The sequence below is a fragment of the Bowmanella pacifica genome (assembly GCF_014645355.1).
Classification (GTDB): Bacteria; Pseudomonadota; Gammaproteobacteria; order Enterobacterales; family Alteromonadaceae; genus Bowmanella; species Bowmanella pacifica.
The window spans coordinates 55,067-112,737 of sequence record NZ_BMLS01000003.1 but is presented as its reverse complement, the minus strand read 5'-3'; the positions used below and the strand labels follow the sequence as shown (position 1 = coordinate 112,737).

The window sequence follows — 57,671 nt, the reverse complement described above, 5'->3', positions numbered from 1 at the left end:
CCAAAAACGCGCAGATTTCACGTAGCGACGCCAGAACAAATCCCACCAATTGGTAGCCAAGCTAGCAGGCCATCTGCATTAATCCTTTTCCATAAACCTGGATAAGCAAACAAACAAAAACACCCAAATATCCAAAGAGGGCAAAAACGAAGTAAACACCTGCATAAAGGAGAGACCATATTTAGCAACAAATGCTATTTAACATAATATACATTATAGGAACTTAAGCATTGTGGGAATGGGAGGTGTTTAGGCATCCATTGATGGTCAGCATCTGGCAAAAATGCCAGCTGCTGACCGTAGACAGATGCGCTATATCAACGTGACATGTCACCCAGAATTAAGGTGAACCTGCAGTACGTTGTACTGCACTTGATGTGAGTGAATGTTGGGATGGCTTGGCCATCACCACAGCCAAGTATGGATTATCTAAACTTATGGCTCTTCGTCTTGTATCTCAGCGCAAACCAACATGTCATCCAAGCTTGGCAAGTCAGGAAATCGCGTGGCCATCTCAGCATAAAGGCTCTCAACTTGCTTCATGTTAGCTTTCGCACATTCTCTAAAAGCCGAATCAAATAGCTCCGATTCACACAGAACTTTGTAGTCATGAGACATACCCAATAAAGCGTGAGCCCACATAAGCATTCTCTCGAGTTGAATCTCCACCTGTTGTAAATCAATGCTCATGCAGCCCCCATTGCCGAATAATGAATCACGTTACTGGTAAACGCCCAGTCAGGAATCTGTGCTGGCTTGGCTTCTAACACTCTAAACATCGGGATGACGTTGCTGGATGCTTTTTCACAAGGCCGGATGTCAATGTTGATAGCGTATTCCATCAGATCCTTGCGCTGACGGTAATACGTCCAATCTTGGCGGTACGACTTGGCTTGCCTCTTTTGATGATGCGATACCAATGGTCACCATATGTGACCTGTCACACTTTTTTGCTTTCCTGCTATGAGTAGGTAGTCTCGCTACACAGCCTATATTTGAAATAGGTAACAGAATCAAAATATCCCTATAGCGAATGTGAGGTATTAGTCCGTACTAAATTAATGCGTTATATCTCCAATATTAAACGGCCTTGTAAATGAGAGATGCGAATCGAGACAAAATAGTAGAGACTGTGGCCTAAAAACCCATAAGCGGTTTTGTCAGCAAACCAGGAGCAGAAATGGTAGTTGGGTTGGTACTGGCTGGGGGCAGATCAAGCCGTATGCAGCAGGATAAGGCGCTTTTAACCTTTGATGGCAAGTCATTATTAGAACAGGCTGAAGAGATACTGCTGCAAAGTGGCTGTACTAAGGTCTTGATTAGCCGTAATCAGCCTGGCTTCCTTAACGATATTTACCCAGATGCCGGCCCACTTGGCGGTATCTACGCAGCTTTGATGCATCAGGCCATAGGCGATAGTTTAATAGTGCTGCCTGTGGATATGCCTTTTGCCAGCCCCGAGTTATTGCAATACCTGGTAAATAAAGGCCAGGCCCAGGCCAGCGCCTGTTATTTTAAAGACTGTTATTTACCCATGTATCTGCCGGTAACCCAAACCGCCAGAGACTTTTTACAACACTTACTCGCCACACAAGGGCAAGGACGGGTAAGTGCATTACTGCATCATCTTCATGCCATCGCTCTACCCTGCCCGCCGTATTTAACCCCGGCTCTGCGTAATATAAACACCCCAGCTCAGTGGGCCGAGGTCACTGGAAAGTCACCACAGTGAATCAAGTCAGTGACGTTATACGCCCCAAGCGAAAAACAGCACCTAGTCAGGTTTTTCAGTTTCTGGCCAAACTGGTCTTTTGAGTGAGATATGTCTGCGCAGGATTTTACCAATACATCAAGGCAAGCCGAATCCTATAGTTTCCAGGAACTACATGGGGAAGAAATTAGCAATAAAGACTGCGGCCAGTCTCCCCTGGCGGCAGAAATTGCCCTGGCCATCAGCTACAACGGCATCAGTCAGGCGGTGATGATGGTGTCGCCACAAGATCTAGAGGACTTTGTGGTGGGCTTTAGCTTTACCAGCGGCATTATTGATGCTGCCGGACAAATCTATGCCATTAACATACAGCCAGGCACTGAGTCGGCGGTTGCTGAGGTAGAACTTGCCAGTCGGGCATTTTGGGCACTGAAAAAACACCGACGCCAAATGTCCGGCACCGGCAGTTGTGGTTTATGTGGTGTTGAGGCCTTAGCCCAGGCCCTACCAACGCTACCTTTATTAACACCCCAGCCACTACCGCCCATGGAATGTTTTGTCGGGCTTAGAGATAAGATTGCCGAGGTTCAACACGCCACAAAAAGCTCGGGGGCTATGCATGCTGCGCTGTATCTGGATAGCGAAGGAAATATTCAACTATGCCGGGAAGATATTGGCCGTCACAATGCCCTGGATAAACTGATTGGCGCCCTGCTACGGCAAAACCTTTCAGCTAAGGATGGTATGGTGGTACTAACCAGTCGCGGCAGCCTGGAGTTAGTGCAAAAGGCCATTCGGGCCGGCATTAGCACCTTGGTGACATTGTCTGCTCCCACCGCACTGACCGTGGATTGGGCGCGCCGTCACCAGTTAAACTTTATCCACCTGCCGCGTCGCAGTGCGCCCAGGCGCTATAGTCCTGCGCCCAAGGATAAGCACAAGTAGAGCAACAGGGCGCTTATTCCCCTACTCTGCCTATACCTTGGCTGACGCAATTCGCTTATCCGGCGCTGATTTTTCTAATTTAATGGCGATAAATTTGGAGGTCGGCGTATAGGTGCCGTCACCATAACTTTCCAGCGGCACTAATGGGTTAGTTTCCGGGTAATAGGCAGCAGCCTGGCCGCTTGGCGTATCGTAGGCCACCAACTCAAAACTGCTAATTCGTCGCTCCCGGCCATCTTCCCAAAGCGATACGATGTCCACTTTATCACCGGCAGCAAAACCCAAACGCTGAATGTCCTCCTCGTTAACAAACAGCACTTCACGCAGGCCGAATACACCACGATAACGGTCATCCAGCCCATACAGAGTGGTGTTGTATTGATCGTGTGAGCGCAGGGTTTGCAGGATCAAATCCGGCTTATCGCCTCTGGCGAGGATTTTGTCATTCACCAATTGGCTGGGTAACGGGCTTTGACCAAATGTGGCCTTGCCACTTTGAGTATTCCAGCGCCGCTCGGCCGCGGCATTACCCAAATGAAAACCGCCGGGGTGTTGTAATCTGACATTAAAATCAGCAAACCCCGGAATAGTATCGGCAATCAGATCCCGGATCCGACTGTAATCAGCAATCAGCTCATGCCAATTCACCGGATGATTGCCCAGGGTGGCTTTTGCTATACCGGCCACAATAGCCGGTTCCGAGCGAAGCTGCTCAGAACAAGGTGGCAATTGGCCATAAGACAAATGCACCATAGAAAAGGTGTCTTCCACGGTAATGCCTTGCTGACCGGATTCCTGCATATCCACTTCAGTGCGCCCTAAACAAGGCAGGATCAGCGCATCGTGGCCGGTTGTCAGATGCGAGCGATTCAGCTTAGTGCTGATTTGTACGGTTAAGTCACAGTTTTGCAGCGCAGCATGAGTACGGGGCGTGTCGGGTGTGGCCTGAGCAAAGTTACCGCCAAGCCCGATAAATACCTTGGCTTGCCTGGCTTCCATCGCCTGAATGGCCTGCACCGTATTGTGGCCATGCTGGCGTGGTACCTGAAACTGAAAACGTTGTTCAATGGCATCCAAAAACCAGTCGGGCGGCACTTCATTGATGCCCATGGTTCTGTCACCCTGCACGTTACTGTGACCGCGCACCGGCGATAATCCCGCGCCGGGTTTACCTACGTTGCCGCGCAGCAACTGCAGATTAACAATCTCCTGTACTGTGGCCACGGAGTGCTTATGCTGGGTAATGCCCATGGCCCAACACATTATCACCTTATCTGCGCGGCAAAACATGTTGGCGGCCAGTTCAATATCGGCCTGAGAAAGCCCTGACTGCTCAACAATATGCTGCCAGGATGTGGCATCCACTTCGGCCAGATAAGCATCCAGCCCCTGGGTATGGGCTTGGATAAACTCATGGTCAAATACTGGTGATTGCCCGTCTGCTTGCGCCTCACGCTCCCACTGCAGTAAAAACTTGGCCATACCGCGCAGGGCCGCCATATCACCACCTAATTTGGGGCAAAAATAGGCGGTGTTCGTCGGTTCAGAGCCATTGCTGAGCATTTCAAGAGGATGTTGCGGGTGCTGAAAACGCTGTAAACCGCGCTCTTTTAACGGGTTAAAGCACACCACCTGGGCGCCGCGCTCAACCGCCTCTCGTAAGGGTTCCAGCATTCGAGGGTGGTTGGTACCAGGATTCTGGCCTATAACAAAAATCGCGTCGGCTTTGGCAAAGTCGCTAAACACCACAGTGCCCTTGCCTACCCCTATGGTACTTGCCATGCCTTGGCCACTTGCCTCGTGGCACATATTGGAGCAGTCTGGAAAATTATTGGTGCCAAGGGCGCGAACAAATAACTGATACAAGTACGCGGCTTCGTTGCTGGCCCGGCCGGAGGTGTAAAACTCTGCCTGATTAGGCGACTCCAGCCCGTTCAAATGGCGAGCAATCAGGGCAAATGCCTCGTCCCAGTTGATTGGTATGTAGTGATCGGTTAACGCGTCGTAGCGCATGGGATGAGTTATACGGCCTTGATATTCCAGCCAGTAATCGCTTTGCTTGCGTAGTTGACTGACCGCGTGTTTGGCAAAAAAGGCCGGTGTCACCAAACGTCCGGTAGACTCCCAGTTCACCGCCTTAGCGCCGTTCTCACAAAACTTCACCATATGCTTTTCGGGCGACTCCCCCCAGGCGCAACCGGGGCAATCGAAGCCCTGGTCCTGATTGGTTTTGAGCATGGCCCTGAGGTTCTTCAGTGGTTTTTCACTGCTTACCCAGGCTTTAGTGACACTTTTCAGCGCGCCCCAGCCTGCGGCCGGGGCCGAATAGGGTTTAATACGTCCACTGTCGCTCATGGTGGTTTCCAGCTTAATAACCTGTGTTGCAAGATTACGCCGCTGCCGCCTTAGACTCAATGACAAAAGAATTAGCCGTTAGTCGTGTTTATGTATTAGGCAATTTGTCCTCTACCCACATTGCGTTCAGGCTGCTGTTGGCATCGCCAAGCCTGGCGGGTAAGCTAGGCGGCCTAAAATTCAAGGAGGCGCTATGTCACAACCAGCCAAAATTGGGATTCTAACCGTCAGCGATCGGGCCAGCCGAGGCCAATATGAGGACTTGTCGGGTCCGGCCATCATTGACACCCTGAACAATTATCTAACCAGCGCTTGGGAGCCGGTGTATCGTCTGGTTGAAGATGAGCAGCCGTTGATCGAAGATGCGCTTAAAGCCCTGGTGGATAAAGAAGGTTGCGCATTGGTGGTGACCACCGGCGGTACCGGCCCGGCCCAGCGTGATGTTACCCCCGAAGCCACCGAAGCGGTATGCGATCGTATGATGCCGGGCTTTGGCGAGCTGATGCGGATGGAAAGCCTGAAATATGTGCCAACGGCAATTCTGTCGCGTCAAACGGCAGGCTTACGCGGCCAGTCTTTAATTATCAATCTGCCCGGCAAACCTAAGGCCATTCGCCAATGCCTAGATGCGGTATTCCCGGCGGTGCCCTATTGCCTGGATCTGATGGATGGCCCTTACTTGCAATGCAATGAGTCGGTGATCAATGCCTTTAGGCCCAAAGCCAAATAGGCTGATTTATCCTGGGTATGGCGACGTTGCTTGTTACATTTTTTTAAACATCTTGCTTGGCAGCGCGCCGGATGCTTTTTAAACTGTCCGGCCGTTAGAACTAAAACAACAATGAATGAAGTATAAGACGTCTCTTATTGGGTTGGCGGCCTTGCTGTCGGCCTGCACAAGCAACCATGTACAACAGATAACCGGCGACATTCCGGTGGCTAAACTTCTCTCAGATGGCCGGTACGGTAATCTTTATCCAGGTAAAAAGACCTATCCGGTTACCTGTGAGGATGACTGCTATCCGGCCCATCAGCAAGTGCTGTGTGAAACGCCGGGGCAAGATTGCCGTTATACTGGCCCGCAAACCATTACCACTAACGCCGGCTTTACCTTGCGTTGGCTGGGCCATGCCAGTTTTGTAGTACACACACCGGATGGCCAACAGATTCTACTCGACCCGGTTAGCCAAGGTTTTGATTGGCCGGTAGACTGGGCCGCCGATTGGTTTGCCGACGCCCGCCGGGAGCCCGGATTTTGGCCTGAAGCCGAGCAGCTAAGTCAGACTCGCGCGGTGCTTTACTCGCATTTACACTACGACCATTTCAATAAAGCCGATATTGAGGCCATTGGTAATCAGGCCGAATACTTTGTTGGCCTGGGCAGCGCCGAGTATTTTGACCAGGGCGGCTATACCATCAATGAAATGGATTGGTACGCCAGTAAAACCCTTGGTGAAACCACCATACATTCAGTGCCAGCCCATCATTTCAATGGCCGTATCTGGGTGCCGTTTTTATATGATGACAATGAAAAAGCGCTTTGGAGTGCCTGGCTGATTGAGCATCAGGGCAAAACGTTGTTTTTTGCCGGTGACACGGGTTATTCCCCCCACTTTAGCGATATTCATCAGCGCTTTGGCGATATAGATATCTGCTTAATTCCCGTGGCCTCTTACCACCACGAAGAACAAGGCACCTGGTATCGGTATGTGCATACCACCCCGGAGGATGCGCTGATTGCCGCCGAGGAACTGGGCTGTAAAAGCATGATCCCCTGGGGCTATGGTAATGCCAGTTGGGGCATGGGCGATATCAGCTCACATTCACCGCTGCTTAGGCTGCTGGCCATGTACGATAAGTTAGACAGCCAGGTGCCCCTGCTTATCTTAAATGAGGGCGACGAGGTGTCCTTATGAGCCCTTCCCCAACCCTGCCTAGTGCATTTATGCAGCTGTATAACGTCGCTAAACAGGCCGCCAGCAGAGCTTATGTACCTTACAGCCGTTTTCCGGTTGGCGCAGCGCTGAAGTTAAAAGACGGCAGTCTGATCAGTGGCTGTAATGTGGAAAATGCCAGCTACGGCTTATGCAACTGCGCCGAACGCACGGCCATTTTCAGCGCGATAGCCCAGGGCAAGCAAGCCACGGAATTCGACAGCTTACTGATTTATATGCCGGGTGAGACCTTATATTCCCCGTGCGGGGCTTGTCGCCAGGTGATTGTGGAGTTTTTTGCCCCTGACGCTGAGATTATTGCCACTTGTGATAGCGAGTCCAGCCAGAGCTGGCGGGTGGATGAGCTGCTGCCAGGGGCATTTTCAATGCCCTGATAACGGCAGCTGCTGTTTATAAAAGCCCGTATATCTCGCGGGCTTTTTTATGCAACCTTACACATCCATGCAAAAGCGATAACCCACCCCGGATTCGGTACGCACATAACGCGGATTTCCCGGATCATCCCCCAGTTTTTGCCGCAAATGGCTGATCACAATACGCAGATAATGGGTATCTTCCTGATGCACCGGCCCCCAGATTTCATTCAATAACTGGGTTTGGGTGATCACGCAGTTAGGCGCATGGGCAAGCTTAGACAGCACCGCGTATTCCTTGGGGGTCAGGTCTACCGGCTGTTGATTTAACCATACCTGGCGCTTTCTCAAATCAACACACAAAGCACCATCATCAAGTACCGGCGTGGTGTCTGGTTTTAGATGATCGCGCAAGTTGGCCCGTACCCTGGCCAGCAATTCCTGCACGCTAAAGGGCTTAGTCACGTAATCCTGCGCCCCGGCATCCAGTGCCGCGACTTTTTCCTTATCCTGATTTCTGACCGAGAGCACAATAACCGGCACCGTAGACCAGCTTCGCAGCTCATCTAATACGCTGTGGCCATCTCTGTCCGGCAAGCCCAAATCCAGGATCACCAAGTCCGGCTGCTGGCGCACCACTGCCGCAATACCCCGGCTGCCGTCTTCGGCTTCGGTTACCTCATAACCTTCACTGGCTAATGCAATACGCAGCATACGGCGAATTTGCACTTCATCATCAATGACAACTATCTTGCTGGCCAACGGAAACACCTTATTGAGACATCTGCAAAGCCGGGTAGTCTAACGGCAGTTCCACTTCAAAACGAGTACCAGTGCCCCTGGTTCGCTCCCCGACCCGCACTGTGCCGCCATGCGCGCCTATCATGCCCTTGCAGATTGCCAGACCCATGCCGGTATTTTGCTTTTTCTGATCGCCATCAGCCACCACATAGAACATATCGAAGATTTGCTCGCGCTGGTTTTGCGGGATCCCCGGCCCGCTGTCCTCAATAGCAATAATACTGCGCTGCTCGTTGACCGTCAGACTAATACCTATGGGTTCACCCTCGGGGCTGAAACGCGCGGCATTTTCAAGAATATTAAAAAGTGCCTGTTCAACCAGCGCCGCATGCACATAGAGTAGTGGTGGCTCCTCGGATTGGCGCTGATATTCAGTGACCACGGCTGGAAAATAGCGTTTCAGGCGGTTTACGGCACTGCCGATAATATCGTCCACAGACACCCAGTCCCGCTCAATTTTCAATGTGCCATGCCCCAGGCGGGTCATATCCAGCAGGTTTTGAATATAACTATCCAGTCTGCGGCTTTCTTGCATAATGGCGTCGAGCAGCTCGTCTCTGTCCGCATCGGTTAGCTGTTTATTCAACACTTTAAGGCTCTCGGCGGCGCCCATCATGGCCGAAAGCGGTGACTTGAGGTCGTGCGACACCGAAGATAACAAGGCTGAGCGTAACTGCTCCATTTCGGTTTTAACCCTGGCCGATTCAAGATCTGACACCAGTTGCACCCGCCGCCAGGTATTGGCGCTTTGCTGTAAAATGGCCTGGATAAGCTCACGGTCAAAAGGGCTTAACTGGCTTTCTGCGCTGCGCCACTGCAACATAATTACCGCCGCGGCTTGGTTATCCTGCTCCACAACAAAGGTGCTAAGCGCCGCGCCGCTTAAGGTGTCGGTGTGCCGACCTGCTGATTTGCCCTGTTTTAGCGACCAGTCCACCGCGCCTTCATCCAACGCCGATAAAGGCGCGTCCAGCGCCGGGATATAGTGTTTTTCGCCGTTTTGCCCCGGTAGCACCACATAACAAGGCACCCCGACTATGGCAGAGATTTTTCCGGTCACCGTGCGCCACAAAGCATTGGCATCATCGGCCACCGACAGCGCCTGAGCCACCTCGCGCAAGGTTTCGGCAAAACGGTTAGACTCGCGTAGCAATAAGAACTGATGGCGGATCCGCGACGCGGCCGGTCCGCTTAAGATACCGATGCTAACCAGAAATATCAGGGTAGCGATATCATCCTGGCTATATACATTCAGGCTGTAAGTGGGTGCGGTCAAAAAGAAGTTAAAGCTGAGAAATGACCAGATTGCCGTCGCCATGGCCGGGCGGGCGCCAAACTTTAGCCCTATGGTCAGTACCGCCATCACATACAGCAGCACTAAATTGCCGCTACTTAGCCAGCTTTGCAGCAAAATGGCCAGGGGGCTGGCCAGCGCCACCGCCAGTAAGCCAAACAGATGGCCACGAAAATCTCCCAAGCCAGAACGGGCTAATTGCTCAGGCTTATGTGAGGGCGAGATATTTGTACCAGGGGCGTGATAAACCGTGACTTCCAGCGGCAAGCCGCACTCCACCAGACGCTGATAAAGGCGTTTTTGCCACCATAATAACCGTCGTCGCTGCCCTGCCCCGACTAGCACCGTATTTATCCGGCGCGCCTCAATATAGGGCAAAATGCTCTGGTAGGTATTACTGCCACGCAGTACTTCGGTTTTTGCCCCCAGCTCAACAGCCAGCGCCAGGGTATCGTTCAATCGTTTGCGTTTTGCCTGGGTCTGAGGTTTGCCGGTATCCACCCATACCACCGCCCAGGGCACCTGACGACGCTCGGCAATTTGCCGGCCAATGCGTACCAGATACTGATGATCCGCATTGTTGCTGATAAGCACCAGTAGCTTGTCTTTGAGTACATAATCTGTGCCTTTGGCACTGGCATCCAGCTCACAAAGCAAGCTGGCATCAACATGCTCTATGGCCTTTTTCATGGCCAGTTCACGCAAAGCCGTGAGATTCGAGGCACTGAAAAAGGCATCCAGGGCGCTTCTGGCATACTCGGGCAGATACACTTTGCCTTGTTGCAAGCGCTCTATAAGGGTTGCCGGGGGCAGATCCACAAAGCGAATCTCATAGGCGTTATCAAAAAAATCATCGGGCACGGTTTCGCGCACCCGCACCCCGGTGATCTGTAAAACCAGATCATTAACGCTGACCAAGTGCTGAATATTGACCGTGGTATAAACGTCAATGCCGGCGTTTAACAGCTCTTCAATATCCTGATAGCGGCGCTTATGGCGACTGCCTGGCACATTGGTATGCGCCAGTTCGTCCACCAGTATCAAGGCGGGTTTACGCGCCAGTGCGCCGTCTAAATCAAATTCCGACAAGCTGGTGTGGTGATATTCAAACGCTTTACGCGGCAGTTGCGGTAAGGCGTCTAACATCGCCTGGGTATCGGCCCTGTCGTGGGTTTCCACCAACCCGACCAGCACATCCACGCCGCGCTGCATAGATTCCTGGGCGGCGCTGAGCATAGCGTAGGTCTTACCTACGCCGGGCGCAGCACCAAGAAATACGGTCAGTTTACCTGTGCCGTTTTGCTGAATACGATGAAGAATGGCGTCGGCCTGCTGGGTCGGATTGGGGGAATTCATACTTAGAAGCTCCTGGACAGGCTCAGTATCCAGCGTTTGTCACAAATGTCCAGACATTGGTTGGCGTTTAAGTCAGTATCCACGTAGCTTAGGGCTACACTGCCATATTGTTCAAACTCCGTGCTTAGCGCCACCTGCCAGTCCAGATAGCTGTCATCCCTGCCAGCGACGCTTGCGCCTAAAAACTGCGCCATCTCAGCAGCACTTTCAAACTGATTGTGGCCAACATGCATAGCCAGCCCCAGCCAGTCGGTCAGGGCCGCTTCATACCCCAAATGCAGGTATTGGTAATCTTCAACCCCAGCGCCAAAGTAATCAGGCGATATTGCCAGCCCCGCTGTGAAACCTGCATAGGACAGCGTGCCTTGCAGCTCGCTGTAGTCCTGCTCAGCCCCCTCGTCGTTGCCTTGCGGGTAACTGTAGTGAATCAGCCCAAGGCGCGTTTGCAAACCATTTTCCCAGGTGCCGGACCAGCCTGCATACCAGTCGAGCTCCATACTGCCCTGACCAAATTCGATATTGGAGCCCCATACCCCCAGATACCAGCCTTGGGTGTGGCTAATATCAATGCCGCCCTGAATGGCGGGGCCTTGGTCGGTTTGGGAAATGCCGCGAAATTGGTAGTCGCTGGCCAAGGTCAGATTGGCCTGGCTTTGCCATTGCTGGGCCTGGGCAGTAAAAGCCAAGGTCAGGCTTAACGGCAGTGAAAAACGTGTAAATGTAATCCAAGACATAATGCTTCCTTTATTTAAAACACCTGGTGCTTATCCAGCACCAGATTGAGCTTAAGTACATTGACGCGATGCTGGCCAAACAGGCCCCATTGCGGTCCTTCAATAGCTTGCCCTACCAGGTTTTGCACTTGCTCCAGCGGCAACTGTCTGGCCCTGGCTACGCGGGGGGCCTGCAACATGGCCGCCTCGGGGCTGATATGCGGATCCAGGCCCGCGCCCGAGGTGGATAACATATCCACCGGGATCTGCTCGGCGCTTACGCCCTCTTTGCGCTGAATGTCGGCGCTTTGTGCTATCACCCGGGCTCTGAGCTCGGGATTACTGGGAGCCAGGTTACTGCCGCCGGTGGCGGTAGGGTCATAATCCACCGCACTGGGGCGACTGTGAAAATAGCTATCGCTAACAAAGGGCTGCGCGACCCATTCAGAGCCAATCACCCGCTCGCCTTGATTAAGCAAACTGCCGGTGGCTTGATGGCTAAATAAAGTGCTACCAGCACTGGTAACCACGCCGGTATATACCCCGCCGCATAGCACCAGTAAGGTCAGCCCGGCCCGAAGACCGGTCAGCATATGCTGGGCAAAGGTTGGATGTTGAATAGTGGCATTCATGGCTTTCTCCTAAACTAAGGTGCTAATCAGCAGATCCAGGACCTTGATGGCGGCAAAAGGGAGCAACAAGCCACCCAGGCCGTACACCAACATATTGTTACGCAGCAGTTTTTCTGCACTGATGGGGCGCAGTTTGATGCCCTTAAGCGCAAGCGGAATCAAGGCGGGAATAATCAGGGCATTAAAAATAAGGGCTGACATCACCGCCGATACCGGGCTATGCAACTGCATAAAATCCAGGGCGGCGATGGCCGGTAACGCACCGGCAAATACTGCCGGGAGAATGGCAAAATACTTGGCTACGTCATTGGCCAGCGAGAAGGTGGTTAGCGCGCCGCGGGTAATTAACAGCTGCTTACCCACTTCCACCACCGACAGCAATTTAGCCGGATCCGAGTCCAGATCCACCATATTGCCGGCCTCTTTGGCGGCCTGAGTGCCCGAGTTCATGGCCAGGCCCACATCAGCCTGTGCCAGTGCCGGGGCATCGTTAGTGCCGTCACCCACCATGGCAACCAAGCGCCCTTTGCCTTGCTCCTCGCGAATCAGTGCCAGTTTGTCTTCGGGTTTAGCCTCGGCAATAAAGTCATCCACACCGGCTTCTGCGGCTATCACACTGGCGGTAACCGGGTTATCGCCGGTAACCATCACAGTGCGTACCCCCAGTGCCCGCAGTTTGGCAAAACGTGCCGCTACCCTAGGTTTAATTACATCACTCAGGGCAATTACACCCAGCACTTGGGTTTCTGTAGCCACCACCAGCGGCGTACCGCCTTTTTGCGCCACGCTGCGTACCAGGCCGTCTGCATCATGTGGCCAGGTAAGCTGATGCTGTCCGGCCCAGGCTTTCACCGCGTCACTGGCGCCTTTAATGCACTGTCCCGCCCCCAACTTAATGCCGGACACCCGGGTTTTCGGCGAAAATGGCAGAAATTCAGCGTCTTTGGGCGTGGCGGGAGTAATAAAGCCCTTTTGCTCGGCCAGTTGAATAACCGATTTGCCCTCAGGGGTGGGATCCTGCAGCGACGACAGCACCGCGGCATTCAACAGCGCCTGCTCGGAGACACCCTGTACGTTTAGAAATGCAGTTGCCTGGCGATCGCCAAAGGTAATAGTGCCGGTTTTATCCAGCAGCAAGGTGTCGATATCCCCCGCCACTTCCACCGCTTTACCTGACTTAGCCACCACATTGGCCGCCAAGGCGCGGTTCATACCGGCAATACCTATGGCCGGCAATAAGCCGCCTATGGTGGTGGGAATCAGGCAAACCAGTAAGGCAATCAGCATAGTGATATTCAGCGCTACGCCCTTAAACGACGCCATAGGCACCAGCGTCACCACCACCAGTAAAAACACCAGGGTCAGGGCTGCCAGCAGCACGGTCAGGGCCGTTTCATTGGGGGTTTTCTGGCGCTTAGCGCCTTCCACCAGGCCAATCATCTTATCCAGAAAGCTATGACCGGGATCATTGGCCACCAGCAGCACAATTTCACCGCTAAGCAGCTTAGTGCCGCCGATGACACTGGAGTGATCGGTTCCGGCTTCTCTTAACACCGCGGCCGATTCACCTGTGACTGCCGACTCGTTAACCGTGGCCACCCCTTGGATAATCTCACCGTCAGCGGGAATATATTCACCGGCCAGCACTTTGACCCTATCGCCCTTGGCAAGCCCGGTGGCCACCAGCATCTCTTCTTTGTCGCCATTAATACGCCTGGCCTGTAAAGACTTTCTGGCAGATTTCAGGCTGGCGGCCTGCCCCCGCCCTCTGGCTTCGGCCACAGACTCGGCAAAATTGGCAAACCATACCGTAAACAGCAGTACCAGGGTGGTTATCAGCTCAAAGCCAAAAGCCGCGCCGCTTATCAGCTTTTGCAAGGTAATTAGGGCGGTACACAAGGTGCCAATCAGCACCACAAACATCACCGGATTACCCGCCATGCTCTTAAATGACAGCTTGGCTAGGGCGTCCAGCGCCGCTTGTTGATAAGCGCTTTGGCCAAGTGCCTGGGTTGTCTTATGCTTCATAATTATTGCTCCACACTGATCGTTGCCAGTTCAAGGGCTTCGCCAATCGGCCCCATAACCGCAGCAGGTAAGAAAGACAGGAAGTTGAGGATCAGAATGACGGCCACCAGCGTGATGCAAAAGGTCGGGCTTTCCAGCTTGAGGCTGCCATTACCAACAGGACTGACGCGCTTGGCGGCCATTCGTCCGGCAATCACCAGTGGAATAAACAGCGGCAGGTAGCGGCCCAGGAGCAAGGCAATCACGCAACTGACATTCCACCAGGGGGTGTTATCGCCCAGCCCCTCAAAACCCGAGCCGTTATTGGCAAAGGCCGAAGTGTATTCATAGAAAACCTGGGAAATGCCATGAAAGCCGGGGTTACTGTTGCCAGTGAGGGCCGGTATGGCCACTGTGATAGCCGTCAGTACCAAAACACACAGGGTTGGCAGCACGATAAGGCTCCCCAGCAAGGTAATTTCCCGGGTTTCAATTTTACGGCCGAAGATCTCTGGGGTGCGGCCGATCATCAAACCGGATAAAAACACCGCAATCCACACGTACACAATAAAATTGACAAAACCACAGCCAATACCGCCCCAGATGGCACTGATCAGCATGCCGGAGCGAGTCATCAGGCCGCCAATGGGGTTAAAGGAGTCGTGCATGGCGTTGACCGAGCCATTGGAGGTTTGGGTGGTAAAAGTGCCCCACAAGGCCGACAGTTCCGGGCCAAAGCGCACTTCTTTGCCTTCCATATTGGGCCCGTGCATGGCCTGACCGGCAAAGGCCGCGTTAGGCTGCAGCTCGCTGTACACAGTGGCGGCAATAAACACCACACTCAGTACCCCCATGGCCGCCAACGACATCCAACTGAAAGATTTACGTCTGAGCATACCACCGGCCATAAACACCACGGCCATAGGCACCAACACCAGGGCAATGGTTTCAATGGCATTACTGACCGGGGTTGGATTTTCCAGCGGATTGCTGCTGTTGGGGCCATACCAGCCGCCACCATTGGTGCCAAGCTGTTTGATGGAGACCATGGCCGCCACAGGCCCAATAGGTACCTGCTGCTGAGCAATAGGCGCTGCCGGGTCTAAGGTCTGTACCTTTTGCGCCCCTTCGAAGCTGCTCGGTACCCCTTGCCAGGACAGCAACAGCGCGACAATGGTAGCCAGGGGGATCAGCAAGCGCAGCACGCCGCGCACCAGATCCACATAGTAGTTACCCAAGTCCCGCGCCTCGCCTTCTGCCGCGCTGCGTTTGTTTCTGCCTCCCAGCATGCCCCTCAATATGGCCACACACACCGCCAGTGCCATTGCCGGCGTGACAAATTGCAAGGTCACAATCAAAAAGCCCTGAGACAGATAGCTCAATTGCGCCTGGCCTGAATAGTGTTGTTGGTTGGTATTGGTCAGAAACGACACCGCAGTATGCAGTGCCAAGTCCCAGGATAAAGGCCCGATACCATCGGGATTCATAGGCAGTAAATGCTGAAACTTCAGCAACAAAAAGGCCAGAATCCCCAATACCAGGTTGCTGAGTAAAAACGCCGCACCGTAAGATTTCCACGTCATGCCCAGATTGGGATTAACGCCAATGGCTTTGTAGATAAGACGTTCAACCGGGTTGAACAAGGTATCGGTAAAGTGCCGCTGACCGGAAAATATACCGGTCATATAGTGACCTAAGGGCCAGGCGAGGCCCAGCGCCAGTAAACAGATGATAAAAATATCCAGCATGCGGCCCCCTAGAATCTATCCGGGGCAAACATTGCCACGGCCAGATATGCGAAGAGCGCCAGAGATAAACACAGCAGTAGCCAGTTCACGATTGTTGTCCTTTGTTTGTGAGTGACGGGCTACTGTAGAAATAAGGGCTGTAAAGTCTCTAGATATGAAGATGGACCAGGCGTAAAGAAATCGTAATTTTGCCGAGCAGGCAGGATGTGATGTTGAAACAACTAAGCAGATAAAGTGCCGTCGTCCTGATCCAGCGCAAGCAATACCGCCAAAGGGATATTGCCGTACCCCGGAGCTTTCCTTACACTAAGGTCAGTTTTGCCAACCTGGACAGGCACTTGTTCATTCGCCGCACCAAAATCTGGTTTACGCCGCTGCTGTTGTTGCTGTTTATACTCAACAACCTGAGCCTGGCGTTTGCGACGTCCCAGCATTTGGCCCAGGCCCGCAGCTTCAGCGATGAAGACAAAGTACTGATTTGTACCGGCCGGGATATGAAATGGGTGTCCATGTCTGCCTCCTGGCAAGCTGGTGCTTTCGTGTTTGTCGATGCACCAGAAGATCTTCCCCAAGAACTCAAAAGCATCAAATGCGGCGACTTATTTGCCCAGGACCTAAAAACCTTTGCTGTTAGCGCAAAGCTGATTGCCGCGCAGCTAAACTACCCTGATCTGATTGCCCAGCGCCTCAGTGCGCCTTACTTACAAGCCCAATACGCCAAAGCCTTATCCCGCGCCCCACCGGCCGTTTGATTCCTCTGCTGTTAACCAATATTTAGCTTTGGGCCTTTGGCTTAGGCCAGCGTGCCCCTATGTAAACGGAATCAAACAATGAACAAACACACCACTTTTCGTGTCAGCGCCCTGAGCCTGGCCCTTTTCTCTGCGCTTTCCTATGGCGAACAAGCACAACAACATGACGAGTTAGAAACTATTATCGTCAGTGGCGAAGCCCTTAGCCTACCCAACCAGGTCATTACCGATGCCAAGCAGCCGCGCCAGCCTTTGCCGGCTCACGACGGTGCCGATTATCTGAAAACCATCCCGGGCTTTTCTATGGTGCGTAAAGGCGGGGCCAGCGGCGATCCAGTCTTCAGAGGCATGGCAGCGTCACGCCTGACCATTTTAAACGACGGCAACCTGCTGTTTGGCGGCTGTGGCAGTCGTATGGACCCGCCTACGGCCTATTTATCGCCACAAAGTTTTGACCAAATCCGCGTGATCAAGGGCCCCCAATCGGTTTTGCATCTGCCCGCCAATGCCACTGTGCTGTTCGAGCGTAACAGCTATCAGCTAAGTGAAAGCGGCTTTACCACCGACACCAGCCTGACCCTTGCCAGTGCCGGGCGCCGTGAAATAAACACCGATATGACCTTGGGCAACACTAGCGGTTTTGTCAGAGTAAATGCCGCCAAAGCCAAAGCGGACAACTATAAGGACGGTGAAGGTAATGAAATTAACAGCCATTACGATCGCTGGAGCGCCAACGCGGAGCTGGCCTGGACCCCGGACGCCGATAGTTTGTTAATGCTAAGCCTGGGTAGCAGTGATGGCGAAGCGGCCTATGCTGACCGGACTATGGATGGCTCATTGTTCGACCGTCGTCAGTTAAGCTTAAAAGGTCGTAAAGATAACCTCGCCGATTGGTTAACCCGTCTGGAAGGCCAGTTGTACTTCAACCATGTTGATCATGTGATGGATAACTACAGCCTGCGCGACTTTACCCCCAGTATGATGATGCCAACGCCGGCCGCCATGAACCCGGATAGCTATAACCGCGGCGGCCGTATTCAGGCCGATCTGGCCTTTGGCAAGCTACAGACTAAAGTGGGCCTGGATGCCAGCCAGAATACCCATCGCAACCGCATGAGCATGAATCAGCCGATGATGCCTTATCAGGACAAAGTGCGTATGGAAGATGGCCGTTTTGAGCAATGGGGCCTGTTTACCGAACTTAGCTACGCCTATTCAGACGGCCTTAGCCTGCATGGCGGTGTGCGGGTGGATGACTGGCAAGCCTGGGACAGTCGCCTGAGTTTGCGTAAAAGCATGATGATGACCATAGCTAACCCCAGCTATGGGCAAAAACGCGCCGATACGCTGACCAGCGGTTTTGTGCGTATGGAGCAACAAAGCGACAATCAGACCTGGTATGCCGGTATTGGCCGGGCGGCACGCTTCCCCGACTATTGGGAATTACTGGGAAATAACCGCGGCGGTGAAGACAGCGCGTCCGCCTTTAATACCGAGGCAGAAATTACCCATCAGTTGGATATAGGTTGGATCCGCAACTGGCAGGATATACGGCTGAGTTTGTCGGGTTATTACGCCGATATCAGTGATTTTATTTTGCTGGATAAACACAATCCCATGCTGCCGGAAACCGTGCGTAACATTGACGCCCATACCTTTGGTGGCGAAGCCAGTCTGACCTGGCAGGCCACCACCCAGTGGCGAGTGGAGTCTAGCCTGGCGGTCAGTCGGGGTAGCAATGATAGCGATAATCTTGCCCTTGCTCAGCAGCCGCCGGTGGAGCTGCGGTTAAGTACTGCCTATCAGTGGCAGGACTGGCAATTTGGCGCCCTGTGGCGCTTGGTGCAACGTCAGGACAAGGTGGCGCAAAATCAGGGCACCATTGTCGGCCTGGATACTCTGCCTACCGCTGGCTTTGGCGTATTGTCGGCCAATGCCATGTGGCAGCCCAATAGCCAGTGGCAGGTGAGTCTGGGTATCGATAATTTACTGGATAAACAATACCAGGAGTATCTGAGCAAAAGTGCCGCGGATATCCCTGGTTATGTGGTTAGCGGTCGGGTCCATGAGCCGGGGCGTACCCTGTGGGCCAAAGTGGATTATCGATTCTAAGCCTATGAGTATGTTTAAGCCGGTCTAGCGCCGGCTTTTTAATTTTCCGGCAAAGCCGCAACGAAATCTTTTACCATCATCCCTTTTCTATTCCTTTGGTTGTATTGGCTTCAATGCGCTAACTGGTTACCCTTAAGCCATTGGAATAGTTGGAGAACCTTATGTCACACCACCCTGTTAAGCCCTCACCTTGCGATCAGGCTCCTGCCTTGCTGCCCGTTGAACAGGCGTTAGCGCAGATGCATGCAGCACTGACCTGCCGCCAACAGGTGCTGAAGGTAGCGCTGGACTGTGCCTTAGGCGCGGTGTTGGCAGAAGATGTGATTGCCGAGCTGAATATTCCACCTTATGACAATTCGTCGATGGACGGCTATGCCGTTCGTGCCGCAGATTTACAAACCACTGACAGTCTCAAACTAATAGGCAGTAGTTTTGCCGGCGCGCCTTTTAAAGGCAAACTGCGTGCCGGCGAAACCCTGCGTATTATGACAGGTGCAGTTATTCCCTCCGGTGCCGATGCGGTGGTGATGCAAGAGCAGGTGCAAGCTAGCGATACCAACATACGTTTCTTAACCACCCCCGACAGTGGCAGTAATATTCGCAGCGCCGGGGAAGATATCCGTCAGGGACAAGTGCTGTTGGCCAAAGGTCATCTTATTCGCGCCGTGGACTTAGGTCTTTTGGCCTCTTTAGGTATTGCAGAGGTCAGCATCTATACACCGCTTAAGGTGGCCATTATGTCATCCGGCGATGAATTAGTGGCACCAGGTGGCAAGCTCAAAGACGGGCAGATTTTTGACAGCAATCGTGCGGTGCTTCGTGCTCAGCTCAGTCAACTGGGCATTGAGGTACTGGATCTTGGCATAGTGCGGGATAACAAACAGGCCCTGCGTCTGGCATTAAGCCAGGCCGCCGCAGAATGTGATGTACTAATTAGCTCAGGCGGTGTGTCGGTAGGTGAAGCCGATTTTACCAAAGACATTCTGGCTGAGCTTGGCCAAATTGGCTTTTGGAAACTGGCCATTAAGCCAGGCAAACCCTTTGCTTTCGGTAACTTAGGTGAATGCGTGTTTTTCGGCCTGCCCGGCAACCCTGTCTCGGCTTACGTTACCTTCGATCAACTGGTTCGCCCTGCCCTGGCAACCCTGAGCGGTCAAACGCAAACTCCCGGAGTAAGACTGCTGGCAAAAGCCGCGGATAATCTGAAAAAGCGCCCGGGTCGGATGGACTTGCAGCGTGGTTGGTACTGGCAGGATGAAAACGGCCAATTGTTAGTCAAAAGCACGGGTAATCAGGGCTCTGGGGTACTGACCAGTATTGCCAACGCCAACTGTTATATTGTGCTGGAACAACAGCGCGGTTATGTCACAACGGGAGAGCAAGTCAGCATTCAGCCCTTTTAAAAAACAAGCGGCCCGCAATGCGGGCCGAAATTTTCCTGATGTTGACTTTGTTATTGTTGTTATTCCGTTACACCACCTTGGAGTAGCGCATTTGTCCTTGCTGCAGGTAGGCGTCAAAACAGGCGCAGATACTGCGCACCCAAAATCTGCCCTTAGGCAAAACCTCAAGCCGGCTGTCAGTAACACGCACTAACCCATCATCGATAAAAGGCCGTAAATTGTCACAGGCATCGGCAAAGGTGCGCCAAAAATCGGCCAACTGCCAGGTTTGGCAAAACGCAGGAATATCCAGATTAAAATGGCAGATAAGTTGGCTTATCAGTGCGGCGCGCATTTTATCGTCTTCACTTAACGAAAAGCCTTTTTGTACCGGCAAACTGCGCTGCTGCATGGCCTCATAATAAGCAGGTAACTCCTTAGCGTTTTGCCATAGCACACCATTTACCTGACTGATGGACGACACCCCTAAGCCAATCAGCGCATCTTGGCCATGGGTGGTATAGCCTTGGAAGTTACGCTGTAACCTGCCCTGTTGCTGGGCTTTGGCCAGTTCATCATCCGGTTTGGCAAAATGATCCATACCGATAAATTGGTAACCGGCCTGCTCGAATGCGTCGATAGACTGCTGCAGTAGCGCTAACTTAGTGGCAGAGTCTGGCAAGCTGGCATCGGGAATTTTACGCTGCGCGGCAAAACGTGCCGGCAGATGCGCATAGCTGAACAAGGAAATGCGATCCGGACTTAGCCTGACAATCTCAGCCAGGGTTTCGGCAAAGCTTTCTGGATGCTGATAAGGCAGACCGTAAACCAAATCCAGGTTGATAGAGGCAAAGCCAAGTTCCCGGCACAGTGCCACCTGATGACGAATTAAGTCGGTTTCCTGCACCCTGTTAATGGCAATTTGCACTTTCTCGTCTAAGTCCTGCACACCAAAGCTAACCCGGCCAAAGCCGAGCTTGCGTAAATGGCGCAGCTTATCGTCATTACAGCTGCGAGGGTCAATTTCAATGCTCAGCTCTGCGTCTATGGCAATATCGAAATGCCGGTGCAGCGCCAATAAAAGGCGACTTAACTGACCATTGGTCAAAAAGGTGGGAGTCCCTCCGCCGAGGTGGATTTGGTGAATACGCTTGCCTTGCAACTTTTGTTGATACAAGGCCATTTCAAGTTCCAGCGCATCCAGATAGTTGTCGGCCTTATGCTGATGACGGGTGATGACCTTGTTGCAGCCACAGTAATAACAAAGCTGATGACAAAACGGGATATGGATATACAAGCTCAGATCATCGCGACTGCTGTCCAACGCCAGTTGCACGGCATCAAGGTTAAAGTCCTCGTTCAATGCCAGCGCAGTCGGGTATGAAGTATATCGGGGGCCATTAATATTGTATTTGGCAATGAGTTTGGGATCCCAGCCTTGCATTCTGTCTCTGCTATTTCCATTTTCAATGTCGGCAGTGTACCCCTGGGTATTCTGTCAGGTTTTGATCTATCACAAATCCACCATGCTTTATGGCTGGGAAACTCGAATCAAGCGGCGCACAACGCATTTTGTCTGAAAACACTGACATCGTCTCAACTGACTACATATTCTCCACTTTGAACGGTTTTACTTATGCTTTGGCATAATCAAATCTCGTTGAAAACGATAGTAATTAGTTCTGACTTATCAGGGCTTTGCTATTTAGCTACCATAGCCGCCTTATCAACAACAGGAAGTATGTTTTGTCCCATTCAGATGCAAAAGCGGCATCAGCCGATAGCTCACTGGCCCAACATCGTAAGGTTCCACTCGATAATCAGGAATTGCGGAAGACCGGCTTTTGGCTTAACCAGATCTTTATGATTGTCTCTACTATTGTCGGGGTTTATCTCGCCGCACAAAGCGGTTTACAGCAAGCGCTGACCTTCGATACCTATTCCAAAATGGAAGATAACTACTACCTGAGAATGTCCCTGTACGAAGAGCTGAAAGACAATATTGGCGAAGTGGAGCTATATGCCACCGACGTACTGGCTAAAAGTCCGGCCTTACAGATCATCAAGGACAACCGTCCCCCCATGGATCTCTACGTGTGGGAAACGATGCGCTATCACCCTGCTACACTGGAAACGCCCAGTGAAATCCTGACGGAGGTGAGACGCTTTTATGGTAAGTCAAGGCAATTAATGGACAAGGCCGAGCAGCGTAAACTGGGCTCTGCCTATGCCGGGGCGCAACTGAAATTGTTAACCGACCATATGCAGCAAAATGTTCTGCCTGTATTAGCCGAAAGCGCAGAATCTTTGCAGCAGGCGCTGGCCAAAGAAGGTGTAGTCATTGGTAGCTTGAAGGAGTTGAAGCGTGCCGATTAAACCCTGCCCCCGTTGTAAAGATAAAATGTTGACCCCCACCAGTTACCAGGCCGATGAAATTGATGTTTGTCAGGCCTGTGGTGGCTTGTGGTTTGAGAAAGACGAAGTTAATCGGATGATTAATGAACTGCATGAGGATGTATCAGACAGCCAGTATGCCGATCATTTTGGCAAACATCTGGGCGACAGCGAGCTACATTGTCCCGATTGTCATCAATCGCTACAGCGTTACCACCTGTTAGCCGACTACCATACCGAAATTGATCATTGCCATGCCTGTGACGGTAGCTGGGTCGACCGCCATGAACTGCGCGGCGTACAGCAAAGTCCGGCGCTGCGGGATGCGTTGTCGCAATTGAATCAAAAAGTTAACTGGAAGACCTATTTGTTCCAGTTTCTGTCGCAGATGCCGGTTGAATATAACCTTAAGCCGCGCATCCGCCCTGTGGTCAACTGGACATTGCTGCTACTCAATGCCGTGATCTTTGCCCTGTACTATTTCGATGAACAGAGCTTTATCTGGACATTTCAGCATCTGGCCGCCGTTCCTTCACAGGTCTTGGCCGGTGAACACGCCTGGACACTGCTGACCTGCATATTTCTGCATGGTTCAGTGTTACACCTGGTGGGTAATTTGTACTTTCTGTACGTGGTAGGCGATAACCTCGAGGATGCCCTTGGCCATAAACGCTATTTGGGGCTTTATTTGCTATGTGGCCTGGCTGCGAGCGTCGTGGGCGCCTTGGTCAGAAGCGGCAGCGATATTCCGTCCGTTGGTGCCAGTGGGGCCATTGCCGGTCTATTTGGCATGTACCTGATGTGGTTCCGTCATGCTAGTTTGACCTTTATGTTCGTGATCTATCAGAAGAAGCTGTCGGCCGTTTGGTTCTTCGCTATTTGGGTTGCATTTAATATCCTCGGCATGTTGCTGGGCGGTGCGGATGTAGACTACGGTGCCCACTTAGGCGGTTTTGCCACCGGATTATTGATTGGCTGGTTGCTCAAAGACAAGGTTCTGGCCCAAAACCCGATGATTTCGTTACTGAATCAACAAGAAGCCGTAATCCGGCGTTAACCCCTATTGAGCAGCCGAACACCTCGGCTGCTCTCTCTCGTCCCGCTGATCCATATCAATTTGCCTATCTTAGTGTTGCGCTAGCATGCAGGTGGTCTTTCAGGCTACATTGTGAAAAAGCCACTAACGTGAAGGAAACATCTATGGCGACGATTCGATTCTTAGGCGCGGCACAAGAAGTTACCGGCAGTTGTCACCTGCTGGAATCAGAAGAAATAGGCAAGGTGTTGCTGGACTGCGGTATGCACCAGGGCGGCGACATTATTGACCGCCTGGAAAGCGAAGACTTTGCCTTTAATCCCCACAGTGTTGATGCGGTAGTGCTTTCCCATGCACATTTGGATCACTCAGGCATGCTGCCTAAGCTGGTCAATCAGGGGTTTAACGGCCCCATTTATTGCACCCAGGCTACAGCAGATCTGCTCGATATTATGCTGCGCGACTCGGCTGGCTTGTATGAGCGGGATTTGGAACGTGAGAATCTTCGCCGCAAGCGCCAGGGCAAAAAGCTACTTAAACCTCAGTATCGTATGCAGGATGTGGAACGTACTTTGAGTCTGTGCGTTGGACTGGAGTACTGTGAACAAGTGCTGCTCGGTGCCAATGCGAAACTGCGTCTGCATGATGCTGGTCATATCCTTGGCTCTGCCATTGTCGAAATCACCTTTAATGAACGAGGCAAAGACAAATGTCTGGTCTTCAGCGGTGATTTAGGCAAACGCGATGCTGTGCTGATGAATGACCCAAGTTACCTTAAAAAGGCCAATGTGGTGTTGATGGAGAGCACCTATGGTGATCGCGAGCATAAAAACGAAGACGATACCCTTGAACAATTAGAAAGTATTCTGGCCGAGACCTGGCAGCGTGGCGGCAATGTCATGATCCCCTCTTTTGCCGTAGGGCGTACGCAGGAGCTATTGTTTTACTTAGGTTGCCTGCATCAGCAAGGCAAACTGGACAATTGGCAGATCTTCCTAGACAGCCCAATGGCCATAGAGGTAACGCGCATTTATGAAAAGTGGGTTGAGCTGCTCGATCCTAAAGACACTGCCCATCTGCATTTAGATCACCACAAACCGCTGGAAGATTTTCTGCCTAACCTGTTTATGGCCGTCACACCGGAAGACTCCATGGCCATTAATAAAATTGCCCGGGGGGCGATAGTGATTGCCGGTAGCGGTATGTGTAACGGTGGACGTATTCGTCACCATTTCAAACAGCGAATTTGGAACAAAAACAATACCCTGATCTTCGTTGGCTTTCAGGCCCGCGGTACGCTGGGACGGATATTGGTTGACGGTGCCAAGCACATCAAGCTCTTTGGCGAACCTTATCTGGTCAAAGCCCGCATCGAAACCCTGGGCGGGTTCTCTGCCCATGCCGGTCAGTCGGGTTTGATAAAATGGATTGGTCAATTCAAACCTCAGCCTAAAGTGGTGCTGGTGCATGGTGAACCGCTGGCACAACAAGCACTGGCGGATAAATTATGGCAGGAACAACAGTTAGCGGTTGAAATCCCCGCTCTGAACCACAGCATGGTGTTTTAGGACGTAAATCATGATGCAATTGTTGGGTGCGCTGGGCTTGTTTCTGCTCGGCATGTGGCTGATGACCGAAGGTCTGAAGGTGGCGGGAGGCAAAGCCCTTGAGCATATGCTGGGCAAATGGATCAGCAGCCGTCTGAGAGGTTTTGTTGCCGGCATAGTAGTAACCGGCCTGGTGCAATCATCCAGTGCCGTCACCGTTGCCACCATAGGTTTTGTCAATGCCGGGTTGATGAGTTTTTCCCAGTCGGTATGGGTGATCTTCGGCAGTAACGTAGGTACCACCCTAACGGCCTGGCTGGTGACCCTGATTGGCTTCAAACTGAATATGTCAGCCATCACCTATCCTCTTATAGGTATAGGGGCATTGCTAAAAGTGTTCTCCCCTAAAGTGCGTGGCCAGTCATTGGGTATGGCATTGGCTGGCTTTGGTCTGCTGTTTATGGGAATTGATGCCCTACAAGCCAGCTTCAGCGCGGTGCAGTTCGACCCACAGACCCTGACACAATGGATAAACAGTCCCGTTTTAGTGGGCTTGGGCCTAGGGGTTATTCTGACCGTACTGACCCAGTCATCCAGTGCCGCCATCGCCATTATTCTGACCGCCTCAGCCAGTGGTATGGGCGACTGGGAACTTGCTGCGTCCGCCGTGATTGGCGCCAACATTGGTACGACCTCTACGGCTTTACTGGCAAGCCTTGGCGCGTCCAGCGGTGCCAAGCGACTGGTCATGGCCCATGTTTTGTTTAACTTGCTTACCGGTGTGGTGGCGCTGTGTTTACTGCCATTGCTGACCTGGGGACTCAGTAGCTGGTTGGGTTCAGCCGAACATATGCCGATGTTCCTGGCCCTGTTTCATTCCGGGTTCAATCTGCTCGGGGTACTACTGATGCTACCCGTCGAACCCAGAATGTCGGCCTGGTTGCTTAAACATTTTCGTCGTGACGCCCGTTATACGCATTTGGATGCCAACCTAGCTTCGGTGCCGGAACTGGCGTTAAGTGCAGTACAAAAGGAAGTGGCGCTGTTACGCCTGGCGATTCTGGAATTACCGCAGCACCCATCAGCCGACACCAAGCTGGATAGCCTGCTGGGGCGGGTGGAAGAAACCCGTGATTTCATCAATAAAGCTGGTCGCAATACCCTGACCGAGCCTCAGGGGGAAGGTTTTGAGGAGGCTGTCGCGGATTTGCATGGTTTTGCCACAGCGCTGGAATCTTATGCTGAATTTATTGAGCAGGCTGATGCCCTGACTCATCCTGCCTTTGCTGAAGACATTCATCAGTGGCTCACCCAGGTTCAAAGTTTTGCCGCCCTCCAGCGACAAATGGAACAAGGGTTGGACGCGCCCTGGCAGGCGTTGAATTTGGCATATCAACAGTTACGACATCGTCTGATTCGTACCAGTATCAGCCAGCATTTGGATGCTGCGGCACTGGAACAAGCACTGCGCGGCTTGAGTGCATGCCTACGCTGTCAACGGCGAATATTAGATGTGGGCCAGGATGACAGACTGGTGATACAAGAACAAACTCAAGGGGCGTAAGGCCCCTTGAGTCATTTCACTAGCAATCGTTGCTTTTTAGCCATTCATTCAACAGTTTAATCTGTCCACAACGGTAGGCTGCATAGGTTATGCGTAACGCATTATTGAGCAGCTCACCGTCTGTCCAGCCGCTTTTTTCCGATAATTCGTTATAGCAGTGCATGCCCTTGGGGCTCACGTATCCCCGGATTTCCTTATTGCCTTTCTGGCGTTGTCTTTCACGGAAGCGGCGCTGTTTTTCGGCATTAATATTTGAGGCGGACATGAAGCAACATCGTCAATCTTACAGGAGGTCAGTATCAGCTATTCGTTGTCTAAGCTCAATGGCTGGTGAATTTTATCTACAGATATCTAAGCGGAAACCTAGGTAGCCCACAAATTAAAGGCATAACTTTTAACAACGAAAATGACTGTTCAGAGTTGTTTAGCGCACAACTGTTCGCTAAATTAGGCCGCGAAATTTATGCACTAACCTTCAAGTGAATTATGACTATCAGTAAGAACAGTTTTACCAAAGAAGATTTGCTGGCCTGTAGCCGCGGCGACCTTTTCGGCCCCGGTAACAGCCAACTGCCCGCCCCTAATATGTTGATGATGGACAGAATTGTCAGTATCAGTGAGGAAGGTGGTGCTTATGACAAAGGCCATATTATTGCCGAGCTGGATATCTCTTCGGACTTGTGGTTCTTTGACTGCCACTTCCCCGGCGATCCTGTTATGCCTGGCTGTTTAGGTCTGGACGCCATGTGGCAGCTGGTTGGCTTTTTTCTGGGCTGGTCTGGTGGTCCGGGCAAAGGTCGCGCCCTGGGTGTGGGTGAAGTGAAATTTACCGGCCAAATCCTGCCTACGGCAAAGAAAGTGACCTATCGCATCGATATGAAGCGCGTTATCAAACGTAAGCTGTTTATGGGAATGGCAGATGGTTGTGTTGAAGTGGACGGCCGTAAAATTTACGAAGCCAAAGATTTAAAAGTGGGTCTGTTCCAGGACACCAGCAACTTCTAAGCACACTAATTTTAAACACTTTAAAACGTCAAAAGCCCCGAACATGGGGCTTTTTTTATGCTTAAGGCCGCGTAGTGGCGGCGAGTTCAATCAAGTGTCAGCGGTTGGCTAACCCGACACTTCTATCTTCTTGCGCTGCCCGCCAACCTCCTAACCATTGAGACCGGGAATCTGTTGTTTGATAAGGACAATTTTCTTTGGAACGACCTGAGATGCCAGCTTGATACCCTTTTGCGTGTGCACGGGAAAGTTTATCTCTCTTCTGTCTTTTCATTAGATACCTCATCCGTAATTTAAACTGTGGTCGAACGACCACCCCTATGTGATATCGAAAACTGCAGCTTGGTTCAATAATACTTAGCGCACTTGTTATCACTCTAGTGATAAGCGCATGATATTCATTGAAATTTTTCTTACATCATTTTGTCATATTAGAGAGATAGACTGCACTGCTGGGCATAACGCAGTGTCAATGAGGGGTGGCAGGGATATATCGAATTAATCAGCCCAAAAGCCGCGTTTAGACTTGCAGTATCCGGGCAAATCCTAACCACCTAAAGCGAGGGGTTTGGGTGAAAAAGCTGATCATAAACGATTAAAGACTGCTGATTGGCTGAGGTGGCAAATGCTATCGAGAGGAAGGCGCACCCGGCATCCTTATCCGGGTGCTTAGAGCGATTAACGACGACGAAGCAGACCGGATACACCCAGCAGCCCTAACAGCCACCAACCGAATCCAGCGCCCTGACGCTCAACTTTGTCCTGATTGCCACTGCAATCGTCAATATCGCCGCCAGGGATAGGCACTAGCTTTACTGCTACTATCGCTTCTTCCATCACCTGATTACCCGCACTATCCAGTAGGGGTTCGCCAACGATATCCAACGAGGCGCGCTTATAAGTGGCGGTCGCGGCGATTTCACCCGACTCATTAATGGCATTAGCCTGCACCAGTGTATAAGGGCTGTTGCACGACACTAAGTCATTGAGATTCTGGAACTGCTTGTCGTTGTTATCATAGATAAAGGCATTGCGACGACGAACGCTGCCACCAATAGTCGACTCAACTTCCCCATCACCTACGACCTGACCGGCGTCGTTGATATCTCTGGCTATACTGGATGAGCCTGGGAAGAAATCATCCGGATAGGTCATGGTTTGTTCGTCAAAGTCGTAGACGAAAAACTTGGTGCGCTCAAAACCATTAACCAATTTTAAGGTATAGCCAATTACCTGGTTGTGATTATTGATGGCGGTAGCGGCACTTAATAACCCGTTATTTCTTAAGGTGTAATCGCTATAACGTTCTTCATTACCAATTGGCAGTGTTTTGTCTTCGTAGAACACTGCCGCATAAGTACGAATAAGATCTTCATAATCCGGGTAACTTGCATGGCTGACACCTACTGCAATACCGTTATTATTGACATCTGCAGCACGGTTGGCATAGAAAACGGTGTCGTCTTCCTTCGGGGTAAAAGGCAAGTCGAAGGTTTTGCTGTCTAACACATTGCCTTGATTATCTATCTTCCACAATGTGGCACGGTTTTTATATGCGCCATCCAAGGTCGCATAATTTCCCAAGTAGGTATCAGCGGTGTCCTCATTGGGTTGTCCACTTTGAGAATTAGGTGAACTAACTGAGGGTTTAGAATTACTTAAACACAATGCAATAGGAAAATCGCCGCGCTTTTCGTCGTCGTTGCAATTTTCGATGGCGGTATCGAAGCTTTCACGCTTCTCGATGGAGCTTACCCCGGCCACCCATAAATTATCGGAGACGCCTCTGGCTTCGCTGTAGCCTCCAAAAGTGGTTTCAGCTGGTACTAAGGGAACTTGCAGGCCATTAATAGCCACAAAACCACGACGGTTAAAATCACGGATAAGGTAAGTGTGCTCTATATCCGCCTCGTTGGTGTAATTAATTTTGTAGAAAGGTGCCGTGCTGTTGCCGACTGCGACACCGTCTGCATTTATCGCGGCGGGTAATACATCCACACTGCGGCTTAAGCCATTAATATCGGCATCATAGGCATCAAAGCCAACAACCGCTTCACTGCCTTCTGCATCCGTAAGGTAGCCCAGATAGTTGCCTAGCTGCTGAAAAAGTGGGTTGCCTCTATTTTGCAATATATAGGTATATAGTATCGCTCTATCCCTAGTACTGATTACGCCATTTTTAACATCATCAGGTGCTTCCAGCGAATTCGATAAGGCTTCGTTGTTATCCAGATCCAACAAGCTAACATCGATGGGCGGATTAAAGGCATTTTGCACGGTAAGTAATACGTTGCCTTGCCCATCAATACTGTTGGCAAAGCTATAAAGGCCTTTATTGGCAGTGGCCAGGGGGACAATCTCGTATGTAGCTGCCGAGAGGCCTGAGCTTAAGAGGGCTAAACTCAGGGCGGAAAGTGGCAGTAACCTGTTTTTATTCATCTGAATTCCTGTTTTACTACAAGCACTTGTCTCATGTGCTACGACATACTATCTAATTCTTCCCATCTGGAAAATGCGGTTTCCAGCGCTTCTTGAGCCTGGGTTAGCTGTTCCAGCATGGTGGCGGTTTCATTGGGATCCTGCTTAAAGAAATCCGGGTCATTGACCTGGCTTTCCAATGTCTGGATCTGTTGTTCCAGTGCCTCAATTTGGGCAGGCAACTGCTCAAGCTCTAACTGCAGCTTGTATGATAACTTCTTGTTTTTCTGGACAGAAGCCTTTGGCGCAGCAGTTTGACTGATGTTTTGTGGTTTAGTTTCCTGTTTGGCCTGATTTTGTTGTGCATCATACCAAGCCGTCACATCCGCATAACCTCCGACAAACTCACGGATTTTGCCCTCGCCTTCAAAGAACAGACAAGAGGTTACCACATTATCCACAAACTCCCGGTCGTGGCTGACCAGAATCACCGTTCCTGGGTATTGAGCCAGCGTTTCTTCCAACAGTTCCAGGGTTTCTACATCAAGGTCGTTGGTCGGTTCGTCCAGAATCAATAAATTGCTGGGCTTGGCTAACAACTTTGCCAGCAATAGCCTGTTGCGCTCGCCGCCAGATAAGGAGCTTACCGGGGCCCTTACTCGGTCCGGTGTAAACAAATAGTCCTGTAAATAACTGATGGCATGACGGGTGCGGCCATTAATGGTAATTTCCTGTTTACCCTCTGCTACGGCATCAATAACCGTATCCGTGGGGTTCAGCGCCTGACGGTGTTGATCAAAATACGCCAGCTCCAATGCCGTTCCCATACGCACACTGCCCGAATCGGGTTGCAGCTGCCCCAGCAACAATTTTATCAGGGTACTTTTACCACAACCGTTGGGGCCAATCAGAGCGAGCTTGTCACCACGAAAAACCGTCAAGTCCAGGTTATCTACGATAGACTGGCCTTCAATGTGGTAACTTAGGCCCAAGGCTTCAAATACCAGCTTACCTGAGGCCTGACTGTCTGCCAGGCTAACTTTGGCAGTGCCCTGACGGTTACGTCGTTCAGAATGTTCTTTGCGCAGTGCTTTCAGCGCCCTCACCCTGCCTTCATTACGGGTACGGCGTGCTTTAATGCCTTGGCGTATCCAGGTCTCTTCCTCGGATAACTTTTTATCAAACAAGGCATTATGCGTGGCTTCCACCTGTAGATCTTCGGCCTTTTTATCCAGGTACTGTTGATAGTTGCCCGGATAACTAACCAAATAACCACGATCCAAATCGATAATACGGGTGGCTATCGCGCGGATAAAAGCCCTGTCGTGGCTGACAAATACCACTGTGCCTTTGAAGTCCACCAACACCTTTTCCAACCATTGGATACTGGCGATATCCAGGTGGTTGGTTGGCTCATCCAGCAACAAAATATCAGGATCTGTCACCAGAGCGCGTGCCAAGGCGGCTTTTCTGCGCCACCCACCGGACAAGGACGATAAAGGCTGCTCAGCAGGCAAGGATAACTGATTGAGCACCTGCTCAATGCGTTGCTCCAAGCGCCAGGCATCCAGGCTCTCAAGCTCAGTTTGCAAACGTTCCAGTTTATTCAGATTGGCATCTGAAGGGTCTTGCGCCACCAGATGAGTATGATGGAAATACGCCTTAAGCAGCTCGCCAGACTCCGCCAGCCCTTCTGCCACATAGTCAAAGATACTTTGTTCGGCCAGCAGCGGCGGGTCCTGCTCTAAACGGGCAATCACAATGCCACCGGTGACAATGCGCTGGCCGTCATCGAGCTGCATTTCATCGTTGATAATTTTCAGTAAGGTGGATTTTCCGCAGCCGTTGCGTCCCACCAAACAGAGTCGCTCTGCCGGCTGAATCACCAGCTCGGCCTTGTCCAGCAACACATGGGTGCCAAAGGACAGTTGGGCATTTTTTAGTTGTAACAAACTCAAGATAAAAACTCTTTTAAAGCGTTGGCGTCAAAAGGCCAGAACAGCTCCCTGCCCTGACGGTCCTTCAGCACCGGAATACTGTAGCGGTAAGTGGCGAATAAATGTTCATCGTCCACAATATCGACCTTGGTCAGGCTCAGCGTAGGTGCCGTTTGTGACACCAATGTCTCAGCTTCCTCGCATAAATGGCAGGCGATGGTACCGTACAAAATCAAATCAGTTGGCATGGGTAATCACCCAGCAATGATGAATTTTTGGATTACGTTTAAAGTCCTCCGGCAGGGTCTTGGCGCTGATATTTTCAGCTTGCAGCCCCATCTCGGCTAAACCTGCCTCATCCAGTTTGAACTGACGCAGGTTATTGGAGAACACGATTTTGCCACCCTTTCGCAGACAAGCTTTAGCATCGGCCAGCAGGTTAAGGTGATCCCGCTGCACATCCCAGGTATTTTGCATGCGCTTGGAATTGGAAAACGACGGCGGGTCGATAAAGATCAGGTCGTACTGCTGACGGTGGGTATGCAACCAGGCCAGGCAATCCTCTTGTTGAAAGCGGAACTGGTAAACGTTATTCAGCTTATTTAAAGAGAAGTTACGCTTAGCCCAATCCAGATAAGTACGTGACATATCCACTGTGGTGACGCTTTTTGCGCCGCCCAGCGCCGCATGTACAGACACCGAGCCTGTGTAAGCAAACAAATTCAGTACGTCTTTGTCCTTACTCCACTGACGCACCAACTGGCGGGTGCTTCTGTGGTCGAGGAACAAACCGGTATCCAGATAATCTTTCAGGTTGACCCAAAAGCGCGCACCATGCTCCCACACCTGAATATATTCTTTATCGCTGGACAGCTTTTCGTATTGCTCTTTACCCTTTTGTTGCTGGCGCACCTTAAGCACGATTTTGTCGTGAGACACACCGAGAATTTTGGGCAGATGCAGCATCGCATCCATCAGACGTTTACGGGTTTTACTCTCAGGAATATTCTTAGGTGCAGCATATTCTTGCACCACCACCCAATCACCATAACGGTCAATGGCCATATTATATTCAGGCAAATCCGCGTCATACACCCGGTAGCAATCACTGTCTAACTGCTTAATCCACCCTTTGAGTTTTTGCAGATTCTTGGACAAACGGTTGGCAAAATCCTGTCCCGCTGCCATAGAAGACTCACGGATTTCACAGTTCTTCTCATCCAACAGGAAATTCACCAACTGGCATTCCAGCTTACCGTTGATAATCTGGTATTCCTTGCCTGCCACCAGTTTAAGCTGGCGCAGTAAGTCACGGTTGGAAGTCAGAATAGACAAGTGCCAGTTGGCATAATGACGTTTTAGCTGTAATCCCCAGTCGTTAAACAGCGGCAGCAACTCGGTCAGTTCTCCTAGCCGTTCACCATAAGGTGGGTTACAGACCAGATAACCGGGTTCCCCCGGACATTGCCAGGTACTGGCATCACCGGTGGAGAATTGAATAAGTTCCGCCACACCGGCCGCCCCCGCATTCTGCTTAGCCAGTTGCACCATAGCAGGGTCAATATCGTTAGCATAAAACTGACGGGCCGGGCTGGTGACTGCCCTTTCTGCTTCATCAAACTGGGTCTGCCAGACATCCGCCTGATGCTTCTTCCAGTAAGTGAATCCCCATTGGTTGCGCAGCAAGCCCGGTGCCTGATTGGCCGCCATTAGGGCCGCTTCGATCACAATGGTGCCAGCCCCACACATAGGGTCGGCAAGCGGGGCCTGGCGATTCGCCGCCCAGCCACTGCGATAGAGCATCGCGGCAGCAATATGTTCTTTAACCGGCGCACTACCTGCTTTTAAACGATAATGACGCTGGTGCAAACTGGCACCGCTTAAATCCAGATAAACCCCAATTTTGTCACGCCACAAACGGCAGTGAATGCGGATAGCCGGGTTGTCTTTACTGACATTGGGACGGCGCTCAAACAGCTCCTGAAACTGATCCACCACCGCGTCTTTGACTTTTAAGGCGCCAAACTGACTGTTATTGATGGCCTTGCTGGTACCCACAAAGTCCACCACAAAACTGTCGGTGACATTAAATTGAGCCGACCAGTTGACGCTAGAAGCAACTTTATACAACTGTTCGGCATCCTGGCAGTCTCCTTCTGCCAACCTTACCAGCACACGGTTGGCCAGGCGTGACCATAAACAAATGCGATAAGCATCGGTCAATTCACCATCAAACAGGATTTGGCCTGGTTTGTTTTTAAGCGATAAATGCGGACAGAGCTGAGCAATTTCCTGTGCCAGGAGATCGTCTAAGCCCTTGGATGTGGTGATGACAAATGCGTACATGCCGAACCAGAGTAAAATTAAAGGCTGGGATTATAAGGGAAAAGTCAGGCTTTGTATGGATCAATTTGTCTGGCTATCAACATGACTCCAACACCATCTGTGCGGGTTAGACCGCAGAGTGCTTAGTTCAGCTCAAGGCTGAACAGGCCATTAGCGTCACAATGAAAACCCAACTTTGTGAAAAAGCGCCGCGCCCGATGATTTTGCGGCTCGATATCGGCCAGCAAATGTGTGATTCCCAACTGTTTGGCATGACTTAACAGCAAGGATAAAGCGTCCTGCATTAATCCCTGCCCCCAAAATGGCGACGCCAGCAAACACCCCACTTCACATCGTGTGCGCTCAGTATTAAAACTGTGCAATCCACACGTACCCACGATATGTTCAGAGTCTGATAACACCAACGCCCATTCATAGGATTCACCGCTGGCATACAAGCTCGCCACACTGCTCAGCATCTGCTGCATCATGTCCATATGGGTAAATACCGGGTCTGCCGCGAAACGCATGGTATTGGCATCGGCATACAGGCTAAACAATGCATCGGCGTCAGCGGTATTGATATGGCGAAGGTAAAGGCGGTGCCCGACCAGAGTAGGAAGCAATTCAGTCGCCCCTGTCGCGTGGGTTAGGCGAGCTTACGCAGGGGCTCGTGCTCAAAACAAGGTTCAAGGCAGTCATGCATCACGCGAATGGCTTCGAACTGTTGCAGTGCCTTACCATTGCCAAGTGGAAGCTCAACATCCAGAAGTAAACACAAACAACTGCTGTGGTTATCTTCCACCACCCATACCTTGGCACGCTCCTCCCCGCATGTCAGCCAGGACACACGATGATAATGTCCACCCTGTTGGTGACGATCGAAAAACCAGCTTTTCGGCATCAAGGGTTTATGGAAGCGCTGGACAGCACAGACGTTAATCCCTAACTGCGTTTGTTGCGCAGCACTGAGCCGCAATGGACAGTGTTCAAGCTGGTTTGCCACCTGGCTGTATACTTCCAGGTCTTGCAGGTCAAACGACTCCAGCCCATCTAATGCGTAGGCCAGATGTTTGTTCTTGTATGGCGTCAGAAACAGCATCTCACCTAACTGCAGCGCCAGGCGGTCATGCTGATGGTCGTAGTACCAGCGCCAGTTGCTATCAGGTTGCAGCATGAGAAAGGTCCCTTTGGTTAGTTAGCCAAGGCGGGTAAGCGGCCCGCCTTATATTAATAACCTACATCCAAGCGGTTAATTTTATTAATAATTTATCCGCATAGACAAGCGGGATCCGCGCCGGATCTTTATAAGGATTCGAGGATCTCTTTGATCAAATCCGGCCCCTGGTAGATCAGTGAGGAGTAGATCTGGATCAGATCTGATCCCGCCGCGATCCGTGCCTTAGCCGCGTGCGGAGAATCAATCCCTCCTACGCCGATAATGGGCATCGCACCATCCAATGCCTTGCTGAGTTTCTGGGTAACCTGAAGGCTCACCTGAGTGAGCGGCGCGCCACTTAATCCGCCAGCTTCATTAGCATGCTCCTGCCCTTCTACCAATTTACGATCTAAAGTGGTATTGGTGGCAATAACACCATCCATACCGGTTTGCACTAACGAGCGGGCGATATCCAGTATTTCCTCGTCACTCAGATCCGGGGCAATTTTTACCAACACAGGCACATATTTACCCTGCTGATCGCTGAGGTGCTGCTGACGCTGTTTTAGTCCACGTAATAAGTGATCCAGGGCTTCACCATATTGCAGATTACGTAACCCCGGCGTATTGGGTGAGGATATGTTAATGGTCACATAGCTGGCATGCGCGTAAACCTTGTCTAAGCAAAGCAGATAATCATCCAGAGCTTGTTCTTCGGGAGTGACCTTGTTCTTGCCGATGTTAATGCCAAGCACCCCCTTGTACTCTGCCCTTTTAACCTGCTCGACCAGATAATCCACACCTTTGTTGTTAAAGCCCATGCGATTGATAATGGCCTGGGACTGCGGTAAGCGGAACAAACGGGGCTTGTCGTTGCCGCCCTGTGGCCTTGGGGTGACCGTACCCACTTCAATAAAACCAAAGCCCATAGCGGCAAAGGCATCAATGCACTCGCCGTTTTTGTCCAAACCGGCTGCGAGTCCCAGCGGATTTTTAAAGCGCAGCCCCAATACCTCAACCGGTTTATCCGGTACATCCTGCGCGTAAATACGATTAAGCAGATTACGCTGGCTGGCCTTTAAGAAGGCCAGACTGAAGTCATGGGAACGTTCGGCGTCTAAACTAAACAGCAGGTCTCTGAACAATGAATACATAATGGCGTGGTTTCCTTTATAGCGGCTAAATAACGGGCAATCACCCATCCACGGACATAAAAAGCCCCGGCTAAACCGGGGCATTATAGAGTATGCTCAAGCGACTGTCCCGCACTGGGCGGGCCAAGGCTTTAGTGCGCAGGTGAGTTGCTACAGTTCAGACTCAGCAACATCAGTTCGCGCAACGCGACCGAGAACTTGGCAAACTCATGAGTACTGCTGGTTTTGAACTCTGACATCATGTGATACCAACGTTCCAGCAATTCCTCGTGCGTTTCAATCCAGCTATCCAGCACCGCCTGTGCATCATTATTCTTAGGATCAAACTTCAGCAATACTGACGTCAGTGAGCGCTGCTGCCAATCCAGCTCTTCGCGATATGACGCCCGGGCCAAGGCTTGCCAGTGGTTGCTGACCGACTGACGATTGATTTGATCCAAGAACCAGTGCAACTGCAGCTTGTTACCCAGCTTGTAATACAAGCTCGCTACCAGCGCCACTTTCTTGCCTTCCTGACAGGCAATCTGTGCCAGATCCAGACAAGAGAACATATTGCTTAGGCTGGCGACTTTATAAGCGATATCTTTAGGTACACCAGCGTCGGTTAGCACGCGGCTCTTCTCTTCCAGCTCTTTGTACTCTGTTTCAACCAGGTAGTTCTGCAGATTCTTACTAAGGTCCTGCATAGTGGGCTGATAAAAGGCAATAGCATCATCGATAGCCAAGCTCTTATTGCCGTGACGCAGGTACCAGCGTGACGCACGACGCAGTGAACGACGCATGTCGTCCAGCATGGCCAATTGCAGATTGGCATCAATCTTATTGTCCAGCTTTTCAATATCGCGCCACATGGACTCCATACCAAAGATACCTTTGACCACGGAATAGGCATTCACCACTTCAGAAACGCTGGCGCCAGTTTCTTCCTGCAAACGATGCATAAAGTTCAGGCCCATATCGTTGATCATGTTATTGGTCAACTTAGTGGCAATGATTTCTGCCTTCAGTGGGTGCAGTGTCATTTGTTCGGCAAACTTATCCTGCAGCATTTTCGGGAACGCCGTAATCAGCAGTCTGGCGTGATAAGGGTTCTCTGTTACTTCAGGAATATTCAGTTTGTCCTTCAGCACCATCTTGCCGTAAGCCATCAGTACCGCTAGTTCAGGGCGAGTCAGACCACGCTCAGAGGCTTGACGTTCAGACAACTCATCGTCACTTGGGATAAATTCCAGCTCACGATTCAGACGACCTTCACGCTCCAGACCGTGAATAAAGCGCAGTTGCTCTTTCAGACGAGAACCGCCGCCGATTTCGGTAATGGAGATAGACTGCGTCTGACGATAGCAATCCTGTAACACAATTTGCGCCACATCATCGGTCATATCGAACAGCAGTTTATTACGCTGCTTCACCGTCATATCGCCGTTTTTCACCAGGGTATTAAGTAGGATCTTGATGTTAACTTCGTTGTCCGAACAATCCACCCCACCAACGTTATCAATAAAGTCGGTGTTCATACGGCCGCCGGCTGCACAGTATTCTACCCTGCCCAGCTGCGTACAACCCAAGTTGCCACCCTCGCCAATGATTTTAGCTTTGATGTCCTTACCGTTGACACGCAGATCGTCGTTAGCACGATCACCTACATCAGCATGGCTTTCTTTGGCACCTTTCACGTAGGTACCGATACCGCCGTTCCAAATCAGGTCAACCGGCATCTTCAGAATATTATGAATCAACTCACTGGGCGTCATGCTTGCTTGCTTGGTACCCAACCATTTTTTCATTTCCGCAGTCAGCTTAATGGCCTTATCGGCACGGGAGAATATGCCGCCACCCTTGGAAATCAGGTCTTTATTAAAGTCAGCCCAGTTCAAGGACGGATCTTTAAACAGACGCTGACGCTCTGCATAGGTCTTCGCCGCATCTGGATCCGGGTCGAAGAAGATATGCAGATGGTTAAACGCTGCCACCAAGCGAGTATGCTTTGACAGCAACATGCCATTACCGAATACGTCACCGGCCATGTCACCTACACCGATACAGGTAAAGTCCGTGGTCTGACAATCAATACCGATTTCACGGAAATGACGCTTAACCGACTCCCAAGCGCCACGGGCGGTAATACCCATACCTTTGTGGTCGTAACCAACACTACCACCGGATGCAAAGGCATCCCCCATCCAGAAGTTATATTCTTCAGAAATACCGTTAGCAATATCTGAGAAGGTCGCAGTACCTTTGTCTGCCGCGACGACCAGATAAGGGTCGTCTTCGTCTAAACGCACCACATCTTTAGGCGGAACGATTTCGCCCTGTACGATGTTATCGGTGATATCCAGCAAAGAACGGATAAAGATACGGTAGCATTCCTTACCTTCATCCAAAAATGCCTGACGGCCACCTGTGGTTGGCAGGTTCTTACAGATAAAGCCACCTTTTGCCCCAACCGGAACAATAACAGTGTTCTTCACCTGCTGTGCTTTTACCAGACCCAGTACTTCGGTACGGAAGTCTTCCTGGCGATCAGACCAACGTAAACCGCCACGAGCAACCCGGCCGCCACGCAAGTGGACGCCTTCAACACGCGGGGAGTAAACGAAAATTTCGAACTTGGGCAGAGGTAGTGGCATATCAGGGATAAGCTCAGGCAACATCTTAAAGGAGATGTACGGCTTATCGTTAGCCTGCTCGTCCTTCTGATAGAAGTTAGTACGCAAAGTCGCCATCACCATATCCAGATAACGACGGATAATACGGTCGTCATCCAGGTTAGATACGTTATCCAGGCTTTCTTTCACCTGAGACAACAGCGCCTCTTCTTTCTTCTCTGAACGTTTTACCGCCGGGTCAAAACGCTGTTCAAACAGTTGTACTAACAAAATCGCAATATGCGGATATTTGTCCAGTGCTCTGGCGATATAGTCCTGACTGAATGAACTGCCGGTCTGACGCATGTACTTGGCATAAGCACGCAAAATGGTCACTTTGCGGCCTGGCATGCCAGCACCTAAAACTAAACGGTTAAAAGAGTCATCCTCTAACTGCATGTACCAGACTTTTGAGAAGGCATCCTGGAACAATTCCTGTGCCTGCTCCAGGCCCATTTTGTTACTGGAGCTGTGCAGCATGGAGAAGTCCATGATCCAGTTCACCGTACCGTCGCTGGCCTTGACCTGATAAGGACTTTCGTCGATTACGCGTAACCCGAAATGTTCCAGCATCGGCAATACGGCAGACAGGTGAATAGGCTGATTGCGGTGGAATAACTTAAGTTTAACCACTGCGCTGTCATCAGACTCTTCCTGCGGACGGTAGAACAGCATATCCAGTGTGCGTTCATCATCCAGGCTTTCCAGCTTTTCGATATCCACTACTGTGGTTGTCGGCAGATTCTGTTCGGTATAACTGCGGGTAAAAGCGTTATCGTACTTCTGATCAAGCTTCTTGCCTTTAGCTTCACCGTAGCTGGCACGCAGCGCGCTGCTTAACTTGTCATTCCAGCTCTTGGATAGCTCGATAATGTTCTTTTCAATTTCCTTCACGTCGATTTCCACGTTGTTGTTCTTAACGCGCACCATATAGTGAGTACGGGCATAAACGGACTCGGAGAAGAAGGTAGTGAATTCCACATCCTGCTCGCTACCGAAGGACTTTTTCAGTAAAGCCTGGGTGTCTTTACGTAGTTGTGTGTTGTAACGCTCTCTGGGTACAAACACCATGCACGAATAAAAACGTCCAAACACATCACGACGCACAAATAAACGGGATATGCCACGTTCCTGCATCTGGAAAATACCCAGAGCAATATTGCCAAGCTCATCTTCGTTGCCTTGCAGCAACTCATCGCGCGGGTAAGTTTCCAGAATATTCAGGAAGGCTTTGTAGGCGTGAGACGACTTATCGAATGCCGAGTTGTCGCACATACGGGAAATCTTGTCTTTCAATACGGGTACATCACTGGCACCGGCATTGTAGAAAGCGGACGAATACAAGCCGATAAAACGGTGTTCGCCTACCACGTTACCTTCGGCATCAAATTCTTTAATACCGATGTAATCCATATAAGCCGGGCGGTGAACCCTTGACTTGGTATTGGTTTTAGTCAGAATCAATGGATTCTGGCTCAGAGTTTCTGCTCTGGCCGATACCGGCAAACGTGACAATAAACGGTCACGGTTGCTAACAGAATTCTTCATCAACCCCAGGCTGCTGTCATTGTCGGCAATCCAGCGGTGATCCCCTTCAACGGCTTTGGCTTGATAATGGCGATAGCCCATAAGGGTGAAGTTGTTATTGCGGATCCATTTAAGGAAGGTATGCACTTCTTTTTGTGCCGCACTGCCGGCCGGGCATGGCTGCTTGTCATAACCGGCAATAACGGTATCCAGGCGCTCGTTCATCGGCATCCAATCAGATACCGCTAAATGCACCTCATCCAACACCGAGTGCAGTTCTTTCTCAATATCCTGCAAGGCTTTCTTGCTGGTCTGACGGTCAATTTCCATCAGAAACACCGTTTGCTTAGTGACGCCTTTGCTCTTGGCATCCTGCAGGGCTTCCAATTTATGGTCTTTCGCGCGCTTAACGCCAATAGGCGTATGCAGCATCAAGTGGGCCGTGATACTCAGGCGATTAATCGCCATACGTACCGAGTCCACCAGGAAGGGCATATCGTCTACGATAATTTCAATAATAGTGTGGGAGGACTGCCAACCGTGTTTGGCAATTTCCGGATTGAATACACGAATAAAGGGGGCTTTATCGTGATAGTCAACAAACTCATTCCACAAACTCAGCGTGGCACCATACAGATCGCTGTCCACCCTGTTTTGTAAATCATCCTTAGAGATGTTTTTAAACAGAATTTGCGCGAACTGCTCCACCAGTGGCGACTGTGCCTTGTCGACTTTCTTGCGGATCAATGAGAACACATTTTCGAGGAGTACAGAGTGCTGGCTATTTGCAACCGTCATTTTTATACCTTGTCATGCGGGCTTTGTAGGGCGAATTTTAGTATACCAATTCACTTTCAGTTATTTCGCTCAGCGGAATCAGTAATAAAGAACTGAGATTTATACAAATTCTGAGTATTGTCCCCTATTCCCTCAGGGTTTGAAAGGGGTAAATTGCCCGCTACAGCCCGGCTTCGGGATACATATTCATACATAGTTAATAAAAATTTCTAATCCGAAATTATTATGTTTGGGGTGGAAATTTTTAACCTGCACGAATGTGGAGTGAATGGGCGTGAAAACCTGCTAAAAGGTGTCAATTACCATACATAAATGAAAAAGCCGTGAAACCCATCTTGGAAGGTTCACGGCTGACTTTCATGCCCTAGGGCTATTAACTATGCAAGAAATTATTTTTGCTTGTACCAAAATACTGATGCTAAGGCCGGTAATACCACCACAGCACCCAACATATTCACCACAAACATAAAGGTCAGTAGAATCCCCATATCCATTTGGAACTTCAGGCTGGAGAACACCCAGGTACTGACCCCGATGGCCAGGGTAATGCCGGTAAAGAGCACAGCGCTGCCCCGCTCTTTAAGGGCGTCAAAATAAGCCTGACGCACGGGCATACCAGCTTTCAGCTTATGGCTCATGGTCGACAGGATGTAAATCCCATAATCCACCCCAATACCCACACCTAAGGCGATAACAGGTAAGGTCGATACCGTCAGACCAATTTGCAGTTTGGTCATCAGTGCCTGAGCTAGTATGGACACCACATACAAGGGCAGCACCACCGCCAAAGTTGCACGTAAAGAGCGGAAACTCAGTAAGCACAAGACAATAACCGCCGCAAACACGTACAACATCATGGGAGCCTGAGCGGCACTCACAGCCTCGTTAGTGGCGGCCATAACACCGACCGGACCTGAGGCCAGCTTAAATTGCAGGTCTTCACGCTCATATTGCAGACGATATTCTTTTACGGCATTGACCACACGGTTTATGGTTTCCGCTTTGTGATCAGCCATAAACAAAATCACCGGCATGACAGAACAATCACCGTTGAGCAATCCAGACGAGGTGTCTACTCTGGAAATATCCTGCACCAGAGATTGCTGATTGCGCGGTAATACCCGCCATTTTGGGTTACCTTCGTTGTAGCCAGCATTAATAAGCTTGGCCACTGACGCCAGACTGACCGCCGATTGCACCCCTTCAATGTTTTCCATTTTCCATTGGAATTCATCAATGGCATTCATAATCTCAAAAGAAGTACAAGCCGACGCAGTGGTCTCTACCAGTACCGACATATAGTCTACGCTGATGGCGTATTTGTCGGTAATAAGGAAGGTATCCTGATTATAACGGGAGTCTTCGTGCAAGGCCGGCGCACCAGCATGCAAATCACCTATCTTCATTTGCTCAGATTGATACCAGCCGAATGCGAACAGCAGTGCCACTACCGCCAGTATGACCTTGGCTACGCCAGCGTTGGAGCAATGCGCGACATAATTCCAGAAGCGATCTGAACGCTGCTCTTTGTTGGCAAAGCGTGCCTTATATTTTTCCCCCAGTTTTACGTAGGACATTAATACCGGCAGCAAAATCAGATTGGTCAGAATGATCACCGCGACTCCCATACTGGCGGTAATGGCCAATTCACGGATAATGCCGATATCGATCACCAGCAGGGTCATAAAGCCGACGGTATCCGACAGCAGAGCCACCCCACCTGGGATAAGTAAGGTACGAAATGCCTTTTGTGCGCCCTGCTTGGCTGTCTGACCGGCAATGACTTCCTTACCCACCGAATTAATCATCTGTACGCCATGACTGACCCCTATGGCAAAGACCAAAAACGGTACCAAGATAGACATAGGATCCAGACCAAAGCCAAGCAAGGTGAGCAGTCCCATCTGCCACACCACCGCAATAATAGAGCACAGCAGTGGCAGCAAGGTTAACAGCAAGGACTTACAGAACAGCAGCACCATCACCGCCGTGATCGCAATGGCAATAGCGAAGAACACTAAGACGTCCTTGGCACCCTTAGCCACATCCCCTACCATTTTGGAGAAGCCGATTATGTGAATGCTGATTTTGTCGTCTTCAAACTTGCCCCGAAGTTGCTGCTCCAGATTGTCAGCAAAGGCCAAGGTATCCAATTTCTCGCCGGTTTGCGGATCCAGTTCAAGAAGCTGGGCGGTCACCATGGCGCATTTAAAATCGTCAGACACCATACGTCCGACTATGCCAGCCTTAACGATATTTTCCGATACCAGCTTTAACCCGGCCGGATTGGCAGGATTAAAATCAGCCGGAATAACCGGGCCGCCGGAGAAGCCTTCTTCAACAACTTCGGTAAAGCGGGTAGACGCACTGTATAAGGATTTAACCTGTGAGCGGTCGACCCCGGGAATAAAAAACAGCTGATCGTGCACATCTTTAAGACGGGTAAAGAAGGTTTCATTAAAGATGCTGGAATCACGTCCACATACAGAAACCAGAATACTGTTTGCACCACCAAAGTTCTTTTGGTGCTTCATGTAATTCTGCATATAAGGGTGATTCAGGGGAATGTTTTTAGTGAATGCAGCATCCAGTTTCAACTGCGTTGCCTGCCACAGTAAGAAGCCGGTCAACAAACCAAATAACACCATAACCCAAGCACGATGGCGAAATATTACTAACTCAAAAAAATCAATTAACCTGGTCATAGCTGTGCCTACTTCTGAATAAACCTGACACCGGCTTCGGTCACGGCAACGATGTTGCCGTTAAAGCCCACTGCATTAAGGACGGCTTTCTCTTCCTCGGTCTGGGTTAAGCTAAGGTCGTCATTTAGCCAAACCAGGTAACCATTGTTACCGACGATCAAGGTTTGTTGGTTATCCAGCGATACAATGCTGTTGAGGGATGATTTCATGCCGGTAGCTAAAGGGCGCCAGCCATCTAGGTCATCATACACAAACAAATTGCCACGCAGACCGGCTGCCAGCAGACGGCCATCTGCCGCCTGACTGATATCAAAAAATGAACCGAAGTAATCCACGCCCATGCGCTGCCAATGTTTGCCCTGATTATCACTAAAGGCCAGCAGTCCGGCTTCACCGGCCAGGTATAGTCTGTTACCAATATGACTCAGGCGATTGAAGTGCGGCAGAATTGAACCCAGCTCTTGTTCATAAAGGGCTTCGTCTTCTTCCTTAAGTTCTTGCAGATACTCAATATCCTCTTCATCCAGAAGCTCGATATGAGGTTCTCGCTGCCAACTGGCGCCCCCGTCCTCAGTGCGTAAAAACAAACCATATGCACCTATGGCTACGCCGTGTTGTGCATCGAAAAACAGCACATCCATCAGGGGCTTTTCCAACTCAGGTTGATAATGCTGCACCTGCCATGAACGACCGCCATCTTCACTGGCAATAATCAACGCATCATGACCCACCGCCCACATCTGCTGTTGCCTGACGGTTACAGCGGTTAAGGTGGCGTTGACTGGAACTTGCTGCTGCTGCCAATCGTGCCCGTCGCTGGACAATAAAACATGGCCCCGCTCCCCCACAGCAATCAAGCCATCTGTGGTGGTAGCGACATCTAATAGCAAGGATTCTTTTGCCAACGGGGCAACAAAAGCCGGTGTAGTTTGCGCCCATATCGGCGCGATAAATAAGGCGGCTAACGCCATTGAAAAACGAAGCTTCATGTGGATAGTTTCTCAGGATGTCTGCTGCACGATGTTGTCCCTTTGCCTAATGGCTTTCCCTGCCGATGGTAGAAATGAAAACGGTTGGCAGTGCCAACCGTTTAACTGCGATTACCTCAGTCCTTCTCGCCGCAGGGCCTGCGAAGTGAACTCGCTGTCGCTGGGCTTGATAGTAAAGTCATACATTCTGGTTTCGTTGTCTAAACCCAGTGCCAGATAGCGTCTGGAGTTCAAATCATAGTAAACATCCAGGGTTGACCACAATGTCGGCAGATCGTAATAGTTAATGGCATAGGCCATCGCCACACGATATAGCTGGTTACGGTTATCGTACATATCGGCAACCAGGATTTGCCAACTGTCCTCATCAATGTAGAACACGCGCTTCTGGTAAATATGACGATACTCGGGCTTCAGATTTGCCTCAACCACCCATACCCTGTGCTTCTCAAAGCGGGTCAATTCAGGATTGATATGGCCGGGTTGAAGGATGTCTTCATACTTCACCTTATCACTGTGCAAAGTATAGTTGTTGTAAGGAACATATAGCTCTTGCTTACCTTTCAACGTCCAGTTATAGCGATCCGGTGCACCGTTAAACATATCGAAATCATCAGTGGTACGCAGGCCATCTGCGGCCGTACCCGGAGCATCATAAGCAATATTCGGTGCCTTACGCACCCGGCGCTGACCAGTATTATAGGTCCAGGCCTGACGCGGCTCCTTAACCTGGTCCATGGTTTCATGTACCAGTAACGCCGTTCCCGCTAAACGGGCTGGCTCGGTAATACTTTGCTTGAACTTCATCAGCACATTTTCTTTCTCAAGCTTCTCTGGCGTCACGCCGTCTTCTGCATACTTGATCATTAAAATGTCGTCAAAACCTATCACATTGTAATCGCCCGAGGCGGTAGGTGCTGCCTGACCACCGTAACGCTGAATAGCCTGACCGCGGTAGCGCAAAATATGGTTCCAGATGGCTTCCAGTCCATTCTGTGGAATGGGGAAAGGGATGCCCATGGCCGCATTTTTTATACCATTACCGCCTTCCACTAACTCAGCCCTAGTGGCATTCACTTTGGTGGCATCGTAAACAAACTGTGGGTTAGACGCAGTACGGCGAGTTTGATACACCGGGATCTTGAAAGTATCCGGATAGGTCTCAAACATTTTCTTCTGCCCTTCAGACAGAAGATCCGCATACTGGCTCATATTCGCGGCAGTAATCTCAAACTGCACTTTATCCTCTGGAAATGGATCCGGATGATGGTCGCCCACCTTGTAACCGGCTGGCGGTGTGGTAATACCGCCATCCCACGCAGGAATGCTGCCATCAGCATTTCCCGCTTTCAAACCACCAAGAGGAGTAAGTTCTGTACCTAATTTTGCGGCTTCTGCCTCTGACACCTTGGCCTGTACAAAGGCCGTCGTCAAACTCAAACCGATCGCTGCTGCGACTAGGGTTATTTTCTTCATCTATGACTACTCCCTAGATTGAATACTTGATATTAAATGAGACAAAGTCCCTGTCGGACAAGGCGTTAGTACTGCCCACACCACCCCAGAATGAGTTCAGCGACACGCTCGCTGACCACTTGCTAAGGTAGTCGAAGTCCAGAGACAGGCTGGATGACTTACGATCTTCAATAAACAGGAACAACGGGTCGGGCGTAATGCCGTCAACGTCATGCGCAAAGGTTGCGCGAACCGACATATTGATACCGGCATACACGTTATTGAAATCAGCTTTAGCTAACAAACGATATCCCCAGGCGTCATCCGTAGGGAATGGATTGGTTTCAGGACCATTGGAAATACCGGTATGCAGACCTTCTTTACCCGGGATAGGACCACTTCGCGATGTACCCGGACCGTTCAGACGCAACAAACTGGGATCGGGCATATCATTGATTTTCACATAGCCGACTTCACCCAATAAGATCAGGTTATCCGTACCCAGCGTTGGGCCAAACAAATGCGTTGCCGTAAACTGCGCTTGCACGGTATCAGACAACACATAACCTGTGGCAGTTTCCCCCGGCCCGACTGTATAGCCAAGGTAATTATCCAACTGTGAAATACCAGCCAAATCAGGTCTGGCAAGAGGATCTGGCACCCCCATTGCTGCAAGCTGCTGAGGCATACCTGCATACAGAAGTTCCACATCGTCAATTTGCAGAGGTTCATCCTGACGATAGGCAACCTCACCGGCCAGCGCGGTTTCGCCAACGTTAGTGTTGAAGCTCAAGCCGTACAGTTTGATGTCCTCAGGATAACCAAACTCCGCCTTGGTAAAGGCACGTAAATCCGTGATGTTGTCGCGGGTAATCTCATTGGTTGCCAGGTACGCCAAATCAGACGCCAGACCAGCCGCTGTAAAGTCAGAGGCAATACCTGAAATCAGCGGTCGCTGGCTGTGATAATTGATATGGTAGAAGCCAAACTCGGTATCGTTCAGTGCCTCAGAATAATAAGACAACCTGATACCGTATTGTCCTTGATCGTCGGCGTCTTTGTGTGCTTCATCACTGTATGCGCGCACCGCAACTTTAGTGGGATACCCCATATAGAGCTGCGTCACCATGGTGGGATTAGCACCACTTTGCAACATACCGCGCAGCTCATTGAGCTTAAGCATCAAAAAATCCAGGTCGATATCTGGGTTGCCGGTAAAGCCCAACTGAATGTTGGCATCCTGTCCGCCTTCACCAGCAAAATCGTTGGTCGCAAAGTAGCTGCCGTTTTGCGGCAGACGACTCTTCTCCCATTCGTATTGATAGTACACAGTCAGACCCAATGAATCGGTCAGACCTAATTGCGCGTACACCATACCGACGGGAATAAAGACTTCCTTCAGCTCGGCACCTGGCGCCTGGGCACGAGTAACATCAACAGGGTTGGTGGTATTGATACCGTGCTGAATAAACGTACTTTCACCCCAACTGACTACCTGATCGCCGATACGAATGGATACCGGCATATCACCTAAATCAAAATCCGCATAAAAGAAGGCATCCAGTAAACGAACATCGGCACACAACTCTTCTTTAGCGTATTTATCTTTACAAGGATCGAAAGGCTTATCTAACTGAGAATAGTTAGATGCAGACACTGGATTACGCCAGGCGCGGTCACCGTCCATCATTTCAAAATCATAGAAATACATACCACGAGCAAAGAAGCCCATGTTTTTGTATCGTACATCCAGATCGTGGGTACCTTTGAACAGAGTAGAAAAGGATTTGCCGGGGTCAAAATTCAAGTCACCGTTGTCATTGTTGGTGGAATACGCCCCACGGCTTTGCGCCCAGATATCTGCCGAAGGATACACGACGTTTGTATTGCCGTTGTAACCTGTCCAATTGAATCTGGGGTCATTACTGTTACCGATCAGGGCCCAATCCCTGTCTTCAATTCGATAGCTGGTACCAAGGGAAAAGCTGGAGTCGAAGCTGATTGACCAATCACCCTCTTCCCAGTTTACCGCCACTGCCGGGGTGCAAACGCCGCCAAGCATTGCCGTAATCCCTATGGCCAAGGCTGACTTTTTAAAAATACGAGGCCCGTTATTCATCGTTTTTATACTCCTCTGTATCCGCAGTGTGTGTGAAAGTCCGCAGATGTAAGCAGGTAACCAGTGGTCCCACTGGCATTTTTACAAAATGATTACATCATTTTAGCTTATTATCAAGAACTAATCGTACCAGTTGAGGAGTATCAATATATCCATATAAATCATAACGTTGAAACGGTTAAGTCGAACAATAATTCAACTTACCCGTTCAAGAGAATGGATTTTATTCTGCTCATTCACCATGAGCCGGAAACGCCCTTGAAGTCCTTGCATTTCCACATAGGGACGCAAATTGGCAACCGGCAACTGCACTCGCTCTCCTGAGTCGGTACGCACGATCATATTCTGTACCGTCCCCAAATAGAGAGGACGGCACTCTTCGTAGCTTAGTCGAAGATTAAAAAAATAGATCTTCAATTCAACGCCTTATCCGTCGAAGTAGCCAAATGCAGTGCTTTGCTGACCTTTTCATACAAATCTCTGCTTAAAGGCTCATGATTCAGTAAACGGGCTAACTGCTGAACGATCAGATCCTGCCTGGTGCTATCCAAATGGCTAAAGCCCAACATCGGGGTAATTAAACGTGACGCCACCTGCGGATTCACTGCATCCAATTTCATCAGGTAGTCGGTAACAAAGCGGTATCCGCTGCCATCGGCGGCATGAAAACCGGCTGTATTGTAAAATGCAAAACTACCAATTAATGCGCGTACCTTATTGGGGTTGTTGATGCTGTACATGGCATGGCCGGTCAACAACTGCAAGGACGCCAAGCTATTTGGATGCTGCCGGCTGCCATGCAAGGCAAACCATTTATCCATCACCAGCGAATCCTGTCCCCAACGTTGTTCAAAATCTTGCATCAAAGGCTCGAACAACCTGTGATTTGCACTTTGACAGGCCCGCAGTATCGCCAGTGTGTCACTCATGTTGTCGCTATGCTGATAACCCTGTTGCAGTATCGCTTCACTGTCCGGCAACTCTGCCAGATAGGTTAAACAAACGGCCTTAAGGCGTCGTAGCTGCACCTGTTCCCGTTGATAAGCGTAAGACTGATCCGGTGCCACTTTAATCAGTGACTTCCACTGCCCTGCAAATGCTTCTGCTAACTGCATTTTTACGCTGTGACGGGCTGCCAGCAGACTATCCACATGAATATGCGGCTTTTGCTGGGCCAAGGTTTCAAAGCTGGGTAAAGCCAGCATTTCAGCCGCTAAAGCGGGTTTTTCCGCCGCCACATCCAACGTACCCGAGAACAAGGCCAAAACGGCCTCCGGCAGCGAGCTATTTGCATCAGTGACACTTGCGTGGATTGACTCACTGAGCAACTGCTGCGCGGCATCCCAGCGTAAAAAATCATCCTGACCATAGAGTGCGGTTTTAAGCAGTTCCTGGCTATCTTGTGCAAAATCTACTTTCACAGGTGCACTGAAACCGGCCAGCACCGCCAGCGTGGGTTCACCCTTGCACGCTAATTCAAAACGCTGTGATGACTCGGTAAGTGACAAAATATGCTGCTGACTGCCTGTTTCATCGATTAATTCAATGGCAACCGGCATATGTAATGGCAGCTTATCCTGCTGGTCTGCGGTAGCTGGAGTATGCTGGCGCAGCGTTAAAGCGAATTGCTGGCGCTTGTCGTCATACAGGGTTTCAACCTCAACCCTGGGAGTGCCGGATTGACTGTACCAGCGGCGGAATAACGTTAAGTCTATGCCGTTCGCATCCTGCATGGCTTGGACAAAATCATCACAGGTTACCGCTTGGCCATCATGGCGGGCGATATACAAATCCATCCCCTGCCTGAACCCCGTTTCACCCAACAAGGTATGTAACATGCGGATCACTTCAGCGCCCTTATCGTATACGGTCACCGAATAGAAATTGTTCATCTCCATCACTTCTGCCGGACGAATGGGGTGTACCATGGGGCCGGCATCTTCGGCAAACTGATGTTCACGCATCACTTGCACTTGTTTTATCCGGACGATGGCAGGGTCTGCCATGTCGGCGCTGAATTGTTGATCGCGAAATACCGTCAGGCCTTCTTTAAGACTGAGCTGAAACCAGTCCCGACAAGTGACCCTGTTACCTGTCCAGTTATGGAAATACTCATGGGCGATGACAGATTCAATGTTGAAGTAGTCTTCATCCGTGGCCGAGGCCGGGTCGGCCAACACGAATTTACTATTGAAGACATTGAGGCCTTTGTTTTCCATCGCGCCCATGTTGAAGAAGTCGACCGCAACAATCATGTAGATATCCAGGTCATACTCCAGGCCATAGCGTTGCTCATCCCACAGCATGGCTTTTTTCAGGGATGCCATCGCATGCCCTGCCCGGCCAAGATTTCCTTTATCAACGAAAAGCTCTAGGGCGACCTGGCGACCACTTGCGGTGGTGAAACTGTCTTCCAGCAAATCAAAGTCACCGGCGACCAGGGCGAATAAATAACAGGGTTTGAAGAAGGGGTCTTCCCACAATACCCAATGCTTACCGTCGGGCAGCTCACCCTGACCAATCTTATTTCCATTGGATAACAAGTACGGATAAGTCTGCCTATCGGCGGTAATCTTCACCTGATACTTGGCCATGACATCCGGCCTGTCCATAAAATAAGTAATTTTACGAAAGCCCTCGGCTTCACATTGAGTGCAAAATGCCGATCCTGACTTATACAGTCCTTCCAACGATGTATTATTAAGTGGATCAATATGCGTCACGATGCGCAGTTCAAACTCATCAGGCACGTTTTCTAAGCACAGCCCCTTTTCCGTCGCCTGGGCAGATACCGTCTCACCATTAATCTCAACGGATACCAGTTGTAACTTTTCACCATCCAATATCAGGGGATGACTGTGTGTCCCTTGACGGCGAACTTTACTGACAGCCGTGACCCGAGTTTGGGTATCATGCAGTTCGAAATCCAGAAAAAGCGCAGGGATTAAGAAGTCTGGCTGACGATAATCGGCAAGTTTCATGGCTTGAGGACGGGCTGCGGACATAACGACTCCTTAACGCTAAATTTGCAACAGAGAATAGCAAAACCTCCACAAAATCGGTGGAGGTTTAATGGTAAACGAAGATTAGGCTTTATTTTCCTGCGGCATGGGAATGCGCAGTATTTTTATCCCCAGATAGGCATAAATAATCGCCAAAACCGGGCTTATCAAATTAAAGAATGCATAAAACAGGTAATTAAGCGGATCCACTTTTAAAACACTGTGCATATAAGCACCACAGGTATTCCAGGGAATAAGCGGCGATGTAATAGTGCCGCCATCTTCCAGGCTGCGTGACAGGTTCAACTGATGCAGGCCGCGCTTGGCGAATTCATCTTTATACATGCGACCGGGCATAACGATAGACATATACTGATCGGCCGATATCAAGTTGGTACCAAAACATGTCAGAATTGTTCTTGATACCATGCCGCCGGCAGTTTTTGCACCATGTAGTAAGGTGGATACGGCACGCTTCAACAAACCGGTTTTTTCCAACACAGCCCCAAAGGATAAGGCACACATAATTAACCAGATAGTGTTTAACATGCTCGACATACCGCCGCCACTGAGCAAATCGTTCATATCCGGATTACCTGTGTCCAAACTAACCCCATCATAGAGGGCATGCCACACCACAGTGATATTGGCTAACCAGCCTTCGCGTCCCTCAGTGGCGAGTTTAGCAATCAGTTCTGGCTGAAAAATCACAGCCCATACACCGCCGAGTAATGCACCAATGGAAACAGCCGGAAACGCCGGGACCTTCCGCATCGCCAGCACTAGCAGAACAATTAAAGGAACAAGCAGGAGTGGTCCGACATTAAAGTTATTGGCCAGCATTTGCTGCATTTCCTGAATTTTTCCCATCGACGCCTGCTCAGAGGCATTCAGACCGATAAGTAAAAACAACACCAGAGCAATCACGAAGCTGGGAATGGTGGTCCAAAGCATATAACGGATATGTTCAAACAACTCGGTACCCGCGACCGCAGGTGCCAGGTTAGTTGTCTCAGAAAGCGGGGAGACTTTATCGCCGAAATAGGCCCCTGACACCACAGCGCCGGCGGTCACGGCTTCAGACATGCCCATCCCGTTGGACACCCCCATCAACGCTACCCCTACCGTTGCTGCCGTTGTCCAGGAGCTGCCAATACTCATGGCCACGATGGCACAAATCAGGCAACTGGCGGCGTAAAACACCGATGGACTCAGTAGTTCCAGGCCGTAGTATATAAGCGTGGGCACGGTGCCGGCCAACAGCCAGGTACCAATCAAAGAGCCCACGGCCAACAAAATCAGCACGGCTCCAAGAGACAAGGAGATGCCATGCACGATTCCGGCTTCAATTTCCCGCCAACTGTAGCCATTTTTGATCCCAATCAAGGCGGCAATCCCCATGGCGATCAACAATGCAATCTGGTTGGGGCCGTATGACGAGTTATCGGAGAACAGGATTACCGACGACGCCAGTAAACCAACCAACACCACGATAGGGATCATGGCGTCAAGTAATGAGGGTTGTCTTGGGTTTGACATTTTAATAATTACTCCAAGCATCCAGCACAGACTTTAGTCTGCAGCGACCGGATAAACAGGCGGCTTATAGGCACCGCCGTTCAACATTTACAGAGAAGGTGATTCTATTGTATCGAGCGATAGAACATCAAAATGATGATTACCGGACAAACAAAGCGCACATACCAAGGCCAAATCTTCCAGAACAGTCCTTGATGTGCCTGAGGGTCACTGGCTTGCAACTCTTTGAGGATCTCGTTTCGTTTCCACACCCAGCCGGCGAAGATGCATAACACCATGCCAAGTAAGGGCTGGCTGTATTCGGTGGTAAGTGAAATCACTAAACCAAACAATGCGCCAAAATTCAGTGCAATAACCACACTGCAAATGAAAATACCGGCGGCAATAATCCACACCGCCCGGCGACGTTCAATTCCTTTGTTTTCCACCACATAGGCTACCGGCACTTCAAGCATGGAAATAGAGGATGTCAGGGCGGCAATGATCATCAGTGCAAAGAACGCCAGGGCCACCGCATTGCCAGCGGCACCCATAGTGTCGAACAAGGCGGGTAACACGGTAAATATCAGGGTATCACCGTCAATTAGCTCGCCAGCGTCGGAAAAGATTTGTACACCATTATGCAGCGCCACATACATGGCAGGAATAATCAGTAAGCCAGCTAAAATCGCCACGCCAATATCGACTAGGGCCACCGAAGCCCCTAAGCTGGGGAGCTTTTCATGGCGTCCGACATAGGAACCGTACACCAACATGGTCCCTACCCCTAAGGACATAGAGAAAAACGCTTGCCCCATGGCGCTGATCAATAGATCAGGACTCCAGACTTTAGAGAAATCAGGCACCAGGTAAACCTTAAGTCCTTGCATAGCGCCGTCCAGCGTCATTACATAACCAATAAGTAGCATGATAATGACAAACAAAGTGGGCATCAGGCGTACCGACCATTTTTCGATACCTTTGCTGACACCACCTGTCACTATGCCGGCCGTTAGCAACATAAACAAACCGCAACAAATCAGATTACGAGGGGTAGAAAACTCGGTGAGCCAACTGGCGAATTGGGTAAAGCCGGTTATATTGGCCAGGGCTTCAAGTCCATAAGCCAGCATCCATCCACCTACGATGGCATAAAACGCCAGGATCAAGGAGACGGTAACAATGCCCCATATACCCGTAGCCCGCCCAAGCCAATGACCGGAAATGCGGCCTAGCGCATCCACCATATTGGAACGTGTGGAACGTCCTATTAAGAGTTCTGCCATCAGTACCGGGTAGGCCAATACAAAGGCCAGAATCATATAAACCAGTACAAAAGCCGCACCGCCGTTGCTGGCGACCTGAGTTGGAAAGCCCCAGATATTCCCAAGCCCGACAGCAGAGCCTGCCGCAGCTAGGATAAACCCGAGCCTGGAAGAAAATTCCCCTCTTACACTCATCTTTCAAACCTTCGTTATTGTTATTGTCTTTTCTGTCGTTTAGCAGCCAGACTCAGGGGTTTCTGATGTCTGCTGTACTTCGCCTGTTAGGCTATTTTTGTGCATCACCTAGATAAAAACAGGGCTATGATGACATAGCCCTGATAGTGAAATGTGTTTATTAATTACTTGCTACGAATCGCGTATTTGCCGGTCCCTACTACATCGTAGGTAATGGCGGCCGCTTCATCGAGAATCGGATCAAGCTCATCCAGCGCTTCTGGTAAATCATCCAGATTTTCCACCTTGGCCAGTCCCATCCGGGTTAAGCGTTCATTTGCCCGGGCTAAGGCTTTCTGCTCGTTATCCTGCTTCTCTTTGCGTCGCTCAGATTCAACCAGCGAAATGGTTTTATCATCCTTACGCGCACGATATTCACTGATGTCTTCCAGAATATAGGCGAACTCGGGATCCTGTTGAATACGCGCTGCATGTTTGTCTGTCACTTCACGTACCGTTGAGCCTGTTTCACCAAAGGTAGTGTAGTTAGCACGCTGGATACTATCCCAGGGAAGCGCGTTTTCTTCACGGCTTTCGCCCCATTCGGACGGCTCTACCGCTGAAGGGAACAACACATCAGGTACAACCCCTTTGTGTTGCGTACTACCACCGTTGATACGATAGAACTTTGCAATAGTGATCTGCACGCTACCTAAAGGATTATCGTACAAGTCATAAATTCGGCCGAGGCCGCGATGCTGTTGTACCGTCCCTTTACCGAAGGTTTGCTCTCCGACTATCAAGGCACGTCCGTAATCCTGCATCGCCGCAGCAAAAATCTCAGAGGCTGAGGCGCTGTATCGGTCAACCAATACGGTTAATGGCCCATCATAGTAAACAATACCATCGTTATCCCGCTCTTCACGGATACGACCGGCACTATCCCGAATCTGTACCACAGGTCCTTTGTCAATAAACAAGCCGGTCAACTGCGTCGCTTCTGATAACGAACCGCCGCCGTTGCCACGTAAATCAACAATCACGCCTTCAACGTTCTCACTCTTAAGTGAATCTAATTCCTTACGTACATCTTCATGTAAGTTATTGTAAAAAGAGGGAATAGAAATCACCCCAAGTTTCTGACCTTTATTCGGACCAGACTCAGGCACATAGACTTCTGACTTGGCCGCCCGGTCTTCAAGCTTAATCTTATCGCGGGTCAGGCTGACAACTTCCGGTGCCGCGCTGTCTGATGCCGTCCCTTTAAGCACTTGTAACCTGACAATACTGCCCTTGGGACCTTTAATTAGATCCACCACTTCGTCCAAGCGCCAGCCCACGACATCAACAAACTCTTCATCATCCTGCGCCACACCAATAATGCGGTCTTCAGGTTTAATTTGTTTCGACAAGTCAGCCGGTCCGCCAGGTACGACAGAACGGATTACGGTATGGTCATCCAACGACTGTAATACCGCACCGATCCCTTCAAAAGACAGATTCATATCCATCTGGAAACGTTCGGCATTGCGCGGCGATAAATAACTGGTATGGGCCTCAATGGTCCGGGCAAAGGAATTCATTAAGGTCTGGAAGACGTCTTCACTCTCAGTCTGCTGCAAACGTTTAATGGCGCGCTCGTAGCGTTTATTGAGCAGGTCCTTGATACCCGCGTCGTCTTTACCTGCCATTTTTAGATTTAAGGCATCGTATTTAACTCGCTGACGCCAAAGCTCGTTGAGCTCGGCAATGTCTTTCGGCCAATCCGCATCTTCACGATTGAACTCGAGTACATCACCGGCTTTTTCGAAATCAAAGCTACCTTCCAGCAACGACAACGCATATTCGTAACGTTCAACACGACGCTTGAGATTTTGCTGATAGATGTCATACGCCCCAACCAGTTGCCCGCGCTCCAGTGCATCATCAAAACTCTGGCGATACTTTTCCAACGCCGCGACATCTGCTGCGGTAAATACATTTTTATTGGGATCTAAAGCCTTCAGAAATCGATCATACACCCGCCCTGACAGGGCATCATTGAGCTCAATTTCTTTATAGTGCGCACGGGTAAACAACGAAGATATTCGCTTCGTTGCTACCGCATGCTGCGATTCCTGCTCCAAAGTTGGTAAATCATGGGCACTGGGGGTAGTAGCTACCGCGCCTGCGCCATAACTTGCTGCCAGCAAAGCTGCAGCCACTGAAACCTGAATCGCATTTTTCATATTTTACCTCTTGGGACGAGCCAATCTCAGGCTGTCGGCCGGTACTTTAACAACCATGCCTGAGTTCAACTGGACATGTACACCGTCTTTGCCAACTTCATTAATAGTACCCGGCATTGGAGTTTTACCAATTTTTACTGTTACTTGCGTACCTGCCACCAGATCAGTATCGCTCAATTTTTCCGGTGGTGGTCGCTTAATTGGTTTACTCTGAGAGGAATTAGTTCCCTGAACACCGTTTCTGCCGGCAGATTTACTCTGTTCAGCCCCCGGTTTTTCAGGGTTGTGGTCGTTTTTGTTGCCAGCAGGCTTTTTGTAACGAGGTTTTGCATCCTGACGATTTTTGGCCTGCTCTTTACGTTTGTCGGCAACGCGTTGCTTGCTTTCCGCCAATTGCTGCTGTGCATGTTCTGCGTGCTGTTTCTCAATAACGGCATCTTGATTGCCATCAAGGTCAACTCGATGCGCCCCTTCCACAACAGCGTGCAAATAACGCCAACTGCTGGTGTAGTGGCGTAACGATGCACGCAACAAGGTTTTACTTACCCTTTCGTCATTTTCCAGACGCTCAACGAGATCTTGAAA

At 50.5% G+C, this 57,671-nt stretch carries 44 protein-coding genes (1 of these 44 cut by a window edge); 13 read left to right on the top strand and 31 right to left on the bottom strand.

Features of this window, described 5'->3' with window-relative positions; all coding sequences use genetic code 11:
* Window positions 1-435: 435 nt before the first annotated feature.
* Together IEX02_RS10545 and IEX02_RS10540 are read right to left on the bottom strand one after the other, a co-directional pair.
* The gene (locus IEX02_RS10545) at window positions 436-690 is read right to left on the bottom strand and encodes a hypothetical protein (RefSeq protein ID WP_188694469.1); all 255 of its coding nucleotides are present in this window, start codon (window positions 688-690) and stop codon (window positions 436-438) included.
* Complete coding sequence (locus tag IEX02_RS10540; protein ID WP_188694466.1) at window positions 687-920, bottom strand: phage/plasmid replication protein, II/X family; 234 nt, start codon at window positions 918-920, stop codon at window positions 687-689. The genes IEX02_RS10545 and IEX02_RS10540 overlap by 4 nt, the downstream gene beginning before the upstream one ends.
* Window positions 921-1,180: 260 nt before the next feature.
* Here IEX02_RS10540 and mobA point away from each other — a divergent pair, with 260 nt between their 5' ends.
* Window positions 1,181-1,732 (top strand): molybdenum cofactor guanylyltransferase, encoded by a 552-nt coding sequence (gene mobA, locus IEX02_RS10535; protein WP_188694464.1) that lies wholly within the window; start codon window positions 1,181-1,183, stop codon window positions 1,730-1,732.
* 90 nt (window positions 1,733-1,822) lie between these two features.
* A complete protein-coding gene (gene fdhD / locus IEX02_RS10530) occupies window positions 1,823-2,656 on the top strand; it encodes a formate dehydrogenase accessory sulfurtransferase FdhD (RefSeq protein WP_188694460.1) in 834 nt (277 codons plus the stop codon).
* Between the two features lie 30 nt (window positions 2,657-2,686).
* On the opposite strand, the gene IEX02_RS10525 is transcribed toward fdhD, so the two are convergent.
* The gene (locus IEX02_RS10525) at window positions 2,687-5,011 is read right to left on the bottom strand and encodes an FdhF/YdeP family oxidoreductase (protein WP_188694456.1); all 2,325 of its coding nucleotides are present in this window, start codon (window positions 5,009-5,011) and stop codon (window positions 2,687-2,689) included.
* Window positions 5,012-5,204: 193 nt separating this feature from the next.
* Here IEX02_RS10525 and mog point away from each other — a divergent pair, with 193 nt between their 5' ends.
* The 3 genes from mog (at window position 5,205) to IEX02_RS10510 (ending at window position 7,340) form a co-directional block, all read left to right on the top strand.
* Window positions 5,205-5,741 carry a molybdopterin adenylyltransferase gene (gene mog, locus IEX02_RS10520; protein ID WP_188694453.1) on the top strand — a complete coding sequence of 179 codons (537 nt, stop codon included), beginning with the start codon at window positions 5,205-5,207 and terminating at the stop codon, window positions 5,739-5,741.
* 115 nt (window positions 5,742-5,856) lie between these two features.
* Window positions 5,857-6,927, top strand: a complete 1,071-nt coding sequence (locus IEX02_RS10515; protein WP_188694450.1) for an MBL fold metallo-hydrolase — start codon at window positions 5,857-5,859, stop codon at window positions 6,925-6,927.
* On the top strand, window positions 6,924-7,340 hold the full coding sequence (locus IEX02_RS10510) for a cytidine deaminase (protein ID WP_229702181.1): 417 nt from the start codon (window positions 6,924-6,926) through the stop codon (window positions 7,338-7,340). Before IEX02_RS10515 ends, IEX02_RS10510 begins: the two co-directional genes overlap by 4 nt.
* Before the next feature lie 57 nt (window positions 7,341-7,397).
* Here IEX02_RS10510 and IEX02_RS10505 read toward each other — a convergent pair whose 3' ends face one another.
* Genes IEX02_RS10505 through kdpF form a run of 7 tightly spaced genes read right to left on the bottom strand, consistent with a single transcriptional unit; the run spans window position 7,398 to window position 15,959 of the window.
* Window positions 7,398-8,090 carry a response regulator gene (locus tag IEX02_RS10505; protein WP_229702180.1) on the bottom strand — a complete coding sequence of 231 codons (693 nt, stop codon included), beginning with the start codon at window positions 8,088-8,090 and terminating at the stop codon, window positions 7,398-7,400.
* 1 nt (window position 8,091) lies between these two features.
* Window positions 8,092-10,770 carry an ATP-binding protein gene (locus tag IEX02_RS10500; RefSeq protein ID WP_188694444.1) on the bottom strand — a complete coding sequence of 893 codons (2,679 nt, stop codon included), beginning with the start codon at window positions 10,768-10,770 and terminating at the stop codon, window positions 8,092-8,094.
* Window positions 10,771-10,772: 2 nt separating this feature from the next.
* Window positions 10,773-11,504, bottom strand: a complete 732-nt coding sequence (locus tag IEX02_RS10495) for a TorF family putative porin (protein WP_188694441.1) — start codon at window positions 11,502-11,504, stop codon at window positions 10,773-10,775.
* Between the two features lie 14 nt (window positions 11,505-11,518).
* Window positions 11,519-12,115, bottom strand: coding sequence for a potassium-transporting ATPase subunit KdpC (gene kdpC, locus IEX02_RS10490; protein WP_188694438.1), 597 nt, complete (start codon window positions 12,113-12,115; stop codon window positions 11,519-11,521).
* 9 nt (window positions 12,116-12,124) lie between these two features.
* Window positions 12,125-14,143: a potassium-transporting ATPase subunit KdpB gene (gene kdpB / locus IEX02_RS10485; RefSeq protein WP_188694435.1), complete on the bottom strand. Its 2,019-nt coding sequence runs from the start codon at window positions 14,141-14,143 to the stop codon at window positions 12,125-12,127.
* Window positions 14,144-14,145: 2 nt separating this feature from the next.
* Complete coding sequence (kdpA, locus tag IEX02_RS10480) at window positions 14,146-15,870, bottom strand: potassium-transporting ATPase subunit KdpA (protein ID WP_188694432.1); 1,725 nt, start codon at window positions 15,868-15,870, stop codon at window positions 14,146-14,148.
* An 8-nt stretch (window positions 15,871-15,878) separates the two neighbouring features.
* Complete coding sequence (kdpF, locus tag IEX02_RS20580; RefSeq protein WP_373285001.1) at window positions 15,879-15,959, bottom strand: K(+)-transporting ATPase subunit F; 81 nt, start codon at window positions 15,957-15,959, stop codon at window positions 15,879-15,881.
* Between the two features lie 249 nt (window positions 15,960-16,208).
* Here kdpF and IEX02_RS10470 point away from each other — a divergent pair, with 249 nt between their 5' ends.
* The 3 genes from IEX02_RS10470 (at window position 16,209) to moeA (ending at window position 20,137) form a co-directional block, all read left to right on the top strand.
* Window positions 16,209-16,622: a hypothetical protein gene (locus IEX02_RS10470; RefSeq protein ID WP_188694430.1), complete on the top strand. Its 414-nt coding sequence runs from the start codon at window positions 16,209-16,211 to the stop codon at window positions 16,620-16,622.
* A gap of 78 nt (window positions 16,623-16,700) precedes the next feature.
* A complete protein-coding gene (locus IEX02_RS10465) occupies window positions 16,701-18,734 on the top strand; it encodes a TonB-dependent copper receptor (RefSeq protein WP_188694427.1) in 2,034 nt (677 codons plus the stop codon).
* A 161-nt stretch (window positions 18,735-18,895) separates the two neighbouring features.
* On the top strand, window positions 18,896-20,137 hold the full coding sequence (gene moeA, locus IEX02_RS10460) for a molybdopterin molybdotransferase MoeA (protein WP_188694423.1): 1,242 nt from the start codon (window positions 18,896-18,898) through the stop codon (window positions 20,135-20,137).
* Window positions 20,138-20,204: 67 nt separating this feature from the next.
* On the opposite strand, the gene hemN is transcribed toward moeA, so the two are convergent.
* Window positions 20,205-21,560 carry an oxygen-independent coproporphyrinogen III oxidase gene (gene hemN, locus IEX02_RS10455; RefSeq protein WP_188694420.1) on the bottom strand — a complete coding sequence of 452 codons (1,356 nt, stop codon included), beginning with the start codon at window positions 21,558-21,560 and terminating at the stop codon, window positions 20,205-20,207.
* Window positions 21,561-21,862: 302 nt separating this feature from the next.
* On the opposite strand from hemN, the gene IEX02_RS10450 reads away from it, so the two are divergent.
* The 4 genes from IEX02_RS10450 to IEX02_RS10435 all read left to right on the top strand — a co-directional run bounded on the left by IEX02_RS10450 (window position 21,863) and on the right by IEX02_RS10435 (window position 26,657).
* A complete protein-coding gene (locus IEX02_RS10450; protein ID WP_229702179.1) occupies window positions 21,863-22,492 on the top strand; it encodes a hypothetical protein in 630 nt (209 codons plus the stop codon).
* The gene (locus IEX02_RS10445) at window positions 22,482-23,567 is read left to right on the top strand and encodes a rhomboid family intramembrane serine protease (RefSeq protein ID WP_188694417.1); all 1,086 of its coding nucleotides are present in this window, start codon (window positions 22,482-22,484) and stop codon (window positions 23,565-23,567) included. Before IEX02_RS10450 ends, IEX02_RS10445 begins: the two co-directional genes overlap by 11 nt.
* 143 nt (window positions 23,568-23,710) lie before the next feature.
* Entirely contained in the window at window positions 23,711-25,114 is a 1,404-nt protein-coding gene (locus IEX02_RS10440; protein WP_188694415.1) for an MBL fold metallo-hydrolase RNA specificity domain-containing protein, read from the top strand.
* Between the two features lie 10 nt (window positions 25,115-25,124).
* Window positions 25,125-26,657, top strand: coding sequence for a Na/Pi cotransporter family protein (locus tag IEX02_RS10435; protein WP_188694410.1), 1,533 nt, complete (start codon window positions 25,125-25,127; stop codon window positions 26,655-26,657).
* Window positions 26,658-26,676: 19 nt separating this feature from the next.
* Here the strand turns inward: IEX02_RS10435 and IEX02_RS10430 are convergent, their stop codons facing one another.
* On the bottom strand, window positions 26,677-26,922 hold the full coding sequence (locus IEX02_RS10430; protein WP_188694407.1) for a RepB family protein: 246 nt from the start codon (window positions 26,920-26,922) through the stop codon (window positions 26,677-26,679).
* 221 nt (window positions 26,923-27,143) lie between these two features.
* Between IEX02_RS10430 and fabA the strand changes: the two genes are divergently transcribed.
* Window positions 27,144-27,662 (top strand): 3-hydroxyacyl-[acyl-carrier-protein] dehydratase FabA, encoded by a 519-nt coding sequence (gene fabA, locus IEX02_RS10425; RefSeq protein WP_188694405.1) that lies wholly within the window; start codon window positions 27,144-27,146, stop codon window positions 27,660-27,662.
* Window positions 27,663-27,759: 97 nt separating this feature from the next.
* Here the strand turns inward: fabA and rmf are convergent, their stop codons facing one another.
* From rmf to proQ, 19 genes are all read right to left on the bottom strand, one after another.
* The gene (gene rmf / locus IEX02_RS10420; protein ID WP_188694402.1) at window positions 27,760-27,936 is read right to left on the bottom strand and encodes a ribosome modulation factor; all 177 of its coding nucleotides are present in this window, start codon (window positions 27,934-27,936) and stop codon (window positions 27,760-27,762) included.
* Between the two features lie 404 nt (window positions 27,937-28,340).
* On the bottom strand, window positions 28,341-30,101 hold the full coding sequence (locus tag IEX02_RS10415) for a DUF3466 family protein (RefSeq protein ID WP_188694399.1): 1,761 nt from the start codon (window positions 30,099-30,101) through the stop codon (window positions 28,341-28,343).
* 38 nt (window positions 30,102-30,139) lie between these two features.
* Complete coding sequence (gene uup, locus IEX02_RS10410; RefSeq protein ID WP_188694397.1) at window positions 30,140-32,038, bottom strand: ATP-binding cassette ATPase Uup; 1,899 nt, start codon at window positions 32,036-32,038, stop codon at window positions 30,140-30,142.
* Window positions 32,035-32,265, bottom strand: coding sequence for a glutaredoxin family protein (locus IEX02_RS10405; protein ID WP_188694394.1), 231 nt, complete (start codon window positions 32,263-32,265; stop codon window positions 32,035-32,037). Before IEX02_RS10405 ends, uup begins: the two co-directional genes overlap by 4 nt.
* On the bottom strand, window positions 32,255-34,363 hold the full coding sequence (gene rlmKL, locus IEX02_RS10400) for a bifunctional 23S rRNA (guanine(2069)-N(7))-methyltransferase RlmK/23S rRNA (guanine(2445)-N(2))-methyltransferase RlmL (RefSeq protein ID WP_188694391.1): 2,109 nt from the start codon (window positions 34,361-34,363) through the stop codon (window positions 32,255-32,257). The genes IEX02_RS10405 and rlmKL overlap by 11 nt, the downstream gene beginning before the upstream one ends.
* Before the next feature lie 122 nt (window positions 34,364-34,485).
* Window positions 34,486-34,968 (bottom strand): GNAT family N-acetyltransferase, encoded by a 483-nt coding sequence (locus IEX02_RS10395; protein WP_188694388.1) that lies wholly within the window; start codon window positions 34,966-34,968, stop codon window positions 34,486-34,488.
* Between the two features lie 23 nt (window positions 34,969-34,991).
* On the bottom strand, window positions 34,992-35,519 hold the full coding sequence (locus IEX02_RS10390; protein WP_188694385.1) for a cell division protein ZapC domain-containing protein: 528 nt from the start codon (window positions 35,517-35,519) through the stop codon (window positions 34,992-34,994).
* A 128-nt stretch (window positions 35,520-35,647) separates the two neighbouring features.
* A complete protein-coding gene (gene pyrD, locus IEX02_RS10385) occupies window positions 35,648-36,655 on the bottom strand; it encodes a quinone-dependent dihydroorotate dehydrogenase (protein ID WP_188694382.1) in 1,008 nt (335 codons plus the stop codon).
* 131 nt (window positions 36,656-36,786) lie between these two features.
* Complete coding sequence (locus IEX02_RS10380) at window positions 36,787-41,631, bottom strand: NAD-glutamate dehydrogenase (RefSeq protein ID WP_188694379.1); 4,845 nt, start codon at window positions 41,629-41,631, stop codon at window positions 36,787-36,789.
* A 389-nt stretch (window positions 41,632-42,020) separates the two neighbouring features.
* Window positions 42,021-44,336, bottom strand: a complete 2,316-nt coding sequence (locus IEX02_RS10375) for an efflux RND transporter permease subunit (protein WP_188694376.1) — start codon at window positions 44,334-44,336, stop codon at window positions 42,021-42,023.
* An 8-nt stretch (window positions 44,337-44,344) separates the two neighbouring features.
* Entirely contained in the window at window positions 44,345-45,325 is a 981-nt protein-coding gene (locus IEX02_RS10370) for a WD40/YVTN/BNR-like repeat-containing protein (protein WP_188694373.1), read from the bottom strand.
* A gap of 111 nt (window positions 45,326-45,436) precedes the next feature.
* The gene (locus tag IEX02_RS10365; RefSeq protein WP_188694370.1) at window positions 45,437-46,801 is read right to left on the bottom strand and encodes a DUF1329 domain-containing protein; all 1,365 of its coding nucleotides are present in this window, start codon (window positions 46,799-46,801) and stop codon (window positions 45,437-45,439) included.
* A 13-nt stretch (window positions 46,802-46,814) separates the two neighbouring features.
* Complete coding sequence (locus IEX02_RS10360) at window positions 46,815-48,899, bottom strand: DUF1302 domain-containing protein (protein ID WP_188694367.1); 2,085 nt, start codon at window positions 48,897-48,899, stop codon at window positions 46,815-46,817.
* Between the two features lie 195 nt (window positions 48,900-49,094).
* The gene (locus tag IEX02_RS10355; protein ID WP_188694364.1) at window positions 49,095-49,316 is read right to left on the bottom strand and encodes a DUF2835 family protein; all 222 of its coding nucleotides are present in this window, start codon (window positions 49,314-49,316) and stop codon (window positions 49,095-49,097) included.
* Window positions 49,313-51,904 carry an aminopeptidase N gene (pepN, locus tag IEX02_RS10350; RefSeq protein WP_188694361.1) on the bottom strand — a complete coding sequence of 864 codons (2,592 nt, stop codon included), beginning with the start codon at window positions 51,902-51,904 and terminating at the stop codon, window positions 49,313-49,315. Before pepN ends, IEX02_RS10355 begins: the two co-directional genes overlap by 4 nt.
* 81 nt (window positions 51,905-51,985) lie before the next feature.
* A complete protein-coding gene (nhaC, locus tag IEX02_RS10345; protein ID WP_188694358.1) occupies window positions 51,986-53,440 on the bottom strand; it encodes a Na+/H+ antiporter NhaC in 1,455 nt (484 codons plus the stop codon).
* Window positions 53,441-53,544: 104 nt separating this feature from the next.
* Window positions 53,545-54,879 carry a sodium-dependent transporter gene (locus tag IEX02_RS10340; protein ID WP_188694356.1) on the bottom strand — a complete coding sequence of 445 codons (1,335 nt, stop codon included), beginning with the start codon at window positions 54,877-54,879 and terminating at the stop codon, window positions 53,545-53,547.
* A 164-nt stretch (window positions 54,880-55,043) separates the two neighbouring features.
* Window positions 55,044-57,086, bottom strand: coding sequence for a carboxy terminal-processing peptidase (prc, locus tag IEX02_RS10335; protein ID WP_188694353.1), 2,043 nt, complete (start codon window positions 57,084-57,086; stop codon window positions 55,044-55,046).
* A gap of 3 nt (window positions 57,087-57,089) precedes the next feature.
* On the bottom strand, window positions 57,090-57,671 hold the 3' portion of the coding sequence (gene proQ / locus IEX02_RS10330; protein ID WP_188694350.1) for an RNA chaperone ProQ. 114 nt of this gene lie beyond the right edge of the window; only the last 582 of its 696 coding nucleotides appear in the window; the start codon falls outside the window, past its right edge; the stop codon is at window positions 57,090-57,092.

Bases quoted from the DNA above. Each gene is read 5' to 3' on its own strand.
- IEX02_RS10545 (WP_188694469.1), bottom strand. From the start codon at position 690: ATGAGCATTGATTTACAACAGGTGGAGATTCAACTCGAGAGAATGCTT.
- mobA (WP_188694464.1), top strand. From the start codon at position 1,181: ATGGTAGTTGGGTTGGTACTGGCTGGGGGCAGATCAAGCCGTATGCAG.
- fdhD (WP_188694460.1), top strand. From the start codon at position 1,823: ATGTCTGCGCAGGATTTTACCAATACATCAAGGCAAGCCGAATCCTAT.
- IEX02_RS10525 (WP_188694456.1), bottom strand. From the start codon at position 5,011: ATGAGCGACAGTGGACGTATTAAACCCTATTCGGCCCCGGCCGCAGGC.
- mog (WP_188694453.1), top strand. From the start codon at position 5,205: ATGTCACAACCAGCCAAAATTGGGATTCTAACCGTCAGCGATCGGGCC.
- IEX02_RS10515 (WP_188694450.1), top strand. From the start codon at position 5,857: ATGAAGTATAAGACGTCTCTTATTGGGTTGGCGGCCTTGCTGTCGGCC.
- IEX02_RS10510 (WP_229702181.1), top strand. From the start codon at position 6,924: ATGAGCCCTTCCCCAACCCTGCCTAGTGCATTTATGCAGCTGTATAAC.
- IEX02_RS10500 (WP_188694444.1), bottom strand. From the start codon at position 10,770: ATGAATTCCCCCAATCCGACCCAGCAGGCCGACGCCATTCTTCATCGT.
- IEX02_RS10495 (WP_188694441.1), bottom strand. From the start codon at position 11,504: ATGTCTTGGATTACATTTACACGTTTTTCACTGCCGTTAAGCCTGACC.
- kdpC (WP_188694438.1), bottom strand. From the start codon at position 12,115: ATGAATGCCACTATTCAACATCCAACCTTTGCCCAGCATATGCTGACC.
- kdpB (WP_188694435.1), bottom strand. From the start codon at position 14,143: ATGAAGCATAAGACAACCCAGGCACTTGGCCAAAGCGCTTATCAACAA.
- kdpA (WP_188694432.1), bottom strand. From the start codon at position 15,870: ATGCTGGATATTTTTATCATCTGTTTACTGGCGCTGGGCCTCGCCTGG.
- IEX02_RS10465 (WP_188694427.1), top strand. From the start codon at position 16,701: ATGAACAAACACACCACTTTTCGTGTCAGCGCCCTGAGCCTGGCCCTT.
- moeA (WP_188694423.1), top strand. From the start codon at position 18,896: ATGTCACACCACCCTGTTAAGCCCTCACCTTGCGATCAGGCTCCTGCC.
- hemN (WP_188694420.1), bottom strand. From the start codon at position 21,560: ATGCAAGGCTGGGATCCCAAACTCATTGCCAAATACAATATTAATGGC.
- IEX02_RS10440 (WP_188694415.1), top strand. From the start codon at position 23,711: ATGGCGACGATTCGATTCTTAGGCGCGGCACAAGAAGTTACCGGCAGT.
- IEX02_RS10435 (WP_188694410.1), top strand. From the start codon at position 25,125: ATGATGCAATTGTTGGGTGCGCTGGGCTTGTTTCTGCTCGGCATGTGG.
- IEX02_RS10430 (WP_188694407.1), bottom strand. From the start codon at position 26,922: ATGTCCGCCTCAAATATTAATGCCGAAAAACAGCGCCGCTTCCGTGAA.
- fabA (WP_188694405.1), top strand. From the start codon at position 27,144: ATGACTATCAGTAAGAACAGTTTTACCAAAGAAGATTTGCTGGCCTGT.
- rmf (WP_188694402.1), bottom strand. From the start codon at position 27,936: ATGAAAAGACAGAAGAGAGATAAACTTTCCCGTGCACACGCAAAAGGG.
- IEX02_RS10415 (WP_188694399.1), bottom strand. From the start codon at position 30,101: ATGAATAAAAACAGGTTACTGCCACTTTCCGCCCTGAGTTTAGCCCTC.
- IEX02_RS10405 (WP_188694394.1), bottom strand. From the start codon at position 32,265: ATGCCAACTGATTTGATTTTGTACGGTACCATCGCCTGCCATTTATGC.
- rlmKL (WP_188694391.1), bottom strand. From the start codon at position 34,363: ATGTACGCATTTGTCATCACCACATCCAAGGGCTTAGACGATCTCCTG.
- IEX02_RS10390 (WP_188694385.1), bottom strand. From the start codon at position 35,519: ATGCTGCAACCTGATAGCAACTGGCGCTGGTACTACGACCATCAGCAT.
- pyrD (WP_188694382.1), bottom strand. From the start codon at position 36,655: ATGTATTCATTGTTCAGAGACCTGCTGTTTAGTTTAGACGCCGAACGT.
- IEX02_RS10380 (WP_188694379.1), bottom strand. From the start codon at position 41,631: ATGACGGTTGCAAATAGCCAGCACTCTGTACTCCTCGAAAATGTGTTC.
- IEX02_RS10375 (WP_188694376.1), bottom strand. From the start codon at position 44,336: ATGACCAGGTTAATTGATTTTTTTGAGTTAGTAATATTTCGCCATCGT.
- IEX02_RS10370 (WP_188694373.1), bottom strand. From the start codon at position 45,325: ATGAAGCTTCGTTTTTCAATGGCGTTAGCCGCCTTATTTATCGCGCCG.
- IEX02_RS10365 (WP_188694370.1), bottom strand. From the start codon at position 46,801: ATGAAGAAAATAACCCTAGTCGCAGCAGCGATCGGTTTGAGTTTGACG.
- IEX02_RS10360 (WP_188694367.1), bottom strand. From the start codon at position 48,899: ATGAATAACGGGCCTCGTATTTTTAAAAAGTCAGCCTTGGCCATAGGG.
- pepN (WP_188694361.1), bottom strand. From the start codon at position 51,904: ATGTCCGCAGCCCGTCCTCAAGCCATGAAACTTGCCGATTATCGTCAG.
- nhaC (WP_188694358.1), bottom strand. From the start codon at position 53,440: ATGTCAAACCCAAGACAACCCTCATTACTTGACGCCATGATCCCTATC.
- IEX02_RS10340 (WP_188694356.1), bottom strand. From the start codon at position 54,879: ATGAGTGTAAGAGGGGAATTTTCTTCCAGGCTCGGGTTTATCCTAGCT.
- prc (WP_188694353.1), bottom strand. From the start codon at position 57,086: ATGAAAAATGCGATTCAGGTTTCAGTGGCTGCAGCTTTGCTGGCAGCA.